We start from the raw sequence: 57,671 nt of genomic DNA, 5'->3' as shown, positions 1-57,671 counted from the left end.
CGGGGTGAAGCGGGAGAGCTCCTTCATCGGCATCCACTTCTTCAGCCCGGTCGACAAGATGCCGCTGGTGGAGATCGTCCGTGGTGAGCAGACCAGCGACGAGACGCTCGCCAGGGTCTTCGACTACGTGCGGCAGATCCGCAAGACGCCGATAGTCGTCAACGACTCACGGGGCTTCTTCACCTCCCGGGTGATCGGGAAGTTCATCGCCGAGGCGGTGGCCGCCGTCGGCGAGGGGGTGGAGCCCGCGACCGTCGAGCAGGCCGCCCTCCAGGCCGGCTACCCGGTGGGCGCCCTGCAGCTGCTCGACGAGCTGACCCTCACGCTGACGCAGAAGATCCGCATCGAGACGCAGGAGGCGGAGGAGGCCGCCGGCCGCCCCTGGGTCACCCACCCGTCCGAGCCGGTCGTCGACTGGATGATCGAGAACGGGCGGGTCGGCCGGCGCGCGGGCACCGGCTGGTACGACTACGACGAGAACGGCCGGCGGCTGGCGATCTGGCCCGACGTGCGCAAGCAGTTCGGATCCGGCCGGACGGTCGTGCCGCTCCAGGACCTGCAGGAGCGCATGCTCTTCGCCGAGGCGCTCGACACGATCGACTGCCTCGACAACGGCGTGCTCACCAGCGTCGCGGACGCCAACATCGGGTCGCTCTACGGCATCGGATTCCCGGCGTGGACCGGCGGTGTGCTGCAGTACGTCAACCAGTACTCCGGTGGGCTGAAGGGCTTCGCCGACCGGGCACGCGAGCTGGCCGCGGCCTACGGGGAGCGCTTCGCCCCGCCGAAGTCGCTGCTGGAGCGCGCCGAGCGCGGCGAGGTCTACGAGTGACCGCCGTGACCACCGCGGCGGGCGCCGTTCTGCGCACGCCCTTCACCGAGCTGCTCGGCATCGAGCATCCCGTGGTGCAGGGCGGGATGATGTGGGTCGGCCGGGCGGAGCTCGCCGCGGCCGTCTCCGAGGCCGGTGGCCTCGGTCTGGTCACGGCCCTCACCCAGCCGACACCCGCCGCCCTCGTCGTCGAGATCGAGCGGGTCCGCAAGCTCACCGACAAGCCGTTCGGCGTCAACCTGACGATCCTGCCGTCGATCAACCCGCCGCCGTACGACGAGTACCGGCGCGCGATCGTCGACGCCGGTGTCACGATCGTCGAGACCGCGGGGTCCAGTCCCGAGCCCTTCATGGACTTCTTCCGTGAGCACGGCGTCCGCGTGATCCACAAGTGCACCAGCGTGCGGCACGCGCTGAAGGCCGAGCGGGTCGGCGTGGCCGCGGTGTCGATCGACGGGTTCGAGTGCGCCGGCCACCCGGGCGAGGACGACATCCNCGGGCTGATCCTGGTGCCGGCGGCCGCCGACGCGCTGAGCATCCCGTTCATCGCCTCGGGCGGCTTCGCCGACGGGCGCGGGCTGGCGGCCGCGCTCGTGCTCGGTGCCGACGGCATCAACATGGGCACCCGGTTCATGTGCAGTGTGGAGTCGCCCATCGCCGCGGAGGTCAAGCGGCGCATCGTCGAGGCGACCGAGCTCGACACCAGGATGATCTTCCGGCAGCTGCGCAACACCGCCCGCGTCGCGCGGAACTCGGTGAGCGACGAGGTCGTGCAGATTCTCGACGGTGGGGGGAACTTCGACGACATCCGGGAGCTCGTCGCGGGTTCGCGCGGGCGCCGGGTGTTCGAGGAGGGGGACCTGGAGGCCGGCATCTGGACCGCCGGACTGGTGCAGGGCCTCATCCGGGACATACCGCCCGCGGGGGAAATCGTCACCCGGGTGGTCCGGGAGGCCCGCGCCGTGCTCGACGCGACTCGGGCGAAGTTCAGCGCCTGAGACGGTCACGATGGCGTCCGGTTCGCGACGGGGGTTCTGTACCAACCGCGTCCGGCTCTCCGCGCGCGGCCGGCACGCAGNCGCCAGCCCGGCCAGCACGGCCAGCACAGAAAGGATGTCGCCGATGCGCGCCGCGGTGCTCCGCGAAGCGGGCCGCCTCGTGGTCGAGGAGATCGACGTACCCGTACCCGGGCCTGGTGAGGTCCGGGTGCGGTTACGGGCCACCGGTGTCTGTCACACCGACCGCACCGTCGTCGAGGGCGGAATGCCCGTCCCGCTGCCCGTGGTGCTCGGCCACGAGGGCGCCGGGGTCGTCGACGCGGTCGGCGCGGGAGTCACCGACCTCGCCACCGGGGAGCACGTCGTCCTGACGATCACACCGGGCTGCGGGATGTGCCGGCAGTGTCAGCTCGGTGCCTTCGCACTGTGCGAGGTCGCCGCGCCGCACCTGCTCGACGGCCGGCTGCCGAGCGGTCAGCGGCGGCTCACCAGGGGTGCCGAGCAGCTCAACCACTTCGCCATGCAGTCGTCGTTCGCCGAGTACGCGGTCGTCGACCGGCGCGCCGCGGTGCGGGTTCCCGCGGACGTGCCGCTGGAGGTCGCGTGTCTCACCGCCTGCGGCGTGTCCACCGGCTTCGGCGCGGTGGTCATCCGGGCCGGTGTGGAGGTCGGNGAGACGGTCCTGGTCATCGGGGCCGGCGGAGTGGGCCTGGCGGCCGTGCTCGGGGCGGTCACGGTCGGCGCGGGCCAGGTGATCGTGGCAGACCGCAGCGTGGCGGCCTGCCGGCTCGCGGTCGACCTCGGCGCGACGGACGCGATCGTGGTGGACGATGACACGGACCTCACCGCCCGGGTGCGTGCGTTGACGGGCGGCGGCGTCGACGCCGCGATCGACGCCGTCGGCACGCCGAGCACCGTCGCGGCGGCGTTCACCGCGTTGCGCAAGGGCGGGCGCGCGGTGGTCGTCGGGGTCGCCGATCCGCGGGCGCAGGTCACGATCCCGCTTTATCACCTGATCGACCAGCGGGTCCTGACCGGCAGCACGAACGGCAGCATCCGCCCGCACATCGACATCCCGCGGATCCTCGGCCTTTACCGCGCCGGTCGCCTCCCGCTCGACCGGCTCATCACCCGGCGCTATCCGCTGGCGGACATCGGGCAGGCGATGGCCGAACTCGGCGTGCGGCCCGGGCGGGCGGTCATCACCTTCTGAGAAGGATCCCGCCCGGTCCGGACGCGACGCGGTCAGTCGCGGGTGAGGTGGAAGAAGAAATCGATGGGGCGGCCCTTGGAATCCATCACGCCGAGCACCACGTTCTCGGAGACCTTGCGGAAGATGTCGATCGTCGGCTGTTCGTCGTAGAGCATCGCGGCCGAGACCTTGCCCCGGAAGTGCAGTTCACGCAGGCGGGCCATGCCCATCCCGGAGAACGAGTACAGGGTGCCGTCGGTCCGGCGGCACAGCAGGGGCTCGGCGTTCTCCGAGTCGGTGAAGTGCTTTCCGTACCACTTCATCNGGGTGAGCAGTGCGCCCATCTCCCGGTCCTCGGTGAACAGGCCGCCGCGCCATCTGCCGTACATGAAGGTGGTGGGTACCGGGTCCAGTTCGTCGAAGANGGGCAGCAGTGTCTGTGCCGACTCGTCCGCTCCCGTCCTGATGATCTCTAAGACGGCCGCCGCGCTGTTTGTCAGCTTCATCTCGCACTCCCGGCACGATGCCTGTGATGGTCGGCGCTCTCGCGGCCAGTAGGGCCGCGAAAGCGGTACCCAATACCGCTTCCCGCGCCGACCCAATTCCCTGTATCATACCGGATACCAAATATATTTGATGCGCGACTATGGGGGTTCGATGACCACCACAGCCGATCAGCCAGACCTCCTGGTGACGCGCGATCCGGTCACCGGGGTGGATACCGAGGTCTACCCGGTGGCGGACGAGACCGCGGTGCGCGCGGCCGTCGAGGCCGCCCGTGCCGCCGGCGAGTGGTGGCGCTCCATCGGCTGGAAGCGGCGCCGCGGGCAGCTGTCGGCGCTGCGGCTGACCATGGCTCGGGAGATCGAGACGCTGGCCGGGATCATCCGCGCCGAGACGGGGAAGCCCTACGACGACGCGGTACTCGAGGTCATGCTCGCCGTCGAGCACCTGGCCTGGGCCGCCCGCAACGCCCACCGCGTCCTGCGCCCGCGCCGGGTGCGCCCGGGTGCGCTCGCCATCAACCAGAAGGCCGTCGTCGAACACGTCCTGCTCGGCGTGGTCGGAGTGATCGGCCCGTGGAACTACCCGCTGTACACGCCGATGGGCTCGATCTCCTACGCGCTGGCGGCGGGCAACGCGGTGGTCTTCAAGCCCAGCGAGCACACCCCGGGCGTCGGGCGCTGGCTCGCCGACACCTGGGCCAGGCTGCTGCCCGCCCAGCCCGCGTCCGCCGTGCTGCAGGTCGTCACCGGGCACGGCGCGACCGGCGCCGCGCTGTGCGAGGCCGGTGCCGACAAGATCGCCTTCACTGGTTCGACCGCCACGGGCAGGCGCGTCATGGCCACCTGCGCCCGCACCCTGACCCCGGTGGTGATCGAGGCCGGTGGCAAGGACGCGCTGATCGTCGCCGCGGACGCCGACCTCGAGGCCGCGGCGACGGCAGCGGTCTTCGGCGGGATGGGCAACGCGGGCCAGACCTGCGCCGGTGTCGAGCGGGTCCTCGTCGTCGACGCCGTGTACGACGACTTCGTCTCCCGGGTCACCACCCTCGCCTCCCGGGTGCGCCCCGGCGGCGGTGAGGGCGCCCACTACGGGCCGATCACCATGCCCGGCCAGGTGGAGGTCATCCGCTCGCACATCGAGGACGCGCTGGGGCGCGGGGCGCGGGCGCTCGTCGGCGGGCCGGATTCGGTGCGCCCGCCCTTCGTGGCCCCGGTGGTGCTGGTCGACGTGCCGGCCGACAGCCTGGCCGTGCGGGAGGAGACGTTCGGGCCGACACTGGTCATCGACCGGGTCGCGGACCTCGACGAGGCGGTCCGCCGGGCGAACGACTCCACCTTCGGCCTCGCCGCCTCGGTGTTCACCCGCGACCGGGCCCGCGGGCTGGACGTGGCCCGCCGACTGCNCACCGGGGCCGCCTCCGTCAACAGTGTGCTGGGGTTCGCCTCGATCCCCGCGCTGCCCTTCGGTGGCGTCGGGGACTCCGGGTTCGGCCGCATCCACGGCGCCGACGGCCTGCGGGAGTTCAGCCGGCCGAAGTCGATCACGAGCACCCGCTTCGCCAGCCCGGTGGATCTCATGACGCTGGAGCGCTCGCCCAAGGCCGTTTCGAGTGCCCTGCGGCTGTTCCGGCTACGGCACGGGCTGCGGTGAACGGGCGTCGCGGCCGGTCACCACATCCCGAGCCCGGCGAGGTGGGCGATGAGCCGGTCGGCGCCGTCGGTGAAGTGGCGGACCGTCGCGGCGCGGGCCTCGGCGGCGTCGCCGTTCTCCAGAGCGGTGAGCAGCGCGTCGTGGCGAGCGAGCATCTCCGAGCGCCAGGCCTGGTCGGCGGAGTAGAAGCGCGCCGGTGTGTAGCGGTTGGCGGTGTGCAGGAACCAGGACAGCTTGCGGGCCTGGGCGAGCCGGTTGATGAGCCGGTGGAACTCGAACTCGAGCTGCTCGATTCTGTCGGGCGACTCGGTCCGCACCGCGTCGCGCAGGGCTGCCTGGATCTCCCGCAGCTCGGTGAGGTGCGCAGGCTCGATCACGGCGGCCGCGCGCGCGGNGAGCTCGCCGGCGATGTCACCCTGCAGGGAGAACAGATCGCGGATGTCCTGCTGGGAGAGCGGGGCGACGACGTAGCCGCGGCGGGGCTCAAGCTCGACCATGTCCTCGCTGCGCAGGCGGACCAGGGCCTCCCGCACCGGCGTGACGCTCACGCCGAGCTCGCGGGCGACCTCGTCGAGCCGGATGTACTCGCCCGGCCAGATGTGGCCCGACATGATGAGGTCGCGCAGATGTGCGGCGACCTCGTCGGCGAGCTGGGGCGCTCGTGGCAGAGGTGCGCCGCGGGCCCGTCGCGCTCCGGCTGGCCTGGTCATGCGCTGCCCTTCCTGGTCGCCCGCTGGTGCAAGTATGAACGTCCGGTCGAGTCAGCCGATGATCAGGGTGGCGGCCGTGATCAGTTTCACCTATTAAATATATCTATCAAATATGCGGGTTTGGAGTGGGCTCTCCGCGCATCGCCGCGTACGACTTCAGGTGAGTCGCGCCGGATTTCATGCCTGACTTCATGCCTGATTATCGGTGTGACTCCAGGCCCCGCTCCGCGTCTCGACCCGCGTCCGCGCTCGCGGCTCGCCCCGGGCCACCCCCGAACCGAGAACCGATCCGACGAGCCGGTGGAATCGCCGCGCGACGGTGGGCTGAACGACGGTGGGCTGAGCGACGGTGGGCTGAACGGCGGTGTGAGGTGGGCTCAATGTTGACCGACCGCGACAGATGGACGCGCCGGATCCTCGAGCTGGACCCGGTGGCGGATCACCACGAGATCTATCGGATCTCCGCGGGCTACGAGTTTCCGTGGGACTATCGCCGGGCGCTCGAGTTCGCGTTGTTCCGGACCTACTGCGTCCCGACGATCTCGGCGCTGCTGGCGGCGACCGGGGAGTTCCGGGACCGGCCGCAGAAGCGTTATGACGACACCGCTCTGCTGATGGGTGAGCTCACCGCCGTCGGCTATGATTCCGCCCGCGGTCGGGACGCGCTGCGGGTGATCAACCAGATGCACGGCCGCTACGCCATCGACAACGACGACATGCGCTACGTGCTCTGCACCTTCATCTACGACCCGATCGACTGGATCAACGCCCACGGCTGGCGCCGGCTGACCGATCACGAGGCCATCGCCGCGTTCCACTTCTACCGCGAGGTCGGAATCCGGATGGGAATCCGTGACATTCCCACCGACTTCGACGAGCTCCGGGCCTTCAAGCGCGAGTACGAAAAAACGAACTTCAGGTTCGCCGAGAGCAACCGCCGGATCGGTACCTACACCATGGAGATGCTCGCGGGCTGGTTTCCCGCTCCACTGCGTCCACTGGTGCGGGCCGGCGTGCGGTCGATGCTCGACGAGACCATGCTGAACGCCTTCGGGTTCAGGCCGGCGCCGGCCTGGATGAGCCGTGCCGCCACCGGTTCGCTGCGGGCCCGCTCGGCGGTGGTCCGCCGCCTTCCGGCCCGGCGGCGCATCAAATTCGCCTGGGATCCCCGCACCCGCACATACCCCGGCTATCCCGAGGGATACCAGCCGCGGGATCTCGGCGCCCCACCGCCGCCGGACACCCTCGACGAGAAATGGAAGAAGCGCACACATGCAGCGCATCACGATCCAGGCAGAACGCCGTCGGATCCGGATCGCTGAGCCCTGAATCCTCCGGTCGATCTTAGGTTGGGATCGTGCCTGGTCCGAATGCTGTTTCCATCGAGTTGACCGCCGCCGAGCGCGATGTGCTGCGGGGATGGGCGCGGGAAGGAGCGCGGGAAGGGGCGTCCTCGCAGTCGTTGGCAATGCGGTCGAGGATCGTGCTGGCGTGCGCCGAGGGGGCCACCAACGCGCAGGTCGCCGCTGACCTGGGTGTCAGTCGGGGCATGGTCGCGAAATGGCGCAACCGCTTCGCGGCGGATCGGCTCGACGGGCTGTCGGACGAGCCGCGGCCGGGCCGGCCGCGGCTCGTCACCGACGCGCAGGTCGAGGAGCTGATCGCGAGGACGCTGGAAGGCGATCCGCCGGACGGAGCCACCCACTGGACCACCCGGTCGATGGCGAAGGCCAGCGGGCTGTCGCAGTCGACGGTGTCGCGGATGTGGCGCGCCTTCGGGCTGAAGCCCCACCTGGCCGAGACGGGGCAGCCGTGGGCCGACCCGCTGTCCGTGGGCAGGGTCCGGGACGTGGTCGGGGTCCATCTCGACCCGCCGGAGATGGCGATCGTGCTCTGCGTCGACGAAAACCCGCAGGTGGCAGCATTGGAGGGGCGCGCACCCACGCTGCCGGACATCCCGGAGCGGACGCCCCTCGACCAGGTCCGCCAAGACCCGGTCGGCCTGTTCGCTGCCCTCGGCCCGCCGTCCGGACCGGTGATCGGGCGGACCGCGAGGCTGCGCCGCGACCAGGAGTTCGTACGTTTCCTGAGGCTGGTCGACTCCTCGGTTCCGACCGGGTCCGACCTGCACCTGGTCCTGGACAACCAGGCCGTCGGCCGGGTCCGGGCGGTGCGCGACTGGTTGCTGCGCCACCCCCGCTTCCGCCCGCACTTCACACCGACCCCCGTTCTGTGGATGAACCTGGTCGAACACTGGCTCGCCGAGCTGACGGCCCGCAGACCGCCCCGCTGGGCGGATCGGTCCGTCGTCGACCTCGAATCCGACATCCGGGCCTGGGTGATTGCCTGGAACAAGGACCCGAAAGCGTTCGTCTGGACGAGGAGTACCGCCGGGATACATGAAAGTCCTGCCGATTACCGCCAGCAAATCAACGACTCAGAACAGTAGGTAATCGACCGTACTCGGCAGACCCCCGGCGGCTATCGACGAAGGTGAACGCGCGCCATGCATAAGGCTTGCGGAACACCGGGAAGGTCGCTACCTTCAGGGTTGTCTCCACGTCGTCGGTCGAGTGTCCCCTCCTCCTCTTTCGGCGTGCTGCGTCGGCGCTCCGTGGCAGGACGCCTTCAGAGCCGTTGCGCTCGGGAAGCAGGTAAGAAAATGAGCAGTCTCAGCAGGAGAGGCGTCCTGTCCTTAGGCGCCGCGCTCGGTGTGGTCGGAGCGACGGAAGTGGTTCCGGGCTGGAGCTGGTCAGCGGCCGGGTCCGTTGCCGCCGCCGGCACGGGCGTCAATCCCCAGTGGGTGTGGGACGACGTCATCGACAAGGCGATGGTCAACGTCTTCAACAACAACCAGGTGGCCGCGGTCAACACGGCCATCCGCCCCTGGGTCAACAACAACCACCCGCTGCCGACCGGCCTTCCGGCCGATCTCACGGCGTTCCTCCAGCAGTCCACCAAGCTACCGGCGTGGGCTGACCGCACCAAGCTGCGCCTCGCGGCCGACTTCAACCGGCGCAAGGACACCTATCTGTTCATGATTTATGGACTCGGTGCCGGCATCATGAGCACGGTCATCCCGCGCGAGGCCAAGTCGGTGTACTGGTCCAAGGGCGGCGCCGACATGAAAGACCGCGCGGCCAAGACCTTCACCTTCGGGTATGACCTGCACGATCTGAACGCCTTCGAGCCGAGCGGGCAGTTCATCGTCACCGCGAACAAGACGCGCATGGTGCNTGCCGCCGTCCGTCATCTCCTGCCGCAGTCGCCGCAGTGGAAGGCGGTTGCGGACGAGACGATTCCGATCAGCAACGGCGACATTCTCGTCACCTTCCACAGCTTGGGCACGTTCGCGCACACCAAGCTGAAGGAGTGGAAGATCAAGATGACGCCCGCCGAGGAGGAGGCATTCCTCCACCACTGGCAGGTCGCCATCTCGCTGCTGGGCGTGAAGGACGAGTACATCCCCAAGACGTGGGCCGACGCGCACGCCCAGTCGGCACAGGTGCTCACGCCGATCCTCGCGTCCACCTACGAGGGCAAGCAGCTCGCCGAGGTCCTGCTCGGGCTCACCGCCGAGCTCGACCTGGGTGTCACCCGCGGCTTCCTCAACGAGTTCGTCCGCTACGTCCTCGGCGACGCGGTCGCCAACCTGGCGGGGCTGCCGCGTGACTACGTCTCGGCCGCGGTGGTAGCGGTCGGCTGGCCGGCGTATATCGCGTTCCGGGAGGGTCTGCTCCCGTTCATGCCGGTCAATTTCTACGTCTTCGACCAGCTTGTGCGCGCCCTCGCCATGATGTTCCTCAACGAGGGCAACTCGCCGACGACCACCCCGATCGCGATCCCCGACATCAACCGTCCCTCCTGAGGTCGGTAGCCCAGCACACGGCAGCTGCCCGGCGGCACCGGGCGGGGGATCGCCGCACGACACCGTCGACGACTCGGCCACAGCGCCGCACCCGGCACGGGAGCGCGCACCGGGTCGTCGCGGTCGTCGCGAGGCTCTCCTGGAACCTGCCCGCCCCTGAGACGACACATACCGCCGGTGCCGTTCCGCTCGGCGGGCTCCTGCCGATCACGGGTGGATCCTCCCCTGATCCACCCGTGATCCACAACCGCCGGGCAGCCTTCGCCGTGTGCGTGGCACCCGAGCTCATCGACCCGCGTGGTGACACCCCCGGCGACACCGCCGAGGACTCCCGATTCTCGGCGGACCTACGGAAGAGAACGCCTGGCCGGCGGGCGACCCGGTATCGGGCCGAGCATATGCGGCGCCTTGTTGTGATACAAGGAAACGTGGTATGTATCATGGAATCTTCAAAGCACGCCGACGCGGTTAGGGGAGGTTCCGAGAAATGGCGGAGCTGAGTAGGCGCAGGATACTGATCTCGGGTGGGGCCGCGAGTGCCCTCGGGGTTTTCGGCCTGTCCACGCCGGCGCGCGCCGCGGCCGACTGGACGTGGGCGGCCGCTGGCTCGGTGGCGGGCGCGGGTGCCGGTGCCGGTGCCGGTGCGGGCGTCGGTGCCGACCCGCGGTGGGTGTGGGACGAGGAGGCCGATCCGCTGGTCGCCTCCCTGTACGAGCGGGGTCTGGTGCCCGAGGTCAACCGGCTGTTATGGGACTGGAACCGCAACGACCAGCCGCTGCCGGCCGGACTGCCGGCGGACCTGCGGGACTTCATCGAGCACGCCCGCCAGCTGCCCTCCTGGGCGGACCGGGCAAAGCTGGAGGCCGCCGCCCAGTTCAACAAGTCGCGCGGGCTGTATCTCAATCTGCTCAACGGGGTGGGCGGCGGCATGCTGAGCACCGCCATTCCCAAGGAGGCGCGCTCGGTCTACTACTCGGCGGGCGGGGCCGACATGGAGGACCGCGTCGCCAAGACCAGCATCCTGGGTTTCGCCGTCGGTGCGCTGGACGCCTACCGGCCGGGCGGTACCTGCCAGGTCAACTCGGTGAAGACCCGGCTGGTGCACGCGGCGGTGCGGCACCTGCTGCCGCAGTCGCCCCACTGGGGCGGCGAGATCCCGATCAGTCAGGAGGACCTGCTGGTCACCTGGCACACCCTCCCGACCTACGCGATGCGCAAGATGCTGGAGTGGAAGGTCCCGATCAGCGCGGCCGACTCCGCTGCCTACCTGCACGTCTGGCAGGTGACGGCGCACATGCTCGGCGTCCGGGACGAGTACATCCCCGCCACCTGGGCGGCGGCCAACGCCCAGTCGGACGAGGTCCTGCCGCGGAACATGGGGCCGACCCCCGAAGGTGTGGAGCTGACCGACATCCTGCTCGGCCAGCTCGCCGAGCAGACGAGCCCGGGCAGCATCAGCCGGCCGCTGGTCAACGCGCTGGCCCGGTTCCTGGTCGACGAACANGTGGCCGACTGGGACCAGATCCCCCGTGAGCCGTTCTGGGAGAACACGATCAGGACCGTGTGGCCGGTGCTGGTGAAGGTCCGGGAGGGGCTCATCCCGCTGCCGCTGGTTCCCTCGATCGCGTGGACCGTCGACGAGGCGCTGCGGAAGTACATCCTGTTCTTCCTCACGAAGGGGAAGGAAACGAAAATCAACCTCCCCACCGGCAACCGTCCGAACTGAGCCTCCGGAATGCACGAGCGCATCGGCCGGCGGCGGTTCCTCGGATACGTTCTCGCGGGGCCGACCCTGGTGACCGCGGCGGAGATCGGCCTGGCATCGGCGGCCGCGTCGGCGCCTGAGGCCGGTGTCCAGCTGCCGTCGCAGGACATCACGGACGTGGTCGACCTCAACGACATGATGACCCTGGCGGCGCTGCCGACCTCGGCCCTGATCTCGGTCGAGGTCGGCCCGGACGGCCTGGTGTCGTTCGCGTTGCCCAGAGCCGAGGTGGGCCAGGGCATCACCACCTCGACGGCCATGCTGATCGCCGAAGAACTCTCGGTGCCGCTGAGCCGGGTGCGGGTCACGCTGGCCGACGCCCGTCCGGAACTGCTGTTCAACCAGCTCACCGGCGGGTCGAACACCACCTTCGCGACCTACACCCCGATCAGGGTCGCGGCCGCGATCGCCCGGCGCCGGCTGCTGGACGCCGCGGCGACCGAGCTCGGCTCCGCCGTCACCGACCTGTCGTTGCGCGACGGAGCCGTCGTCAGCCGCTCCGGCCGGAGCATCGACATCGGCGCCCTCGCGGAGAAGGCCGCCAGCCTGCGTAACCAGCAGGTGTCCGTCGAGCTCACCGCCCGCGAGAACTTCACCGTGATCGGCAGGCCGCACAGCCGGGTCGACGCGCTGGACGCGGTGACCGGGCGCAAGAAGTTCGCGATGGACCTCGACGTGCCGAACGCGAAGCCGACCATGGTGTGCCGCCCGCCGACCATCAACGGAAAGGTCGGCTCGGTGGCCAATCTGGCCGAGGTGCGCGCGATGCCGGGGGTCACCGACGTCGTGGAGATCTCCACCGGGGTGGCGGTGCGCGCGGAGACCTTCGGCCAGTGCATCGATGCCGTCCGGGCTCTGCGGGTCACCTGGAAGGCCGGCACCGCGGCGGGCAAGTCCGACGAGACCGTGCGGCGCGAACTCGAACGCGCGGAACTGCCACTCGGGCTCCCGCCGCTGACCCCGGCCGTGGAAGGGAAGTTCACCTTCTACTTCCGCAGCAACAGCGCGTTGGAACCCAACTGCGCGGTCGCCGACGTCCGGGCCGACCGGGCCGAGATCTGGGCGGCGCTGAAGTCACCGATCGTCGCCCAGAAGACCATTGCCGCGAAGCTCGGGCTCTCGCCGGCGAAAGTCGCGGTGCATGTGGTCGAGGGCGGTGGTTCCTTCGGGCGAAAGCTCTTCTTCGACGCCGCGCTGGAAGCCGCGGAGGTGTCGAAGAAGGTCGGCAAGCCGGTGAAGCTCATGTGGCACCGTGCCGACGACTCCCGGCAGGGCCGCACCCACCCGATGGCCACCTCCCGGGTGCGCGCCTCGTACCTCGGCGGCACCGTGCTCGGCTACCACCAGCGGCACACCAGCGTGGCCACCGATCTGGGCCACGGGCTCGGCGAGATCATCACCGCCACGGCCGCCCAGCTGCCGGTGGGCGACATCGGCTTCTCCGAGATCTTCTTCCAGCTCAGCCAGACGATGCCCTACGACTTCGGCGTCCACAGCCGGCTGCTCGCCGAAACCGACAAGGGCTTCAACACCGGCAGCATGCGCAACGTCTACTCGCCCGACATGACCTGTGCCCGGGAGCTGATCGTCGACCAGCTCGCCGCGCGGATGCGCAAGGACCCGTATCGGTTCCGGCGCGACTTCCTGCGCGACGACCGCTCCAGGGCGGTCCTGGACAAGGTCGCGGAGGTGGGCGGCTGGGGTCGGGCGATGCCGGCCGGCACCGCCCANGGCATCGCCTTCCACTCCGAGTACAAGTCCGTCAGCGCCGTGCTGGTGGAGATCGACTGCCGGCCGGAGACCGTGAACCGGCCGATCCGCGACGGGGTGGCCGGGCCGCGGGTGACCAAGGCCGTCTTCGCCGTGGATGTCGGCCTTGCAGTCAACCCGCGCGGTCTGGAAGCGCAGATGATGGGCGGTGTCTCCGACGGCATCGCACTGGCGCTGACGTCCAGCCTGCATCTTCGCGACGGGTACTTCCTGGAGGCGAGCTGGGACAACTACTTCTACACGCGGCAGTGGAACACCCCGCCGGATCTGAAGATCATCATCATGCCCAGTACCTCCGAGAAGCCGGGCGGGGCGGGGGAGCTGGGCGTCGCGGGAGCCATGGCCGCGGTGGCCTGCGCGTACGGCCGCGCGACCGGAACCATGCCCACCAGCTTCCCGATCAACCACGGCACGCTCTCCTTCGAGCCCAAGCCGACCGTCCCGCCCGTACCCCCCTCGCCGACCGACGGCCTGAACTACGCCAGCTGACAAAGGGAGATCTTCGTGCCCGAGCACACGTTCCGCGTCAACGGCGAGCAGGTCACCGTCGACGTTCCCGACGACGTGCGGCTGCTGTGGGTGCTGCGCGACGTCCTGGGCATCACCGGCCCCAAGTACGGCTGCGGCATCAACGTCTGCAAGGCATGCACCAGCCACCTCAACGGAAAGGCGGTCAACCCCTGCGCGATCCCGGTCGGGGATCTCCAGCCGGCTGACGAGGTGACCACCATCGAGGGGCTGCCGGCCACGGTCGGCAGGGAGCTGCACCCCATGCAGCAGGCGTGGCTCGACCACGATGTCGCCCAGTGCGGCTACTGCCAGCCGGGCCAGATCATGGCGGCGGTCGCCCTGGTCCGCCGGGTCGCCGCCGAAGGGCGCGCGATCACCGACGCCGACCTGGACAGCCTGCGCAACATCTGCCGCTGCGGCACCTACTTCCGCATCCGGGAGGCGGTCAGGACCGGCGCGGCGCACATGTGAGGCGGGCCCGGCCCTCAGCCCTCGGTACCCGCTGGTTCCGGCACGGGAACGAACGGTTCCAGCATGGGCACGAGGAACCGCCGGGCCACGGCGGTCAGCTGCTCGTCGTCGTCGACGTCGACGATGTGGCTGGGGATCATCAGGAAGGAGGCGGACACCCGGACCATCAGTTCGGCCGCGAGGTCGGTGTCGAGGCCACTCGACACCGCACCCGCGCGTTGCTCCCGGCGCAGCTGACCGGCGACGAACTGCCGCACGGTGGCCAGTGTCCGCCCGCCGTCGGTGATCATCGAGGCCACCAGCAGGTCGGGTTCCGTGGCGATCAGAGCGCCGATCAGCGGGTTGCGCCGGATGGCGCGCAACGAGCTCACGAACCCGAGTGCCAGGCGGTCGGCGACGGTCTCGGCCTGGCGGATCTCGATGAGAAACTGATCGAAGTAACGGCGGAACTCGCGCCGCACCACGTGTTCGACGAGCACGTCCTTCGTCGTGAACCGACGGTAGACGGTGATCCGGGAAACCCCGGCCCGCCGGGCGACGTCCTCCACCGTGGAGCGCTGGATACCCATCCGGCTGAACTGCTCGTACGCGGCGTCGAGAATTCGCGCCCGCGTCTCGTCGGTGTCGTCGACCCGTTCGATGGCGTCGGTGTACGCGCGTTCCAGCACCGACTCCGACCCCGGAGTCATGAGGGCGGACAGCGCGGGCTCCATAGCCACCTCCTGCGGCTGATCCTGTCGCACCGCCGGGCGCCGCGACAGGTCGTGCTGAATCTGCACCTAGGATCGCATGATACATAGACACAAGTTCCATATCATTGGGTCATGCGGCCCCGGTAGGTGTCCAGCGGCGCGCGCTCACCGCGAGCCGACGTCGCGGCCGACCCGCCTGAGCAGGGCGGCGAGCGGCGGCAGGCAGACACCGGCGAGGCTGGCGGCCAACAGCCACCCGGCGAGGACATCGGTGGGCCAGTGCACCCCGAGATAGATCCGGCTCATCCCCACGGCCAACGCCCACATGCCGGGGACGGCGACGGCCGCGACCCGGCTGGAGCGCCGCCGCGCCCGGCGGTACAGCGCAGCGGCCAGGCCCGCGGCCACCAGCGCCGAGGTGGTTGTGTGCCCGGACGGGAACGCGAAGCCGGAAGGGTGGGTTATCCAGGCCGCCGTCGGTGGTCGGGCCCTCCCGACCACGGTGGCCAGGGAGGTCCGGAGCAGCTGGCCCGCCAGCAGCGCGGCCATGCCGACGGCGGCACCCAGCCACCACCGCCTCCGCCCCGCCGCGCCCGCGCCGGCGAGTGCGGCAAGCCCGTACGCACAGGCCCCCACCCCGGTATGGGTGACCGCCACGGCGACGTCGGACAGCCCGGTGCTCCGGTGGTCCAGCACCCACCGGTGCCACCCGCTGTCAGGCGCGAACGGCCTTCCGTTCCCGACGACGACCGCGGCCACCAGCGCCGCCAGCAGAACGGCTGCCGCGCCGACGACCAGCCGGCGGAAGTGCCCGCCGCGGGTTCGCGCGCTCAACAGTGCCGTTCCCCAGATCTGTTCTCGCCGTCACCAGCACCTGCCCGTCCACGATAAACCGCACCCGAGGCGAGGCTGCCGCAAGGCCGCGGCCGGTTTCTCAGACCGCCGCCGGTGCCCGCGAGGCGGTTTTCTTCATCCGCTTGCGCATGTCCGCCAGGTAGTAGTTCCTGGGCAGCTGTCGCAACGCGCCCGGCAGCCGCGGGTAGACGATTGCCGCCGCTCGCCGCAGCCGGTTCAACCGCCGCTGCCGCCGCTCGTCCCAGCTGAAACCGAACTGTTCCCGGATGGGCTCCGGAAGCAGCCCGATCGTGACGAAACGGTGCAGGCGCATGAGGGGCCGCACCGCGAGCGGCATCAGTTCNGGCTCGAGCAACTGCCGGGCGAGGAAACGGGCCTCGTCGTTGACCCGCAGACTCTTGATCATGAGGTCCCAGTAGGCGTCGAACTCGGTGCGGTTCGCCGGCCACGCGCCCTCGGGTGTGCCGATCGTGGTGGCGAGCACGCGGTACTGCTGGTAAACCTCGTCGGCCTGGGCCTCCGGTAAGGGGCCGAACAGCGCCCGGTGCAGGCGCATTCCCGTGTGGTAGAGGGTCGCGTTGACCCATACCTGCAGCTCCGGGTCGTTGGCCGAGTAGGTGGGCCCGGTCACCTTCCGGTGCATCGCCGAGACGATCCGGCCGACCCGTTCGGCCTCCTCCCTCGTCCCGAAGACCACCGCGTAGATGTAGGTCATCGTCGTGCGCAGCCGGTCGACAGGGCGGTAGGCGAAGTCGCTGTGCTCGTGCACGCCCAGGCCCACCCCCGGATTGGACACCTGCAGCAGGACGGCGCACCCGCCGCCGGCCAGCAGGGATCCCTCCCGCACCACTCGGCGGATCACGGCCCCGTCGTCGAACAGCCCGTCGCTCATGGTCGAAACTGTAGAACCATCGTTAACTTGTATGCAAGGCCGTCGAGCCGGAAATGCTGGCCTCAGCCGAAAGGCTGACCTCCTTCCGTGGGTCGGTCAAGGGTCACGAGATATGCGAACGCCGGTTAACTTACCGCTGCGGGGGCGAGGAGATCGCCCGCTGGATGGGCGGCGGTGCGGCGGGATGGCGGGGCGGGGTCAGGGGACAAGCATGCGCAGCGCGAGCACGCGCACCTGGCGATCCGAACCGTTCGACCGGTCGAACCCGGTGAGCCGGCCCAAATCCATCACCAGGTTCAACGCCGCGTGCACCAGCAGGCGAGCCTCCGTGGCGGCGAGTTCCGGCCTGATCGAACGAAGAAGGCGGACCCACTCCTCGACGTGCAGCCGCTGGACCCGGCGCAGCTCGTGCCGGTCGGCGGCGGGCAGGTTGTTGTTCTCGGCGAGATAGACGGAGATCAGGTCGCTCTCGTCGAACGCCAGGTCCACATGGGCGTCGACGAGCCGCCGCAACCCGTCCGGCAGGCTGCTGGCGGTGGTCAGCGAACCGGTGACGCTCGCGGTCAGGCGCTCGGCGGCGCGGTAGTACACGGCCGCGAGCAGATCAGCCTTGCCGGGGAAGTACCGGTACACCCCGGAGGCGTTGATGCCCGCCGCCCGGCCGATGTCGTCGATGCCGACGGCGTGGTAACCGAGGCGGTCGAACAGTCGGATCGCCTCGGTCAGCAGGATCTCCCGCCGCGAGCCCGGCCGGACCACCGCCGGCGCGCCCGCCTCCCCGCTGTGGCCCGCCTCCCCGCTGTGGCCTGTGCCCCCGCTGTGGCCTGTGCCCCCGTCGTCGCCTGTGCCCCCGTCGTGGTCCGTGGCCCCGGCGGGCAGGTCGGCCGTCAGCAGCGTCCACGCCGCGGTGCGCAGGATCTGCTCGGCCCGGCCGTCGGTGATCGTCGCGCGGTGCGTCGAGATGCTGCCGATCGCGCTCAGCGCCGCCCGGCTGAGGAGCACGGCGGCGGACTTCGGAAGGTCGTCGCGCAACGCCAGGAGCAGGTCGCTGATCCGCCGCACCAGCGCGGTCAGCTCCTGCCGGAACTCCACCCGGTGCTCCGGTTGCAGGTAGCGGGCCTCCCACTGGTACAGCGCGCCGACCCGGCGGCGCTCGACGCTGATCCGCGCCATCGCCCCCAACAGCCGGTCCAGGCGTTCCGCCGGCTCGCCCCCCGTCGCGAGCGCCTCGTCGGCCGCGGTGCTCAGCGCGTCGCTCAGCTCACGGGTGGCGTGGACGAGGATCGCGTACTTGGTGGGGAAGTGCCGGTACACCGCCGGGCCGCTGATGCCGACCGCGGCGGCGATCTCGTCGATGCCGACCCCGTGGTAGCCGCGTTCGCAGAACAGCTCGGCCGCGGCCAGCGCGATCTGTGCCCTGCGGTTCCTCGGCCGTCGCCGCGGCTCGGCCGTCCGAGCTGTCGAGGTCGCCTGCACCCACGTCTCCTCGCCATCGCACGGCCGCGTCCGTCGCCCGCACGCCCCGTCCCATGGTGACATCACGGGACGGGCTCCGGTGCGCGCGGGCGATCTGCCGGCGCCCGCGCGAGGTCAGCCGGCCTGACCCGAACGGTCCTGGGTGGCCTCGTGCTCGTAGCTCCGCCAGCGGCCGAGAATGTCACGCTNGGCGAGGGCGCCGAGCCGGTCGGCCTCCTCGGGGTTGGCCATGCCGAGCCGGGTGAAGCGGGACTCGGTGGCGGCGAACTCGCTGAACGGGATCGACGGGGCCCGGGAGTCGAGGGAGAACGGCTGCTCCTCCGTCCGCGGGTCATAGCGGTAGAGGGGCCAGTAGCCGGAGCGCACCGCCGCCTTCTGGTGGGCCATGCCGTCGGTCATGTCGATGCCGTGGGCGATGCAGTGGCTGTAGGCGATGATCAGCGACGGTCCGTGCCAGCTCGCGGCCTCGTTGAACGCCTTCACCGTGTGCGCGTCGTTCGCGCCCAGCGCCACCTGCGCGACGTACACGTCGCCGTAGGCGGCGGCGACCAGGCCGAGGTCCTTCTTGCGGGTCCGCTTGCCGCCGACGGCGAACTTCGCGACCGCCGCCCGCGGCGTCGACTTCGACGCCTGCCCACCGGTGTTCGAGTACCCCTCGGTGTCGAGGACGAGCACGTTGACATCGCGCCCGGAGGCGAGCACGTGGTCGAGGCCGCCGAAGCCGATGTCGTAGGCCCACCCGTCGCCGCCGATGATCCAAACGCTCTTCGCGACGAGGTTGTCGAGCAGCGCGTCCAGCCCGGCGGCGTGCTCGAGGCCGGCCAGCCGGCGCCGCAGCTCGGCCACCCGGGCGCGCTGTTCGACGATGCCGGCCTCGGTCGACTGGTCGGCGTCCAGGATGGCCCCGACGAGCTGGTCGCCGACCAGGCCCGCCTCGGCCCGCAGCAGCCGGCGGGCCTCCCGGGCACGGGCGTCGAGCGCCAGCCGCATCCCCAGCCCGAACTCGGCGTTGTCCTCGAACAGCGAGTTCGCCCAGGCCGGGCCGCGGCCGTCGGCGTTCGCCGTCCACGGCGTGGTCGGCAGGTTCCCGCCGTAGATCGACGAGCAGCCGGTGGCGTTGGCGACCACGATCCGGTCGCCGTACAGCTGGGTGAGCAGCTTCAGGTAGGGCGACTCGCCGCAGCCGGCGCAGGCCCCGGAGAACTCGAACAGCGGCTCCCGCAGCTGCGAGCCGCGGACGGTGGCCGCCGAGGCGAGCTCCGGCCCGACCGCCGGCAGGGTCTGGTGAAAGGCCCAGCTGGCCCGCTCGTCGGCGAACCGGGAGGTGGCGTCGACCATGTCGAGGGCCCGATGGTCAGGCATCTCGCGGCTCTTCGCCGGGCAGGCCTCGACGCAGACCCCGCAGCCGGTGCAGTCGTCCGGCGCGACCTGGATGGTGAGCCGGTACTCCCCGAGCCGGGGGTCCTTGGGGCGGGTGTGCAGGAACGAAGGCGGCGCGTCGGCGAGGCGCGCCGGGTCGAACAGCGTCATCCGGATGGCGGCGTGCGGGCAGACGATCGCGCACTTGCCGCAGCTCACGCACAGCTGGGGATCCCAGACCGGCAGCTCCCGGGCGATGCCGCGCTTCTCGTACCGGGCCGTCCCCACCGGGAACGTGCCGTCGGCCGGCAGCGCGCTGACGGGAAGCAGTTCCCCCTCACCGGCCATGATCCGCGCGGTGACCTGACGGACGAACTCCGGCACATCGCCGGTGAGCCGCCGCCGCGCCTGCCCGGTGACTACCCGGCCGCGCAGGTCGACCTCGCGCAGCGCGCCCAGCGCCGCGTCGATGGCCGCGGTGTTGCGGCGCAGCATCTCCTCGCCGCGCTTGCGCTGGCTGGCTAGAACGCCCTCCTTCACCGCGGCGACCGCCTCGGCGGGCTCGAAAAGGCCGGACAGCCGCAGGTAGCACGTCTGCAGCACGGGGCTGACGATGCCGGGGATACCGGCGGACGCCGCCACCTGATCGGCGTCGACGACGAACAGCCGCGCGTCGCGGTCGAGCAGGTGGCGCTGCGCCTCGGACGGCAGGTGGTCCCACACCTCGTCCGGCGGGTAGGAGGTGTTGAGCAGGACGGTGGCGCCCTGCCCGGCCACGGCGAGCACGTCGACCCGGTCCAGCAGCGACGACTGGTGGCAGCCCACGAACTGGGCGTCCCGGATCAGCCAGGGCGAGTCCACCGGCCGCGGCGCCAGCCGCAGGTGCGACACCGTCATCGAGCCGGACTTCTTCGAGTCGAACACGAAGTAGGCCTGGGTGTGCAGCGGCGTGTGGTCGGCCACGATCCCGGCGGTGGTCCGGGTGGCTCCCACCGTGCCGTCGCTGCCGAGCCCGTAGAACACGGCGCGCAGGACGTCGGCCGGCTCCGGGAAGGCGTCCTCGTCCGCCGGCAGCGACAGGTGCGTGACGTCGTCCTGGATACCGACGGTCACCTCGCGCCGCGGGCGCTCGCGCGCCAGCTCGTCGAACACCGCGGCCGCCATCGCGGGCGTGAACTCCTTCGACGCGAGCCCGTAGCGGGCACCGATCACCCGCGGCATGCGCTCGGGCCGCTCCGCGAGCGCCGCGAGGACGTCGAGCCGCAGCGGCTCGCCCGTAGCGCCGGGCTCCTTCGTCCGGTCGAGGACGGCGATCGAACGCACACTCGGCGGCAGGCAGGCGAGGAACGCCCCGCAGTCGAAGGGCCGGTACAGCCGGACCTGGACGAACCCGACCCGCTCACCGCGCTCGACCAGCTGGTCGACCGCGTCACGTACCGCCGACCGGCCAGAACCCATGATCACCACGACGCGCTCGGCCGCCGGGTGGCCGTGGTACTCGAAGAGCCGGTACGTCCGCCCCGTCGCCGCGGCCAGCTGCTCCATCGCCCGCCGCACGGCCCCCGGGACCGCGGCGTAGTAGGTGTTCGCCGCCTCGCGGGACTGGAAGAACGTGTCGGGGTCCTGGGTGGTGCCGCGGATCACCGGGTGGTCCGGGGAGAGCGCGCGGCGGCGATGGGCGTCCACCAGCCCGTCGGGCAGCAGGGCGGCGAGCGTCGGGTCGTCGAGCAGCTCGACCTCGTTCAGCTCGTGCGAGGTGCGGAAGCCGTCGAAGAAGTGCAGGAACGGAACACGGGTCTCGAGGGTGGCCGCGTGCGCGACCGCGGCGAGGTCGTGCGCCTCCTGCGGAGACGCCGAGGACAGCATGGCGAAGCCGGTCGAGCGCGCCGCCATCACGTCGCTGTGGTCACCGAAGATCGACAGCGCCTGGGTGGCCACCGTCCGGGCGGCCACGTGCAGCACCATCGGCGTGAGCTCGCCGGCGATCTTGAACATGTTGGGCAGCATCAGCAGGAGCCCCTGCGACGCGGTGAAGGTGGTCGAGAGCGCACCCGCCTGCAGCGCGCCGTGGACGGCACCGGCCGCACCACCCTCGCTCTGCAACTGGACCACCTCGGGTACCCCGCCCCACAGGTTCGGCCGTCCTCCCGCCGCCCACACGTCGGCGAGCTCGCCCATACCCGATGCTGGGGTGATCGGGTAGATGGCGATGACCTCGCTCGCCCGGTAGGCCACCGAAGCAGCCGCCTCGTTGCCGTCGATCGTCCTGGGCCGCATACACCCAGAGTGCCTGCGCCGGGACGGGGCCGGTGCGGGACATCATTCCGTACACCNAGGACAGACCGCACGCTGATCCCAGCGCGGACAGCACGGCGATCCGAGGACGGACAGCACGGCCCGGAGCCTGCCGGTCGGCCCGGGAACGCTCCCGATCCGCTGGCCCGCCGGCCGCGCGTTCACCCTGGATTACCCGTATCTGCCTGGCTTGCCCCCGCCAACTGAGATAAGCACTGGGATCGTGCAGCCTCTCTCGGTCGTCCTCGTTCACCGCGACCAGCCGCAGCGACTCGTCGACACGATCGACGCGTTCCGCGCGCAGGACATCCCCGTCACGATCACGATCGTCGACAACGGATCGGCCGTGGTACCACCGGTCGAAGCCGACGACGTCGCGGTCGTGCTCGCCGGCGGCAACATCGGCTTCGGGCCGGCGGCCAACATCGGCTACCGCAGGTTCCTCGCGGACGCGGACGCGGGGGAGTGGGTGGTGCTCGCGCCGCACGACGCGCTGCCCGAGCCCACCTGCCTGAGCCACATGCTGAGCGTGCTGGCGGAGCATCCGCGGGCCGGGCTCGCCTGCGCCGACGTCGGGGACGGGGCGACACCCGTCATCGACCCCTACTTCGGCGGGATCCTCGTGGCCGGGAAGGTCGACGCGGGCTGGGAGACGGTCGGTCATCCGCACGGCACGCTGATGTTCGCCCGGCGGGCGTGCCTCGACGAGGTCGGGATCTTCGACGAGCGCTACTTCGCCTACTGCGAGGAGGCGGACCTCGCGCTGCGGGCGAAGGCCGCCGGCTGGGAATCCGGGCTGGTGCGGGGTGCGATGGTGAAGAACCCGTACGTCGGGTCGGCCTCCGCCGCGATCGACTACCTGCAACTGCGCAACACGATGCTGCTGGTGCGGGAGCACTCCGGGCGCTACCACGCGTTCATCCGCTTCTGCATCGCGCTGTGGCAGCTCGCGTCGGGCGCGGTCGTGCCGGCCCGGCGCGGCCCCTACTGGAACGTCGAAGGGCGGGTACGAGGTCTCATCGACTTCCTCCGCGGACGTTTCGGCCCGCCTCCGGGCCACCTGTTCCTCAAGCGCTGAGGCGGGCCGGTGGTGGCAGCGGGCGCACCGGCGGGGACGCGAGGGGCGCCACCCGGGTTCGGGCGTGACCCGCGTTCGGGTGTCACCCGCGTTCGGGCGGTGTCCGTTCCGCGGCGGGGGGCGTGGTGGCCACGGCTGCCAGCACCGTTCCCGCGGCCAGGAGGCACCCGACGGCGTAGGGCAGGCTGCCGGTGGGGGTGCCGTCGGTGGTGACACCGCCGCTGGCCCCGAAGTAGTCGGGGAGCGCCGTGGCCCACAGCACCACGAAGGCCGCCAGGAAGAGTCCGCCGTAGCCGATGGCGAACCACCGGCGTCCGATGACGGCCGGTGCCGGCTGGGCCGCCGAGTCCGGTTGGGCCTGGGCCGCCGGGTCCGGCTGGGCTGGTCGGGCTGGTTGGGGCGACGTGGCGCGGGCCGACCGCCACTGCTGGTAGAGGACCGGCACGGCGACGACCGCGAAGGCTGCGACGCACAGCCAGAACACGACCGCCTGCGCGGTGTTGTTCTCGTCGCCGACGACCGACGACGGCAGGCTGCCGATCGAGATCAGCGGCGGTACGAGCACTCCGACGGCGACGACGCGGCCGGCGAGCCCCCAGCCGCCGGGGCCTTCGCCGCGGTCGGCCCGACGTCCCACCAACAGGCGCACGAGCAGGGTGAGCGCGGCGGGGCCGAGGGCGGCGAAGATGAAGACGCTGGTCATCGGCACCGACGCCAGCCGCGGATTGTTGACGGCCAGATCGTAGTTCCAGATCCACCAGCGCAGCTGCGGCCCGAGCAGATCGAAGATCTCGTAGAAAAGATGGTGGACGAATCCCACGCAGACGGCGCCGAGGAACACGTTGCGCCGGAAGACGCCGAGTGAGCGGACGATTTCGTAGGCGAGAGAGGCGAGGGCCGCGTACAGCGCCACAATGTAGAGCGGAATGCGGTCGTGAACGAGCTGTACCGTGAACACGTTGTGGGCGAACAGCTCGTGCATGTTGTCGGGCAGGCCCAGGCCCCGGGAGAAGAACAGCAACGGTTCGATGATGGCCAGGTAGACGATGGCGCCGAACCAGATCGCCAGGTTCGACGGATCGCCGTGCCGGCGCCAGCGCCGCACCGCATGGACCAGCGCGAACAGCGCCCCGGCGAGCAGCAGGACCTCCAGCGCGGGAAGCGTCCAGTTGCTCAGGTCGGCCGGGTTGCGCAGGTGGACGACGGGTTCGACCGAGTCGCAGGAGAATCCCCCGATCCTGCCGGCGAGCTCCTCGAAGGCGGCGCTGCAGCTGTCGGACACGGCGCGCTCACCCAGCCGGCGTGGCGGGAGCGGCCGGAAGCGCTGCGGCCGACGAGTACCAGGCGGCGACGGGCGCGCCGGCGTCATAGCGGCCTATCCAGGTGTCGACGAACCCCGGAAGCGGCTGGTGCTCGGGATCGTGCCCGGGAAGCTGGGCGCGCAGCACCCGCCCGGCAGCCGCGCGGAGCTCTCGCTTCGGCACGAAGGCGAGCCNACCGGAGTACCGCTCGCTCTGCCCCCCGCTCTCGCTCTGCCCCCCGCGCACCCCGCGCCGGGACGGCAGCTTCCGCCGGATCCCGTCCCGTACGCCCTCGGCGGGGATCAGGCTGCGGGCGTCGACCTTCCGGTCCGCAAACGGCACGTGCTCGTCGAAACCCTCCGCGACCACCCTGATCAGGCGGTTGATGTGACGCGCCACCGCGGGCAGCACCCGGAGGCGGTATGCCTCGCCGCCGAACTCCCGGTAGATGCGCAGGCCGGAGCTGCGGTGTTCGACCTCTTCGGTGAAATGCCACAGGAACAGCGAAGCGACCCGTTCGTCACCCGGCCGGAACAGCCTTTCCTCGTGGTCGAGGAAGAGCTTGAAGGTCGGGGTGAAGGCCGACTCCAGGTCGGCGATGTAGGCGAGGTGGAATTTCAGCGGCCTGGATTCCAGCAGCTCGTCGTACAGCGCGAGGGCGGCGTCGAGGGTCCCCCGCAGCCCGGGGTAGCGCCTGATCAGTGCCCTCATGTGCTGGCGGTGGGCGCTGGCGTGCTGTGCTTCCTGGCGTAGGAACGCGTCCGCCTCGGCGGCGACGCCGGGGTCGGTGAGCTGCGGGATCGCCTCCCTGACCGCAGCCACGATGTACTTCTCGAACGCGATGGCGATGACCCCAGTCGCATTCATCTGTAACGAGAAGTCGGGGTTGTCGGGATTCCACAGAAAGGGGACGTCGCCCTCGAAGTCGAAGGGGACGCGCCGCACCTGCAAGGCCGTCACGAGATCTCCTGCGGTGATCAGCTGAGCTGAGCGGGGGGAATCAAACAAGATCGTAAAATCTGTATGATCAGACGGGACGTACGATGCTCCCCGGGCCTGGCCCGGTCAAGAGATCGACCCGGCTCGGGGTGCGCCGGTCAGATGAGGGGCGGGGATGAGCAGGCGCGGTTGGGGCGGCACGCCACCCGCCGACGACCACGAGGCCCGCCAGATGATCGTCGACGCCGCGATCCGGTGCCTGGACCGCGACGGGCCCGCCCGCACGCACCTCTCCGATGTCGCCACCGAACTCGGCGTCACCCGCCAGACCGTCTACCGGTACTTCCCCGGCATGGATCCGCTGATCGCCGAGGTGACCGAGCGGGCCTACCAGAGCTTCACCGCCGAGCTGGACGTCCTGTTCGAGGGCATCAGGGACCCGACCGAGTTCGTCGTCGAAGCCATGGCCTACGTCATCGAACAGCTACCGAAGACGCCGCATCTCACCCTGATGCTGGTCGGCGGCCGCGCCGACCGCTTCGAACGGGCCGGGGCGGCCTCGGCGGTCATCGCGCGCAACGTGCGGGTGCTGCGCGACCGCACCGACGTCGACTGGTCCGCCGCCGGCTATGACGACCGTGAGCTCCATGAGCTGGTCGAGATCATGCAGCGGCTGATCCAGTCGATGGTCGTGGCCCCGCCCGAGCATCCCCGCACCGGCACCGAGCTGCGCGGCTTCCTGCGCCGCTGGGTCGGCCCCGCGGTGGTGCCCGTCGCGCGCCCGGACTGACCTGCCTCCCCGACGTCCGACGTCCGACGTCCGACATCCGACGTGTGGGGTTCGGTGGCCTCAGCCGCGCCGGTTGAACGACAGGTGGGTGACGCCGCTGGGAGCGGAGACCGCCTCGACGTCGTAGCGGGCCTCGATCCCCTCCAGTCCGTCCCACAGCCGCACGCCTCGGCCGAGCACGATCGGGACCTGCGCGAGGTGCAGCGAGTCGATCAGACCGGCGGCGAGGAAGTCACGCACGACGGTCGGGCCGCCGCCGATGCGCACATCGAGCCCGCCCGCGGCCTCGCGTGCGGCGGCCAGTGCGTCCTGCGGGGAGGCGTCGATGAAGTGGAACACCGTGCCGCCCGCCATCTCGATGGCCGGCCTCGGGTGATGCGTGAGCACGAACACCGGGGTGTGGAACGGCGGGTTCGGACCCCACCAGCCGCGCCACTCCCGCTCGGTACCGAGATCGTCCCACGGCCCGGTCTGCGGGCCGAACTTGCCGCGCCCCATGATCTCGGCGCCGATACCGGGGCCGAACCGCTCGGCGAAGGCGTTGTCGACGCCCCCGCTGCCCCCCGGCCGGCCCTGCATCGACCCGCCGAAGCGGGTGGCGAACATCCACTCGTGCAGGCGGGTGCCGGCGTGCCCGAACGGCGCGTCGAAGGTGCGGCCATCGCCGGTGGCGAAACCGTCCAGCGAGATCGAGAAGTTGTGGACCCGCACCTTCGACATCGACCTCTCCCGACTCCGGCGATTCCTGGCGACCCTGACCACGCTGGCGACACCGACCACGCCGGCGAGGCGGGCAAGTGATTGTGATCTGCAAGCGGTGACGCCACAACGTACCGATCCGGCGCGACGGCGGCCCGGAACTCGTCGCCGCGCTGATGGACGAACTGCGCGAGCTGCACCTCGGGACCCCGCGGCCGGACTGCGACGCGCCGCGCCCGAGCGAGCGCCTGCGGGCGGCGGTCGATCCTGCCACGGTGGTCAGGTGAACCCTGCCGTCGTGGGAATCCGCATGTGGTGCGAGCTCGATGCGGCCGGCAGCCCAACGGCCGGCAGCCCACCCGAACCGGTGCCCGCCCCGACCCAGACGTGGGATCCGGCGGCGACCCCCGGGCTGGCGCCGGGGCCGGCGCAGTATCCGGCGGGGCGCGGCGGCGCCGCGAGCGGTCTCTCGTTCAGCGTGCACGAGTTCGCCGAGCTGTCGGACGGCCGAGAGATCCTCCTACTGGACGACCGGGGCTGGGGCATGTCGGGCGGCGGCAGGACGCCCGAGGAGCACCTCTCCCAGCTGACGATCGAGGAGATCGAACGCGGGGTCTACAACGTCCTGTTGCCGGACTGGGCCGATGCCGATCATCCGCTGCCGCCGGACCTCGCCGCGGTCGAGGGCAGTGGCGGGGCCCAGGACTGGGACATGCTCGTCGAACGGCTGCGCGCGTTCGGCGTGACCACCACCCCGGCCGAACTTCGGTCGGTACCTCGCCGAGTCGATCTCGGCGACCGGCTGCGCGAACGGCTGGCGGCCGCTGCCGACTGAGGCATCCTGACCTGCGGCGACCAGGTAACGTCAGACCGACTGTCACCACCCGGCCCGGCAGCGCGGCGGGCGGGCGCCGCTGAGCGTGCGGTTCCGGGACGTGATTCGCGACTGCGAAGGGCGCGGCTGGCGCGCGACGGCGAGCCCGCGGGCTCAGAGGGGGGTGCGCATGACACCCGAGGCGGATTCGCCGGAAGCAGCACAGCGCCGCTCATTCATCGCGGACGCGGCCCTCACCGAACTACTCGTCTCCGACCGGCGCTGCCTGATGTCCGCGCCGCTCACCGACGCCGTGCGCGCACCGAGCGGTTCCGTCTCCCCGGGCATGATCCTCACCATCTTCGACGTCGGGGCCTCGCACCCCACGATGATCGCCGCCCGGCCCGACTGGACCGCCACCCAGGACATCTCGCTGCACGGCGCGGGCCCGATCACCGAAGGCCCGATCGTGGTGGACAGCCAGCTCGTCCGAGCCGGGAAGAAGATCGTCATCTCGTCCGCCACCGTCTACGACGGGCATGGGTCGGACGACATCGAGAAGCTCCAGTGGCTGATCGACCAGGCAGGGCCGCCGGAGGTTCCCGCCGGTCTGACGCGGGCCGGCGCCGGCCTGATCACTTTTGCCCGCATCCCCCGGGCGGCGGCCGCCGGAATGGACGACTACGACCCGGGAAGGTGGATCGGGGAGATCCGGCGCACCACGGCGGGCCCACTGGTCGGCGGCACCCTCTACGACCGGCTGGGGCTGCGGCCACTCGACCCCGGCGCCGGCCGGTTCGACCTGGACCGCACGCCCTATGTCACCAACAGCATCGGCACGATCCTCGGCGGAGCCCTGGCCGTCATGATCGAAGCTGCGGCCGAGGCCCTGCGCCCCGGCATGGCGGCCGCGGACCTGCAGATCCATTTCCTCTCCCAGGTGCGAAGCGGCCCGGCCCGCACGTCCGGTGCGGTCCTGCGCGACGCGGGTGACCACGCGGTCGTGAAGGTTCAGGTCGTCGACGCCGGCCACGACAACCAGGTCCTCGCCCTCGCCACCGTCACCCTGCGGAGGAAATAGCACCCGGCGCGCCCGCCGCGGCTTCTCGGGTCGGCAGGAAGACGGCCATCTCCAGGCCGCCTTCGGGCCGGGCGACGGCCCGGACAGAGCCTCCGTGGGCGCGGGCGATCGAGGCGACGATCGACAGGCCGAGCCCGGCACCGGACGCGGCTTCCCGCGTCTCCCGCCCGGCCCGGCTGAACGGCGCGAAGAGGTCGGCGGCCGAGGTCCGCGTCACCGGCGGCCCGGTGTTGGCCACCGACAGGACCGGACTCCCGCCGGCCCGCACCCACACCGTCCCACCAGGCCGGTTGTACTTGATCGCGTTGTCGACCAGGTTGGAGACCAGCCGCTCCAGCAGCACCCGGTCGCCCCACACGGCACCGGGCGCCCGCGCGGCCCGGTCGTCGGCGGCACGTTCCCACCGCAGGTCCACCCCGGCCCGATCGGCGACCGCCTGGTGCGTGCTGACGACCGCCTCGACCACCTCGTCGACGCGTATGGCCTCGCGGGCGGCGAGCCCACGGTCGCTGCGCGCCAACACCAGCAGCCCGTCGATGAGGGCCTCGATCCGCACGTTCATCGTCAGCAGCCGGGCTCCGAGCTCGCGCAGGGCCGGATCGGCCCCCGGCCGCTCCATCGCGACCTCGACGAGGGTCCGCTGAGCGGCCAGCGGGGTGCGCAGCTCGTGCGACGCGTGGGCGACGAACCGCCGCTGGCTGTCGAAGGCCGCGGCCAGCCGGTCGAGCATCTCGTCGAACGTGTCGGCCAGCTCGGTCAGCTCGTCGCGCGGCCCGCGCAGCCGGATCCGCGCGTCGAGGTTGTCCGCCCCGAGCCGTCGGGCCGTCGTGACCACGGCCTGTACCGGGCGCAGTGTCCGGTCGGCAGCCACCCATCCCAGCAGCAGTGCCAGGACCAGCGTGGCCCCGACAGCCACCCCGGACTGCACCAGCAGGGTCTCCAGCACACCCCCGCGATAGGTGCGGACGGCACTCACCACCATCAGCCCGCCGGCTGCCGGGGCCACATCGAACTCGTCACGCCCGCCGGTACCGTCACGCCCGCCGGTACCGTCACGCCCGCCGGCACCGCCACTCCCGCCGGTACCGCCACTCCCGCCGGTACCGCCAGCACCGCCGGCACCGCTGGTGGGAGGGTCGGGAGGGCCGGGATCGGTCAGGCCCGGATCCCTCAGGTCGGGCGTCGTGATCGTGTCGGTGAAGCCGACTGCCGCGGAACCGGGGGCCGGCGGCAGCGCGGACCGCACCAGGACATAGTTGACGGCCAGCAGCACCACCCCGCTGAGCAGGAACAGACCGCCGCACATCAACGCGAGCCGGAGCTTGACCGACATCGCGGCCGGTCGGAGCCGCCTCAGTCCTTCAGGCGGTACCCGACCCCCGCCACCGTCTCGATCAGCGGGGGCGACCCCAGCTTGCGGCGCAACGTCATCACCGCCATCCGCACGGCGTTCGTGAAGGGGTCGACGTTGGAATCCCACGCCTTCTCCAAGAGCTCCTCGGCGCTGACCACCGACCCGTCCGCCCGCATGAGGACTTCCAGAACAGCGAACTCCTTGCGGGACAGCGAAACGAAGCGGCCATCCCGCGACACCTGGTGCCTCGGCACGTCCAACTCGACACCGGCGCGGCGCAGCACCGGCGGCACCGCGGCCCGGGCCCGCCGGCCCAGCGCCTGCACCCGGGCGACCAGCTCGGCGAACGCGAACGGCTTGGTCAGATAGTCGTCGGCCCCCACCCCGAACCCCTGTACCCGGTCGGCGAGGTCCCCGGCGGCGGTCAGCATGATCACCCTGGATTCTCCGCCGGCGGCCAAGACCGCCCGGCAGACGTCGTCGCCGTGCACCGTGGGCAGATCCCGGTCGAGCACGATCACGTCGTACGGATGAACCGCGGTGAGTTCCAGGGCGCTCGCGCCGTCTCCGCAGACGTCGACAGCCATGGCCCGCCGGCGGAGGCCCTCGGCGATGGCCTCGGCCAGCATCGCTTCGTCCTCGACCACCAGAACGCGCACCCGACCACCTCTCCGCCGGTGCCCATCATGGACGGCAGGCCATAAAGAAAATGTAAGCGGCGACGCTTACGGAACCCTGATCGCCCGGTCACTAAATCTGGTCCCGGTCGGTGAACTCGCGCCGGCCACGACCTGGAGGTGGCACATGAGACGGCGATGGTCCGCGCACATCCTGATCGGGACGGCGATCGTGCTGGGGGGCAGCGGCGGCGGAACCGCCCTGGCGCTGGCCGCCCAGCCCGGCGGCACGGCCGGATCCGGCGCGGCATCCAGCGGACCGGGTGTGGAATCCGGCGGGCTGGGCGCGGAGTCCGGCGGGCTGGGTGCGGAGTCCGGCGGGCTGGGTGCGGAGTCCGGCGGCTCCGGCACCCCGTCGGACGCCGACGCCTACACCCGGTGCCTCGTGGAGAACGGCGCCGAGACGCACACCGAGTCGTCGGCGGACGGCCCCCGATCGACGCGGGTGACGCTCGATCCGGAGCACGGGGCACAGGCGGTGGCCGCCTGCGAGCAGTACGCGCCCGACCTCGGCCTCATCGGCAGCCCGGCCCCGATCGAACCGTTGACCGACGCCCAGAACGCGACCGTGACGAAGTGCCTGCAGGATGCGGGGGTGACCTTCCCGGCCCCGGGCACCACGCAGGTGCTGGGGCTGCCGCCGGTGGACGAACCGCTCGGGCTCGGATCCACCGCACCCGGCTCCGGCTCCGGCTCCGGCTCCGGCTTCGGCTCCGGATCCGGCGGCGACGGCGGTGACGGCCCCGTCCACGTGCCCGGCCCAGGCCGCAGCGGCGGCCCGGCTGTCGGCGCCGAGTCGGGCTTCTCCGGCAGTCTGGTGATCGGCAGCCTGTCGATCAGCAGCGAAGCGGGCCCTGGCGGCGGCTCGGCGCCCGACGGTTTCGACGCGCCCGACCCGAAGGTGATCACCGCCCTCGGCGAGTGTGCCCAGGCCGCCGGCCTGCCGGGTCTCGCCCTGCAAACGACGACCGGCCACCAGAGCTCGGTGCTGGTGGCGGCGGCGGGCGCACCCCGGCCGTAAGCCGACCCGCTCCCGGTCGCGCCAGGCGGGTGACGGCCCGCCGCGCCCGCCTGGCGCGACCCCGCGACGCGCTGCCGAGCTCGTGGCCGGACTACGCGGGCACCGCGCGTACGTACACATTGTCGGAGTAGGAGCCGGCCCGGACATCGAACGAGCCACCGCAGGTGATCAGGAATAGTTGACGCGGCCCGCGAGGTCCGGCGAACGCCGTCGGGTCGACACCGCGCGTCTTCGGCCGCGCGAAGATCCGCAGAACGCGCCACGCGGTCTGTCTCCCGTGCGGGTCGCTGGTGAAGACGAGATCTCCGCGGTGCAGGCGGGCCAGGTTCCCGAACGCGAAGGGCGGCATTCCCCGCCAGTTCACATGCCCGACGATCGTCACCTCGCCGGAACCCGCGTCCAGCGCCGCCGAGCCGGACCACAGCCCGACCTCGGTCGGCGTCGACGGCGGAATGAGGATGCCGTCCTCCTCCGTCGCCATGCCGATGCTGGCGGTGACCCCGAGCGCCGGTATCCGAATACTGGACGCCGGCAGGTCCGGCTGGTGCGGCGGGAACCGGCGGGCGCCCGCCCCGCCGACGCTCGGCTGCGGGCCGGGGACATCCGGCCCGTCGGCCTCGGGCAACGGAGCGGCAGTGGGAACGGAACCAGGCGGCCATCCGAGGATGACCAGCACGACGCCCACCAGGGCAAGGGTGCCGAGCACGGCCGCCGCCGCGGCCGTGCGCCGTGTCGTCAGTGGCGACTCGCCGGGGTCGGCGGACTGGCCGTGTTCCATCGGTGGTCTGATCAGTGTTGGAGTCTGGTCAACGCTGGCGTCTGATCCACCGGCTGGCGAGGAGCCCGAGCGCGGTGAGCGCACCGACGGCAGTGATCGCGCCCAACAGGACCAGGGCGAGACCGCCGCGCCCGGGCTCGTCAGGCTGCCCCCCCGCCACGGCCACCGGCGGACGCACGCCCTGCTGCTGCTCCTCCGTCGAAGCCGGACTGCCGCCCTGGCCGTCCGACGGGCCGGCTCCGGTGGCGTCCGGGCCGCTGCCGGGGCTGGTGCCAGGCCCGCCTCCCGGCCCGGAGCCGCCTCCCGACCCAGAGCCGCCGGCAGCCCCGGAGCCGCCGGCCGCCCCGGAACCGACCCCGAACCCGCCTGCCGCGGCGCCGCCCACCACGGGTTCATCGGAACCGGGTCGGCTGGGAGGACCGCCGGGCACCCCGGGAACTCCCGGCGGTGGCGGGAGAACTACGCCGGGCCTCCCGGTCGGGATCGGCACGCTGGCGGACCCGGGCGGCGAGTCGACCCGCCCACCCGGTGCGGTCGCGGACGCGGTCGCGACGTTGGTGACCACGCCCGCCGCGACATCCGCAGCCGTGATCACATGGTCAGACACGGTGCAGGTCACAACCTGCTTCGGGGCCAGAGACGTGGTGGGGCAGCTGACGGGGCCAGCCTTCGGATCGCTCACGGTCAGCCCGCTCAGCATCGTGTCGCCGGTGTTCGTCACGGTGATTGTCCAGTGCGCCCGGTCACCGGCTCCGGTCCGGCCGTCATGGTCGACGTCCACCGCGGTGCCGCGTTTTGTGACGGCCAGCGCGGGCGCCCCGGTCACAACAATGCCGACAGTGGTCTGGGCCGAGATGACAGCCGCCCCGGCGGGTAGTACCGCAATGGTGGTTACCGCGGCCGCCATAGTGGTCGCCATCAGCGGCGCCAGCCACGGCCGGGTCCGGAGGTACTTACTTGCCGCCTGTCCGGAGGGGTAACGGCCGGTTTTCAGCGGACGGTGGTGGCTCATGACGTCGTGGATGCGGCCGCGTATCCGGCGTGCCAGCCCCGCGGGAGTGCGGGAAGGCACAAACCGGCGACGCCGGGCGCGCGGGAAGGCCGATAGCCCACCGAATTCAACAACGGCCCCGCTGCCATAGGACCCCCCACCTGGCATCACGATCGGTCACTCACAGCAACGTAACGCGGCTCTGGTTAGCGGCCAACTCGACGATGACAAGAGGGGCGTTCGAGGCCACCTCCGCGTTCCGACCAACGACACTGCCAGGCCCTGCTCGGTGTCTCGCACCTTCCCTGGTCGAACCGCGCGAACCCCGGGAGAATTCGAGCGAGCCCGCACCGTCGCGGCGGCCGCGGGTACGTTCAGTCAGGCCTTCGGTGTGGGGCATCGTCCGAAAAGCACTGAAGGCGGTTTGCCCTGGACCCCGCCGCCGCACACCACCGGCGGGAGTTCCCAGAGCTTCTCGGTCAGTGAGTTCGTCACGCGCTGGCCGACGGCCGGCGGGTGACTCTGCACGAAGATCGTGGCTTCACTGTCAGCCGGGTACTCGGTGGTCCAGGCCCCGGTGTGGGCCAGTTCGGCGAGACTCGCGACAGCGTCACCCGGAACGTGTTGAACGTCGTGCTTCCTGACGGCGAACAGCCTGGTGAGGAGCATCCCTGGTCGTGGCTGGCTGACCGGGCGCGGGCGCGCGGCCTGCAGGCGACCGCGGGCGAGCTGCGGGGTATGCCGTACGAAGTGGTCCTCACCGACGCGGTGACCCGCTGGCTGCGCACCTGAAATCACCGGTGCCCGGGCTGGGGCGGCCCCTCGTCGACACCCTGCAAGGGTCGGCGATCAAGAACTTCAAAGAGCCGCGGCCGAGATCGGGCCGTGACGTAGCGATACTTGTGCTCTTCGTCTTCGACCCGTTCCATCTGGAAGCGAGCCGCTGGTTTAGCAGAAGCTATACTCCTGGGGTGGAAGGGCGGCAGTGGGAGGTCTGCCTCGCCAACGAGGTCCGCGACTGGATCGACGACCTGGACCCGGCCGCCCACGCCCGGGTCGTGCAAGCAATCGATCTTCTTGCGGAGGTCGGGCCGGGGCTGGGCAGGCCGCTCGTCGACACGATCAGCGGTTCTTCGCTGCCGAACCTGAAGGAGCTGAGGCCGGGAACGGTGCGGATCCTGTTCTGCTTCGATCCGTGGCGTTCGAGCATCCTGCTTGTCGCCGGAGACAAGGCTGGGCAGTGGAACGCCTGGTACGCCGAGGCGATCCCGCTCGCGGAGCAGCGCTACAAGACCTATCTGGTGGAACGCGGTCAGGAAGAAGGCGGTCGGCGATGAGTGGTTACACACGGTGGTCTGACATCCGCGCCGAGCAGGTCGCCCGGGCCGGTGGAGAGGCAGCGGTCGCTGCCGGCAGACAGGAGCTCCTCGCGGTCGCGGTCGGCCATCGGCTCGCTGAGGTACGCCGGGCGCGGGGTCTGACCCAGCAGCAGGTGGCGGAGCGGATGGGCGTGACCAAGGGGCGGATCTCGCAGATCGAGCAGGGCTCGCTGTCCGGTCAGGACGTGGTCGCTCGCTACGCCGCTGCTCTTGGTGGCCGACTGCACCAGGCGATCTACTTCGACGACGGGGACATCGCCGCGATCGCGTAAGCCGCACTTCCACCACGACCGCTTGATCGTGTCCAACTGCAGTACAAACTGCGTACTTGAGCCCCGGAAAGCCCAGAGCCCCGCGCCGTGTGATCGGCTGCGGGGCTCTGACCTGTCTCAACCTGACGTGCGCTCGGAGGGACTCGAACCCCCAACCTTTTGATCCGTAGTTAGATCTGGATCCTCCACCGACGTCCGTGGACGTCCGGGCCGTCTGCTGACCTGGTGTGTTCCGTCCGCTGGTGTCCGTCAGCGTCCGTGGTCGTCTACCGGCTTGGCTGTCAACTTGGCTGTCAGTTAGGCCGTTCAGGCTGGACTGCGACGTGGGCGAGCCGCAGATTAAGCCGGCCGCCGCCAAACCAGCGGCTGCGCTGGCGGTCGACACCACCCATCCGACCTGGCAGTTCTCTCGGATGTCAAACAAGCAGGCATCTTCAGGCTTTCTCGTGAGATGTAATAAGAATCACGGGCGCTCGGCATTTTGTGTGTGTACCGACCTTCCACTACCGTCCACTACGGTCCGTGTACTGCAATGGCCACTGTGCAGTGTGCTTCCAGGCGGGTCAGTACGACCTGGGCGGTTCGGACGCGCGGACTTGCTCAAATGGAGGTAGTTGACTTGATCAAGGTTCACATGTTCCGGCGCTTCCGGCGTGCCTCGGTGGTTGTCTGCTGTGCAGCGCTGGTATCCCTCGGCGCCTTGCCCGCGAACGCTGAAGCCTCGTCACCTCCGCCACTTTCCACCGAGTCTCCCGGCTTCTACTTTGCTCCCGCCCCTGGTGGTGGCGTCACCCCGATGGCATCATCGGGCCCCATCACCGCCGGCTCCTGCACCTACACGCAAGAGGTCGACAATCCGCACATCACGGGCGAAGCCTCAGTCCACGGCTATTGGAAGGTGGTCTCCGGCACGTGTCCGAGCANGGCGAATGTGGAAGTGTGGTTGCAAGCGTATGGATGTGATCCATTTGTGTGTGGATGGGTCACAGTCGCGCACGGTGAGGGCGACTACTATGCGGGGGGTGGCTCCGGCAAGCGCGCAAACGCGAGAAGGACCTGCGCAACCACCGCGACAACGGGTTGGCGTGGTTATGTTGATGTCGATCTCATCGGAGCCTCCGATCCCTCTGGTTACACTTATGGTCCTGGCGTAAATCTCGCGTGCAGGCCCTGACGTCCGCGCCGCTCACCTGAACCTGCACTGCAGCGAAGTTCGCTGTGGTAGCGCATGTCTCAGCCGCGTGGCCGGTCACAAACGTGCCGGCCACGCCGTGGCCGATGGTTAAGGTGGAACTGAAGAGCACTGCAAACGGTTTGCCTGGGACCCCGAGGTGGGGGATGTGAGCGGTATGGAGTGGAGTTGGCAGCCCTACCCGGATGCGGCCGATCGCAGGGATCTTCCTCCTGTCGAGCCCGGTCGCATCGTCGGCCTGGGCGCCTTGTGTGATCTGTGGGCGCCGCGCACCGACGACGGGGGTTCCCAGAGCTTCTCGGTCAGTGAGTTCGTCACGCTGGACGATGGCCGGCGGGTGATCTTGCACGAAGATCGCGGCTTCACCGTCAGTCNGGTACTCGGTGATCCAGGTCTTGGTGCGGGCCAGTTCGGCGAGACCCGCGACAGCATCACCCAAGACGTGTTGAACGTCGTACTCCCTGATGGCGAACAGCCCAGTGAGGACCACCCCTGGTCGTGGCTGGCCGACCTGGGGCGGGCGCGCGGCCTGGACGTGACCGCGGACGAGCTGCGAGGTCTTCCATACGAGGTCGTCCTCACCGACGCGGTGACCCGTTGGCTCAGCACCCGAAATGTCAAAAACGGAGATCCAAAGTGGTCGGACCAAGGAGAGGCTGAGTGACCGGTGCCGTCTGCCGGTAGGACACTGCCGGGTGAATCGCTGTGGCCAGGACAAGCAGCGCGATCGCGGGCACCGTGGTCCCCTATCTGTCAGCGTGAGGTAATACAGCTCCCTGCGTCAGCTGGTTCCCTCACGCTGCCAATGAGGGCGTTCGTCGAACAGCTCGGACCTGCAAGCGCGGTGTGGAGGCGACGCGCCCGGCGAGCACGGCCGTTCACGGCCGCGCGCAGCCGTCGCGCGGCGCGGCCCGCACCGCGGCTTGATCCTAAAACGAGCAATTCGGCAACCAACGCTCCTCGTCTGTGGCTGCTGTACTCATGCGGCATGTCCTGGTGCTCGGCCTGCGAGATGGAACAGGGCTGCTGTGCNGGCGTCCCGGGTGGGGAGGGTGTCGAGGTGGGCCTGTGTGGTGTCGATGGCCTGCTGTACCTCGGCGACGTCCTGGTGGNGGAACGGCTCGGGTAGGTGGCTGAGAGGTGCTGCGACGATGCCGTCTGCTCCGGCGGTGAGGCTGTCGGCGATGTGCCGTGCGCTGCCGTCCCAGATGGNGAACTCGGGTCCGGTGACGGCTCGTAGTTCCCGGATCTGGTCCACGGGCATCTTCGACACCTTCGCTCCGACGGGGAGAACGCCTGCACGGGCGGCGGCCTCGGCCAGTGCCGGTGTCCAGGTGGCGGGGCTGTATTCGGGGTGGCTGAACAGGTAGGCGGGACGGGGAAGAGCCGACAGGAAGTCCAGCGCTTCGGCCTGGTCCGCGAGATTGAGCAGGGCGACCATGGGGACGACGTTTCTCCGCTGGGCGTGGTCGATGTCGTCGCGGGTCCAGCAGCAGGCGGTCAGGCGGTCGGTGCCGATGATGTCGGCCCACAGGTCGACGACGGCGGCGCGTTCGGCAGACGTGGCGTGGTGTCCGCCGGTGGTGGTGCCGGACAGGATGAACAGGTGCGCCCACGTGGCGGCGGCGCGTTCGGCGTAGCGGGCGGTCGCGGTGGTGTCGAGGCGGCCGTCCGGCCGGCGGAAGGTGAGCGTGGGTAGGACGAGCTGCATGCGGTTCAGTCCAGCCCATCGCGAATGGGCGCGGCGTCCTGAGTGGTGCAGGCGACCTGACGGCGAATCTGTTCGGCAATGGCCCCGGGGGTCCGCTGGTCGGTGCGGAGCACCATGCCGAACTCGGCCGAGCTGATGCCGGTGAGGTCGGCGCGGGTTTCGTCCNATGCCCGGAGCCTGTCGGGGATGTCGGTGCTGCCGCGATGGTGGAGCCGGTCGGCTGTGATGTCGCGTGGGCACCAGAGCAGGACAGTCAGCCACCGCGCCGCGTACTCGGCGCGTAGGGCGGCGATGCCGGCGACCTGGCCGATGTGGATTACGGGAATCCGCCCGGCGCTGGTGATCTCGTCCAGGCGGGGCCGGTCGATCGCGTAGATGTTGCCGTATCGCTCGTTGACGTACAGGATCTGCCCGCTGTCCTGAAGCCGGGTGAGGTCCTCCGCGGTCGCGTATCGGTACCGGCTGGGCACTCCGGCTCCGACCTTGAGCCGGTCGAAGTGGACGAAGCGATCGTCCAGGCCGGTCAGGGCGGCGGTGACGGTGTCCTTCCCCGCGGCCGGCGGGCCGTAGAGGATGACGGCGTCAGGAAGCATCGCGCACCTGGCTCGCGATCCGGCGGGCCTGCTCGGCAAGGTTCGTCTGTGCGTGCCGGCTGTTGTCGACGACATAGTGGGTGCACACCGGCCGCGCGTCCGGATTGATCGTCTTGAGGTAGTCGTCCCAGTAGGACAGCTTCCACGAGTCGCGGGCGGCGTCGCGTGACTCCATGTAGTCGCGCATGGAATCGATGTCGCACCGGAGCCACACCACGGCGACCGCGGCGCCGCAGTTGCCGGCGCGCTTGGCCATGCGTTCCACCCACCGAGCATCACCCAGTTCGCGGACGAACGGCGCTGTGACGATGGTCGTGATGCCAAGCCGGAGGTTGTCGAACGCCGTATCGAACATGGTGCGGTATTCGAGCGGGCGGATCCGGCCCATGTAGGTGTCGCTGTGGCGGTCGTTCGGGTCGTCGCCGGTCGCCAGGAGCAGCGATTCCGTGAGGGGGCGGCTGAGCGTGTCCTTGTCGAGCAGTGGCCATCCGGTGATCTCGGCGATGAACCGCGCGAACTCGGTTTTCCCGGAGCCGGGGAATCCGGCGACCATGACGAGTGCGGGGGTGCCCTCGCGGGGCCGTCCCGAACTCCAGGCGGCGAGGATGTGCCCTTCGAGGTCATACGGGGGCAGGGTGACCTGCCGCCTCCGGCGGGGCCTGGGGCCGGTGGCTGGACGCTGGCCAGCAGGGTGCGGATCGACTCGGTGACCTCGTCGCGGCGAGGCACGACCGGCGGGGCGCCGGTGCTGTTGCCGATGAGGTCCCGCAGATGGTTCGGCACCCGCAGGGATTCCCGGCGGGGCCGGGGGACTTCCGTGCCGGACTCCCACGGACGAGGCGCCAGACCGATCATGATGCCGGGAATGTGGAGCCCGTCGGCGATCCGCTCGATCACCTCGACGTCCTCCACCCTGGCCTTGCCGCTGGCGATCCGGCTTACCCGGGACTGGCTGAAGCCTTCGATGGACGAGGCTATGCGGTCCTGGCTGACGTGGTCCCACTTGCGCATGAGCAGGAAGGCGGCGCCGAAGTCGCGCGCCCGTAGTGCCTCGGCCATGTCGGCGCGGGCCAGCAGCTCGGGGGAGACGGTGTAACGCTGCCAGGTCGGCTGTGGGTCAGCGGTCATCCATCGCTCTTCGATCGGTGGCNGGCCGGGACATCCGCGTGAGCGGGCAGGCACGCTGAGCATAGCTGTGAGCATGTCGTCGCGGTATGGCAAGTTCGAATCGAGCGGCTGACCAGCGCTGAAACGGCGCTGTTCTCGTATCAGTGGCGGCGCGGGTCCGGCGCTTGATGCCGTCGATCAATGTCGACTCAACATTCCGTGACCGGGTGACTTCGGTGAGCCTTGTTCCTGGTCGGTGCCGTCCGTGCCGGTTCTGACTCCGCGGGCGGCGCCGGCGCTCGACCGGACGCGAACAATCGAGGGGATCGGGTGTGGAGCATGCCGACAGCGACGACGACCCGCGAGCTTGCGCAACGAGGGGGTGCGCGATGACCTGGGCCAGCGGGCCGTGCGAGACCGGGGAGGCAACGGGCGTCGGTCTGCTGCCGTGGGGCTCTGATGCCTGGGCGCTGGTGGTGCCGGCCGGCTCGTCGGCGCAGACGTTGTACGCGGTCATGGCGGAGATGCCGGCGGGCCTGCGGTTCGCCGAAGCACACGGCGACGTGGACGTGGTCCTCGTTTACGAGGCGGAAGGGGTGCGGCTGTCCCGGCGGGAGGTGCCGGGAACGCTGCTGCGCGGCATGCTCCAGCTCGACCCTTCGGCGCCCGGAATCGACAGCACGCGCCGCTGGGCCACGGAGGGGGAGCGGGTCGCGTATGAGGCCGGTAAGGCGGACGCGGCGGATGCGTTCCGGCGGCAGGTCATCCGCCGTCGTCGTCCGCGGTCGTGGAATCCCTCGGCGCTGGGCTGACATCCCGTCCTGATGCCAGAAGGCCGGACCCTCGGGGGTCCGGCCTTCTGCTGTTCGCTCCCGGACCGACTGCGGGGCAGGACGGTGCTTCCCCCGTGGCGGCCAGGGTGATCTATCGGCCGGCTGTCCCGGCTGTCCCGGCTGCGCTGTCCAGCTCGTCAAGGCGGCGGACGATCCGCCGGATGTCGTCCCGTATCTCCCGCACCCCGGCGAGGATCTCCAGGCCGATGGCCATCGGTGCGGCCTGGGCGCCGGTGGGGCCGGGCTCGCCGTTGCCGGTGAGCACGCGGACGAGGTGATCGTCCGGCCAGTCGAGCGCACGCGCGATCGCGGTCAGGGTCCGGTTCCGCACCCGCCGGTTCGCGCCGTGCTGCACAAGCCGCAGTGTCGACACGGATATCCCCGCCCGGTCGGCCAACTCCTGTTGCCCGATGCGCTGGGCGGACATCCGGGCCTTGAGCGCTGCCGCGACGGCCGGCCAATCCTCGTCGTCCTGGGCGGCGTCGATCCCGGAACCGCTCCGCCCGTCGAGGCGATCAGTCATAGACGGAATGCTAGCGAATTCGTCGCGCACACAGATGTGCTGGTCAGCCGTGCATATCGACTCCGCATGAGCTGCATGACGCCATGCCGTGACTGCATCGCCCGATCCCGACTGAATATGCATTGACGATCTACCGCTTGAAAAGCGCTCTTCCGGCGGAGCATGGTAGATCCATGCCCGCTTCCGGAGCTGGTCCGGATCGGTGGGTCGTCTCTCGGGAGGTAGATGCAGTGGCGGTACCGAGACGGATTCCCGTCGCGTTCTCGACGGTTTTCCCGGCGGGTGCCTTCGTCGTCGGCGTGGAGCCGGTCAACGACTTCGACAAGATCAGGAGTGGTGCGCCGGACCCGCAGCAGCGGGACGAGGAGACCGGCCAGCTCCTGTGGGCGGTGCGGGTGGTCGACGGTGACCCGGAGGCCAGGACGACGGAGGTGAAGGTTCGGATGGTCGCCGTGGTGCAGCCGGTCCCACCGGATCTGATGCCGGGCACGCCGTTCCGCCCCGTGGAGTTCGACCAGCTCACGGTGCTTCCCTACGTGGACCGGCGGGTGGCGGACAAGCCGCGGGTGGCGTTCTCGCTGCGGGCCGGTGGGATGCGCGCTCCGGGCTCGGTCCGGCGCGGGAATGGCGGGGTGGCGGCATGAGCGAACTTGAACGGCGTAGCTCCTCGGCGCATCTCGGCGTGCACGTCGGCTCCGCCTGGTCGTTGCGCTGCCACACGTACCCGGACCGGCCGCCGATCCTGTCGGTGCGGGCCGGTGAAACGCACCTGTCCCTCTCCGCGGCGAACAACGTTGTCACCTCGGACCATGTGGAGTTCGCGTACGCGCTGCTCGCCGCGGTGAACGATTACCTCATCGAGTGTGAGCGTATCCGGTTCGCGGTACTCGGCGATCCGCCGGAGCATCTCGCCGCGTAATCCACGCTGAAGTAACGGACCGTCCGGGGCTGCCGCACTTCCCCGCAGTAGCCCCGGGCCGTCGCTCCCCTTTCCCCTCTCTCTGGTTTCGTGCGCTCGAAAACAGGTGGTATTTGCCATGTCCAGAATCAACGGTGACCGGGCTTTCCCCCGGGTTCCCTCCCGGGCTGACAAAGTGCGCGTCCCGGTGTGGATGCTCGTCCTGGCGGTGGCCGTGAAGGCCCTGGCGCTGGCCGTGCGCTGGTGCTGGCGCCACCGGGTCGCCGTGCCGGTCGCGGTCGGGCTGGCGCTGTTCTGGCACCGGTTCGGCCCGCTCGGCCTGCTGCTCCTGCTCGTCGGCCTGGTGCTCGTCGCCGTGGCGTGGCGTCGGCTGCACGCCCGTTCGTACCGGTGGCTGGCCCGGTGGGTCTGGGGCCGGGTTCGGCTGGCGTTCGTGTACCGGTGGCGGTGGCGGCCGGCGATGGTGCACACCGACCTGGCGATCCGCATGCCGGCGTCCACCGGGGATGAGGTGACCTTTGACGAGTACTTCCCCCGGATCCGCGCGATCCGCTCGACACGGGCTGTGGACGTCCTGCGGGTGGAGCTGCTGCCCGGTCAGACGCCGGAGCAGTGGGCGGAACAGGCCGAAGCGCTCCGGCACGTGTTCCGGGCTCGGCGCTGCCAGGTCCGGGCGGAGGAGCACCGGTTCGTCCGGCTGCACTTCCACCGCCGGGACACCCTGACCGCCCCGGTTGCCCCTNCTGACCTCGCCGCGCCGCGACCGGATGGCCCGGAGGCGGACCGATCGGAGGATGCCGGAACCGCACCTGACCTGCTCGTCGCGGGTCTGGGTGCGGTCCCAGTCGGCCGGCAGGAAGACGGGGAACCGTGGACGCTGCCTGTCCGCAGCACACATCTCCTCGTCGCGGGTGCGACCGGTGCCGGTAAGGGCTCGGTGCTGTGGTCGATCATCCGCGGTCTCGGCCCGGCGGTGCGGGCGGGCCTGGTGGAGCTGTGGGTGTGCGACCCGAAGGGCGGGATGGAACTCGCCTTCGGGGAGCCGCTGTTCGCCCGGTTCGCCACCACCACGGAAACGATCGCTGACCTGCTCGACGACGCGGTGGGCGTGATGCAGGAACGCACGGAGCGGCTGCGGGGCCGAACCCGGCTGCACACCCCGACGGTTGATGATCCGCTGATCGTCGTCGTGGTTGACGAAATCGCGTCGCTGACGGCGTACGTCACGGATCGGGACGTGAAGAAGCGGATCGGGGCGGCGCTGCCGCTGCTGCTGTCGCAGGGCCGGGCGCCCGGGGTCGTGGTCCTGGCGGCGGTGCAGGACCCGCGGAAGGAGGTGTTGCCGTTCCGGGATCTGTTCCCGGTCCGGGTCGCGCTGCGGATGACCGAACCGGAACAGGCCGATCTCGTGCTCGGCTCCGGTGCCCGGGACCGTGGGGCGCGGGCGGACGAGATCCCGGTCTCGCTGCCNGGCGTCGGCTACGTGCTGCACGAGGGACAGCCCGAACCGGTCCGGGTCCGGGCGGCCTACGTCGACGATGTCGAGATCAACCGGACGGTGATCTCCCACCGGTACTCCACGGGGGGGTGGCTGGGTTCCTGATCTCAGCCCGTACCAGGACGGTGCGAGTGAGGGCGGCTGGGTTCCTGACCTCGACCCCTACCGGGATGGGGTGGGGGAAGACGACGGGGACGGCTGGGTTCCTGACCTCAGCCCGTACCAGGACGGTGCGGGTCCGGCCGTTCCCGATGATCTGTCTGGCCTCGGGGAGGTTGCGTGACGTCAACCTCCTTCACCACCGTCACCACCCCGGACCGGGCCGATCATGATGATCGGCCCGGTTCCCGGGCGGCGCGGATGCGGATGCCGCTGGCCCATCAGGTCGTGGAAGCCGTCGCCCTGGAGAACGGGGTGTGCGTGCGGCCGATGGCGATGCGGCGCACGAACCTCGACACCGGCGAGACGGAGATCGTCCCGGTGCCGTGTGGCGCCACGTTGGCGAGCAAGTGCCCGTCGTGTGCGGAGCNGGCGCGGCGGCTGCGGATGGCGCAGTGCAAAGCCGGCTGGCACCTGGAAGACGAACCGGTACCGGACCCGGATCCGCCGTCCGATGACGCGAAGGTTCTTGCCGGCTTCCGCGCGGACCTTGAGGCGGTTCGCCTCGATGCCGACCGTGCCGGAGACGTGGCCGGCGTGGCGGAGATCGACGAACTTATCGGCCAGGTGGACGAGGAACTCAACGTGCTGGGCGTGCGGGGGCGGGCGGCTCCGGAGGATCGGGAGCGTCCTCGTCGGGTCCGCTCGACGCGGCGGCGCCAGGACGCGCCCGACCTGCCCCGGCTGCCCGTCGACCGGCGCACGATCGGGCGGACGTACGAGGCGGCGGACGGGACGGTGTGGCGGCCGTCGATGTTCCTGACGTTGACCTGTGACAGCTACGGGCGGGTGCGCAGTGACGGCACGCCGGTGGATCCGGGCTCGTATGACTACCGGCGGGCGGCCCGCGACGCGATCCACTTCCCGAAGCTGATCGACCGGTTCTGGCAGAACCTGCGCCGTGCCGTGGGCTGGGATGTGCAGTACTTCGCCGCGCTGGAACCGCAACGGCGGCTCGCTCCGCATCTGCACGCGGCGATCCGGGGAACGATCCCGCGGGTACTGCTGCGCCAGGTGGCGGCCGCGACGTACCACCAGGTGTGGTGGCCACCGTGCGACCGGCCGGTCTACGGCGACGATCGGCTACCAATGTGGGACGAGGCGACCGGCGGCTACCTCGACCCGGATTCCGGCGCGGTGCTGCCGACGTGGGACGAGGCGCTCGACGCCATCGGCGAGGACGACGAACCGGCCCACGTGGTCCGCTTCGGCCCGCAACTGCGCGCGGACGGCGTCACGGCGAACTCCGCGCACACCGCCCGGATGATCGGCTACCTCACGAAGTACCTGGTGAAGAGCCTCGACGCCTGCCACGACGTCGCCACCGACGCGCACCGGCGGCACGTCGAACGGCTCGCGGATGCGCTGCGGCATGAACCGTGCTCGCCTGGCTGCTCGAACTGGCTGCGGTACGGCGTCCAGCCGCGGAACCCCAAACCCGGACTCGTCCCGGGCCGCTGCCGGGGGAAGGCGCACCGGCGGGAGACGCTCGGATTCGGTGGACGGCGGGTGCTGGTCTCTCGGCGCTGGTCCGGCAAGACCCTATTGGAACGTTAGCCTTAGCTCATGCAGAACCGAGACAAACAGGGTGGTATCTACGCCAGACGGTCCGTGCTGGACGACCGGCGCGGCCGGTCGGTCTCTGAACAGCAGGAAGCCGGCCGCGCGGATTTCGAGACCCACGGGTGGCATGTCGCCGAGGTCTACGAGGACGACGGCCGGTCCGCCTCACGGTTCGCGACCAAGGAACGCGACGACTGGCCGCGTGTCCTGGCCGACATCGAGGCCGGGCGCCTGGACGTGCTGTGGTTGTGGGAGCCCAGCCGCGGAGACCGCAAACTCGCCGAGTGGGCCGCCTTCCTGGACCTGTGCCGGGAACGCGGAGTGCTGCTGCACATCGGGTCCCACGGACGGACCTACGACCCCGCGAACGCCCGAGACCGGCGCACTCTCGCCGAAGACGGCATCGATTCCGAATACGAGTCGGAGAAGACCTCAAAGCGGGTACGGCGCGCGCTCACAGCCAACGCAGTCAACGGCGTGCCGCACGGCATCGTTCCCTACGGTTACCGGCGTTCCTACCATCCGAAGACCGGCATGCTCCTTGCGCAGGAAGCCGACCCCGAACAGGCCCCGATCGTCGCCGAGATCGCCGCACGGGTCGCCGCCTCCGAACCGATCATCACCATCACCAAGGATCTCAACGCCCGCAAGGTGCCCTCACCGACCGGCCGGCTGTGGACCCGGGCCATCGTCCGCAGGATCGCCAGCCACGAGCGGTACGTCTCCCGCCGCACCTACCAGGGCCAGGTGTTCACCGGGCAGTGGCCGGCACTCATCGACGAGGCGACCTACGCGGCTGCCCGCCGTGTCCTCAGTGACCCGTCCCGCAAGACCACCCGCCCAGGCCGGCAGAAGTGGTTGCTGTCCTACTTCGCGATCTGCGGACAGACCGTCAACGCCGACGGGAAGGCAGACCCCGAGGGAACAGCATGCGGTGCGCCCCTGTGTACCTTTCCGGTCGCGTCGCATCACAACACCCCGACCTACCGGTGTTCCAGCTCCGGCGGACACGTGCAGGTCAACCAGCCAGGGATGGACGACCTGATAGAAGATCTTGTGTGCCGCCGTTTGGCCAGACCCGACCTGTACGAACTTCTGGCCGCTCCCGATGATTCAGCCNTCGTGACCGCCCGCGAAGAAGCCGCCGGGTTGAAGGAGCAGCTAGACGGCTACTACGACGCCGCAGCGCGAAACGCGCTTTCCCCNGCAGGGCTTATCGCGATGGAGCAACGGCTACTGCCACAGATCGCCCAGGCGGAACAGCGCGCGGTCACCGTCGCCGTTCCACGTGCCCTCCAAACCCTGGTCACCCCAGGTGCGACCGCCACCGAGATACGCGGCCGGTGGAAGAAACTCACCGTTCCGGCCCGCCGCGACGTCATCCGCGCGCTGTTCACCGACATCATCCTGTTGCCTCACCCGAAACCAGGGCAGAAGGGCCTACAGGTCCCGCCGCAGCGAGTCCGCCCGCTCTGGCGTACCTACCGCACCGGCAACCAGCCCTAGCCAGGCGAGCGAGACCGCAGCACACGGGCAATCTGCGTCGCCACCCCCGCCGGCAGCTCCGGAGCACACGCCAGCATCTGCGCCATCCACCGTTCCCGCTCACCAGCCATGCTCGCCGCGCGTCCCCCAGACGTGCCCGGCTGGTCAGTGGCGGCCCGCCCGCCCACCCCCACCGGGGTCGGTTGCCGTGTCTCGGTAACGGCCGGGACGATGGGCACGTCAGCCGAAGAACGATCGTCGGAACCTTCGGTGCTTTCCTGCTGGCCAGCCACCAGCCCCACCACGACCACGGGAGCCGAACGGGCATCGTCGAGGTCATCGAACAGCGACGGCTGAACAGAACCTCCGGTACCCATCATTCAGCCCGCCAGGTGCCATCAGGGCTACCAGCCGCCCGTGCCGAGGGCAGATCGGACGGAGGATCAGCGCCGCCNCCGGACCCGAGATGCAGCCCCCGCCCCGCATAGGCCCAGGTCCCGAGAACGATCGTGTTCTCGTCTCCGTCGACCCGGCCGAAGGCATCCACCGGCACCCGGCCCGCCATCGCCGCGCCAATGGTGCGGGACCACACCCGCCGGACCGTCCGCAACGCACCGAACGTGGTGGAGTACCGCCGCGACTTTGACAGCCAGTGACCACCAAACCCCGCCTGATGCGACCAGCGGACCAGACGCGGGATATCCCCCGACTCCCGGCCCAACGCCGCATCCAACGCGGCAGCGAACATCACGTGATGACCGAGCCGCCAGCACGTCTCCACCAGACGGCGCAGGTGGGGCGCCAAGGTGAGCCGGGCCAGCGCTGCCAGCGACCGCACCGGATGATCCAACGCGCCACCCGCCGCCGCGGACTTCGTGATGTACTTCGCCAGATAGTTACTGACCCGGCCCACATCCGCCGGCCCCTCCAGGACGATCCGGCGGATATCGACCTGTACGCCCCAGCGCACCGCCCAGCCGTCATCCGCAACGGTGGTGGTATCGAGAGTGAGCGCGTCCGGATCGGGAGCTGGTACTGCCACCGCGCTCAGGACCCCACGCAGCGCGTCCGCGACCAGCTCACCGGCCGCCCAGGCCGGAGGAGCCGAGTCCGGCCCGTCGGGACCGTCCACCCGGATCACCACGTGCAGGTGAACGACGCCCCGCGCCTGCATCTCCGCGACCTTCACGAACGACAGCCGCGCCGCACGACGAAGCCCCGCCACGGTCAACCCGGCAGCCGCCGCCACCGCCGATTCGGTGGCGTCCCGGGTGACCTTCCACAGCTTCGGGACCAGGGCGTTCCACACCACCGACCGGCCGTAGCCGTAACAGTCCGCGCACAACGGCGACCCCAGCCGGGAATCCGCCTCATGGTGCCGCTCATGACACCCCGCCGGACGCCCGTGTGGGCACAGACCCCGGCGGGGGTGACACGCCCGCACCGGGCCGCCCTTGCTCCGCTGGCGGCGGGAATGCACCGGCCCGAACGACGGCGCGGTGAGCGTGACGAACCAGGCAGGATGATCCGACACGGTGTCCGGCACACCCTTGCCGCCGGCGAGCCCCGCCAGGACGAGACGCCGCGCGTCCCGCTTGTAGATGGCGGAACAGGCCGGACACGCGCTCTCGCGTCGGTTACCGCACCGCACATGCAGCACCCCGCCCGGCTCACCCGCCGAGGTGAACGCGCGCCGGACCTCACCGGTACCGACATCCACATGATCGATATAGCCGGACAGGCGGATCGGCCGACAACAGCCACCCGCCACCAGCCGGTTTTCGGGCAAGCTCACGCCCACGTCCACGGAAACGCACCGCGCCCTTTCGCCCGCCCACCTCACGCGGTCAGGCCCGGACACAGCACAGGCCAGCCAGCGCAACACGCGCGGGAAGAAAGCAGGAATGGGAACAGGAGAACCGGAACGGAAACCGAACCCGGCGGCCCTTCCGCCGTACACCCATCCCACACCGAAACGCCGGCACAATGCTGCACACCAGCCCGGCTCATAACCGGCCGGACAGCGGCATTATCGGTGGCACACACACCGGCACCAGACCGGCAGCACAGGGGAACAGGCGAACGCGCGGGAGAACCCCGCCGGGATCAGCCGGCCCCGTCTACCCGCTCACTCCGCAGGCAGCAGCAACCTTGGACAGCAACAGAACACGGCACATGCGCACCCCAGACGGAACATCAACACGACTGGACGCAGACCACCGACAGGTGGCCTACGATGCAGCAGCCCGAGCCCGGTCCGTGCCGCTCCCAGGCGGCTCAATGTGGACAGCCCGACAATGTGGCGTACTGCCTTACGTGGCGCAGGGCCCGCGGACCCTCGAATGCCAACACCCATAATACCCGGACCGTCCGGACCAAATCCAGCAAACACGACAACACGCGACCACAGGCACGACAACGGCGGCCCCGAACCCGCCGGCCAAGATGGGAAGAGGCCGGACACGTTCAGGACCGCCAGCTCGACACGGTCACCGCCTACAACAGCGCGGCGTCCTCTCCCGCCGCCAGAATCAGCGCGGGAAAGTGCACCTCCCACACCTCGATCGGCGAGACCACCTCATGGTCACGGACACGCACCCGGTGCATCGTGAACGTCACCCCCTCCGGGGTCACGTCCGGGTTGGGCTTGGACCCCGCCATCACGACCCGAGGCGATTCACCGGCCGCCAGCCTCGCCCGCCGCAGCCGGGTCCCCACCGCCCACGCGACCCGCGACGCCATCAGCGACGTGAACCGGCGATGCAGCACCACCAGCCCCACCGGACCAAGCTGGGCAATCCCGATGCTCGCCCCCACCATGATGTCCTCGTCCACCGCCAGCTGATCGGACAGCAGCATCTGCTGAGCCTCGCTGTCCGCCTCCACCGGTTCCGGCAAGGAGCCAACGATCAGAGCGTCACACCGCCGAAGCAGGAACTCCGGAAGCTGCCCGGTGTGAAACTCCCAACCCGCGGCCTCCACCGCCGCCGACCCGCTCACGAGTCCTCCGGCCCGGGACGCAGACCCATCCCGGTCACAGGGTCGCGATCATCCCCAGACCCAGAAACGGCAACACCCGGTATCCCGCAGCCGGAATTCTCCGCTCCCGCGCGTATTCCGCCAGCATCCGAGTGTCGACGAACGGCGCCGCCACCTGGACTCCCGGCACCACCAGTGCCAACGCCCCCGACGGAGTGACCACGTCCCGCACGTTCACCATCCGCAGCAGACCCATACTCGTACCCGTCGTCATCATCCCACCACCACTCCTCACCCGCTCCTTCGTCGTCGTCGAATGGGTCATCTTGGAAATAGCCGGCAGTCACCGGACCCCCTGACGTAATTTCCGGCACCACGTTTCAGTCCGTATTGGCGCGAAACAACTCTTCGAAGGCGTTTGGCCCGTGGCGGCCCTCTAGCCAGGCATAGACCTCCGAGCGATCGCCACTCAGGGTTCCTCTGATGATCGCATCGTGTAGCTCTTCCTGGTCACTGCCGCCGATTTCGGCTAGGAAGGCTTGGTAGCGAGCGTTCACCACTCGTTCGTAGGAAGCCATAGCAGCCAGGTATCTGTGCTGGTTTGCGGCACCGGCAGGTTCTGTCAGTGACGCTAGGCCGGTTCGGTCGGTGTCCGATAGCTGGCCTGTCGCGTCGCGGAATACCAGGCCGTCAAACCCGGTGTGCTCAGCTCGCAGCTTGTACGTCGCCGCGACTTGACGGGCGATGGCGCGGGCTTCACGATCCACGGCGCCTTCCGTCACGATGCCCAGGTTGCGTGTCGTCCGCGAGCCGGGCCGGTCACGGGCCGAGTANGGTGATCCGTTCAGGTCCCGTCGGTTCAAGCCGTAGCGAACGCGAGTCAGCGTGTCGTTGTGCAGGGTATACACGCGGTAACTGGCGTAGTGCAGGCAGTCGTGCGCGTACGTTCGCAACAAATCGAGCGCCGTTAGTGCCGCCTGCTCCCGGCCAGATGCAGCCAGCTGGCCGTAGCTGGTCACGACTGCGCCTAGCTGAATGTGCCGGTAACCCTGTTGGGGATAGTGGAAACCGCCGAAGGAAGAAGGATCGCTGGAACGAATTCCGACCCATACTCGGTCGACCGGAAGGGTGCCGAGTAGGCCGAAGTTCATGAAACGCCGAGAAAGAATCGCTAAACCGGCGTAGAAGATCTCCCGTAACAGGCTGTCATGCCAGCCATCCACAACCCAATGCAGGAGCGAGAAGCGAAGGTTTGGATGGTGACCGGTGAAGGTCGCGGATGCCCTGACGAATGCAAGCCGCTGCATCGCTTCGGCGCGGTCTTCCGTTCCTCCCGAAACATGTTCGTTCGGACCTAGGAATGTCGGCGTCAACGATCTCTGGATCGGCCAGCTCAGTGTGTCTTCTGTATCAGGGTTCGGTGTGACTCCAGTAGACCTTCCGGAAGGCGGTCCGTTGCGAACCACTGTGCCTCCAGGACTTCGAACGAGTCGATTTTGATATCTCCTCCGACTAGGTCCGCCGTATAGGCAATCTCTACTCGCAGGCGATACCCGCTTTTCAGATTGACCAGGTCGCCGACGCGGACTGTGAGCCCCGTTTCCTCCAGGACTTCCCGGGCAACCGTGTCCTCGAAAGTCTCCGACCGCTTCGCGTACCCGGTCGGGAGCCCCCACTGTCGATGCTCTGGCCACAGGCGATGCCGAAGGAGCAAAACGCGACCCTCGCCATCTTTCACGATTCCGCTCACACCGACCATGAAGGTTGCATGCCACAGCCAGAGCACACGCCACTGCACCGAACCACGTAGCGCCCGCCAGGTCATCGCTGCAATCCTCTTCATAGTGCTGTTCCCTTCCATCGGTGTGCCACCGGCACATGAGTGACCCGGCGATGATGCACCACTGCCCGAGGAGGGCCGCGGAGGGACAGTGATGCCCGCGACATCCTCCGGCCCAGCGGTTCCCCGATGGCGCCAGACATCCGACCTCCTGTGGTCACGAACGCGGAGCGACAGNCCCGGGCAGAACAGCGGACAGGGTGTGTGGCCCGACACGATCTAGTTCCGCCCGGAGCCGTCCGGCAGGCGTGACGCCNGCCATCGGATCCGAGGTATGCCGCGCCCACCGAGGTGCGACGCCAGCCGGGGACTTGGCGTCAGCCCGGCTGGAGCCGCCACCACATCGTGTCGCCACTCTGCGTGTCTGATCCAGGACAGTTAGAGGGGAGCGTTGAGGGGCTGATAGGGGGGCAGATAGCCGGCATAGTCGCCCCGGCAGGTACGACCAGCGCGCCGAGAATGAGGAGACCAACCGCGACATGAGACGATCAGCCCATGCGCACCGCGGGAAAGCAGGGGCCGTGACCGAGCCGAACCACCAGCTGCGAGGCGCCNGGGAACGCATCGAGTCACCGCACGCGCCCGGCCAGCCGCTGTCACGCGTCGAGCTGGCGGACCTCGTCAACGAAGCGGTGTTCCGTGCCACTCGCCGCACAACCGCGGTAGACGATCATTACATCGGAAAGCTGGAACGAGGGGCCATCCGCTGGCCGCAGGCGGACTATCGGACCGCACTCCGCACCATTCTCCGGACGGATACAGACACCGCGTTGGGCTTTCGCCGCCCACGTCGCACACACAGCCGGCCGACGGATGTGATCATCCCCCNAGTGGCCCTCAGCCCGCCCGGTGTCGACCCCTCGGCGACTCGGCAGGTTGGGGATCATGCGAATCGGGAGCTACGTTCGACGACCACACCAGCAGGGAACCTCTCTGCTGATCTCGATCTCCTGGACGAGTGGTCGGCCATGCTACGTAGAGAGCTACTCACCCACGGGGCGGCAGCACTCACCGCCCTCACACACCTTGAGTCATATCTTTCCGCACTCGACGCTGATCCAATTTCGAAGATATCGGTATTGCGCGCGGTAGTGACTGCGCAACGCCGCCGCGAAGGTACAATGCCTGCCCGCGGCCTCGCCGGAATCGTAGTCGAACACCTACGTCTTCTTAGTGCGGTAGGAAAGAGCAGCCGCGACCCAGCAGCAAAGCGGCTTGCTGCCGAGGCCCTAAGCGAGGGGTTTGGATTCCTAGCGTGGCTCGCGTGGGACATGTGGGAGATCGGCTCAGCTCAACGCTATTACCATGCCGCGGTCCGGATGGCNCGCCAGTCCCAGCACCCGACTCTGCCGGCCTACATGCTCGGCAGTACCGCTGTCTTCACTGCCAAATCCGGGAATCCGCAGCGCGCGTTGGATCTTGTGGACCAGGCCGCAGAATCTCTACGTCCTCACGCCAGTGACACCATTAAAGCCTGGTTGTACTCGACAGCTGCCACGACCCATGCAGTCGCACAGCAGAAGACGCAAACCTGGCGGTACCTCGATATGGCCCAAGAAGCCACAGCTCGGATCGGCGCGGATGACAGTCCGCCCTGGCCCTGGATCATGCGGTTCAGTGATGAGAAACTAGCAGGCTACCGACTCGCGGCCGCAGTCGATCTGCGTGACTCTGTGGCAGCGTTGAACTCCGCACCCATGGCCACGAGAGCACAGGCTCACAGCGCGCAGCATGCCCTTAATCTACTGGCGCATGCCGATGCACACGCGATGAGGCGAGAGTACGACCAGAGCGCCACGATAGCCCTTGCCGCCCTCGAAGCTGCTTCGACAAAGACGTCCCAGCGAGTCATACGTGCGGCTTGGAAAACCCGTCAGGCGTTGCCGGCACCNCCACAGATTTCGTCAGTTCGACAGCTCGANGTCCGACTCCGTGAACTGGATCCGCTCGACATCTGAGAGGTAAACGATGACTCGCGTCGGAATTACGGGCCACCGTGGCTTAACTCCGGAGATAGAAGCACATGTGGACCGAGAGATTCGCGGCTTCCTCGCCCAGTTGAGAAATTCCGACCTCGTTGGAATCAGCTGCCTTGCGGACGGAGCGGATACCCTATTCGCCGAGGCCGTCCTAGATCTTGGAGGGCAACTAGTCGTAGTAGTCCCCGCGCAGACCTACCGCGACGGTCTACCNGAGGAACATCATCCGGTCTACGATGACCTGTACAGTCGGGCGGAAAAGATTCACCAGCTGCCCTATCAGGAGTCCGATTCCCAAGCGCACATGCACGCGAGTCGCCTACTTGTAGATCAATCGGATCAGGTCGTCGCCGTCTGGGACGGGCAGCCNGGCAGGGGACCCGGCGGAACGGCCGATGTCGTCGAGTATGCCCGCTCCCACGGCCATCTGGTCCGCATCATCTGGCCAGATGGAGTCATCCGACCCTGACGCAAGCGCATCACCGATGTGCATCACCAACCGGGCATGACCGGGGCATGATCGCCATCGCTAATGTTCTGTACGGGTTTCAAGGCGCCCCTTCGGGGCGCGCGTGCGCCCTGCCGCACACGCCGTGCGCGCCGCACTCGCCACGCCCGGCCGGCTCGCCGCACCCGGCCCGGGGCCCCGCCTCCCTCCGGTCGGCACCCCGTCCGGAGCGTCGGCCTGCCGGGTGTGTCGGTGCGTCGGCCCGTCGGAGCGGCAGGCCACCCGCTGTACGTCCTAAGGTCTGCGCCTGCGGTTCGCGATAGAGAAGGACGCCCTACGGGCGGCCCATATCCGAGGGCTACGCCCAGAGACCGCGAGATCCGAGAAACACCGGATTGCCGGGCGCAACCGGGTAGGTGCGCGTCGCACGGCGGCTCACGGAAGATGCCCATTCCCCGTTGTGCCGAATGGTCTAACGGCCTGGCGACGCCATCAAGGGCNGGCTACGCCCGTCGGCAAGCCGATCACCCTACGGGCGACCCTTGACACCGCCACCAGCCCGCTACGAGCGGCACCCATGGGGGATGGGACGAAAAAACGGGAGGGCCGAAGACAGATCCCCCCGGGGGTTGGCACGGGCGGTGCCGGACTCGCAGGCAGCCGCCACCCACGCCCCTACCGCCGACGTCACGCGGCGCAGGTGACCCCACGTCGCGCGGCGCGTGTCCGTACACGCGGAAACGGCCGGTAACCGCGATCCGGGTTACCGGCCGTTCGAGACTTACGCAGCGTTACGCCGCCAGGAGCGAGGCCACCAGCTCACGGCAGTCCGGGTTGTCCGTGTCCATGTCTTCCTGGACCATGAGCAGCCGGACCCCGGCGCAGCGCAGCATCTCCAGAGCCGCCAGCCGGCCCGCTTCCGTTTCGGCAAGCCGGTCGATGCTGTCGACCACGACCACGTCATAGCGGCCCGCGCGGACCAGCCCCAGCGCCGCCCACCAGGCCCGCAGCCCCGACCCGAACTCACGTACCGCACCCCCAGCAGTCCAGCCCCGGGCCGCGCACGCCGAGGTGAACACCTCACGCTGTCCGGCGCCGTCCCCGGGACCGGTGTGTCGGGTGAAGCTCAGCGCCCGCACCGTGCCCGCCATCACTGGCCCCCGTCCCGACGGTGCCGACCAGGGCCACCCGGGAACCCCGAGACCTGAGCCCGGTACCACAGGCTCGCCATCGTGCCCGCCACCGTCAGGGTGTCCCACCACTTACCCGCCACGTCCAACGGCGCGTTCGGGTCCACCATCACCTGCACCCCGCCCGGCAGCACCAGCACCGGCCGCAACGCGGCGTACCGGGTGTGCTTGGGCAACTGAATCTCCGCATCCTCCGACGGATGCGCCTGCAACACCAGGTTCAACCGGGACCGGCCATCACCGATCGTCCCGTATGGCATCATGGCCATGGGTTCCACTCCTGTTCACCCAGGATGGGAATCAAGGCCCGGGGCTGGTGTTGGTAGCACCATCCCGGGCCGCTTTATTCAATTCCCTTTCATGATACCCGCCGGGTGCCGGAAAATCCGGCGATTCGAGGAAGCCGGAAGAATGTCACCGGCAGATTCTCCGAGGGGTCATTCAGCGGAAGACGCGGAGACGAACTGCCGCGTCACGTCGATCATCACGTGATGAACGTGCCCTCAGTCAGTGCTGCTGCCCAAGGGTTAACGGTTGACAACCACGTTGACCGATCACCGGGCCGATCGGCTCGCCTGGGTTCGAGAGCAGCTCGAAGCGCTCGGGCAGACCGGCTCCGGTCCGGCCGGCGGGCAGGACCCAACCCGGACGGCGTGGACGCTGCTCCACCCCGGCGACCCGGCCGCACCACGCCGTGAACACCTGCTGCTCCAGGCGGTCGCGCAACGCCACGCCTGGCGGGCACAGCTCGATCGGGATCGGCGTCCAGCCTCCGGCGGGCTTCCGGCAACCGGTCCACCCATGACCGCGAACGCCGCCTGATCCGTTGCCGTGACGGTCCAAAGGGGACAGATGACCAAGCTGTTGTTCACTCCGGCTGAAGCCGCGGAGATCCTCGCGATCGGCCGGACCACCGTGTACGAACTGCTCGCCACGGGCGCCCTGGANTCGGTGCGGATCGGCCGGTCCCGGCGGATCCCGCGGGCTGCGCTCAACGCCTACGTCCGGCGGCTGCGGGGCCTCGATGAGGACCAGGCTGCCTGACCGATGCCCGTGCCCGGTCAGGGAGCGGCCGCGTCTCCGTGGCCGGCTGCTGTCAGGTGTTCAGTGGGTCGTAGTCGCCAGCCAGCCATCGCAGAAAGCGTCGGGGGCGGTCTACGTAGGTCTGGATCGTGCTCGGTGTTCGTCCGCTGGACACGAGTATTCGTTCATAGCGATCAAGTGCCTGGTGCAGGTCATCCAACGTCCACTGATCCGGTCGCCCCTGGCTCTTGGCTGGTCGTGGCGCCTGGCGTGCGGCGTGCCACTTCTCGATGTCCTCGGCGTTCCAGACCTTTCCCATGCTCAGGACGGCTACCGGCTCAGGGAAGGCCACATCGTCACGGAGGATTTGATGAACCCGCGACGGGCTCACGTTCAGCATCTGGGCGATCTCCGCCGCGCCCATGAGCTTGATCGTTGACATGAGCCACATCATAGCTTGACGAGCCATTAGCCTCATGCCTACTGTAGGCGGTAGCGGTCCCGGTGGGTGCGCCAACACCCACCGGGACCTTGATCCCAATCCTGACTGCACAGGAGTTGAGACCCATGCCCATTTTCTCGTCTGGCGGCTTCGGCGCGTGGCGGACCCCCGGTGGCGGCGAGTCCCCGTTGATCGCGGCACGTGAGCGGGGTACCGGAGAGCTGGTGCTGACGATCCGTCCCGGGGCCGATGTCGGCGACCTGGTGGCGGTGCTCGGCGCGCTGCCCGCGGATGCGTTCTTCACGGAGCACTTCGGCGATGTGAACGCGGTGCTCGTCTTCCGGCAGGTGCCCGGGGATTCGGCCGGACTCCCGGTGGCTGTGGATCCCTCGGCGGGACCGGCGGCGGCGAGCGTTCCGCTCCCGTAGCGGCTCCTCTGCCTGCTCTACCCCTCCATTTTTCTTCCGTCCTCTGGTGGCGCTTGAAGCTGTCGGGGTGTCGGACGGGTCCAGGGTCGGCCGTAGGCCGATCGCGTAGCGACGCGAAGCGCCCTGGACGCGGCCGGCGCCCCGGCAGACCATTCCCGCGCCAGAGAACGGAAACCCCACCGCACAGGGCGACGCCACCCGCGGCCCGCGTGCCCCTTCCCGTTCTTCTTTCGGCAAGGAGCTGTCTTCGTCATGCCCACGAACGACAACGAACCCCGCACGATGAGCCTGCAACAGGCGCTCCGCGAGCACCTCGAACGCGCCGAACGTGGCGAAGGTCGTCACTACCCACAGCCGGAAGGGGAGGACAAGTTCGCCTGCGACATGGGCGACAGCCTGTACGGCTGCGCCTGGTGCGACAACATCACCTGGCCGGACGGCAACCCGTTGGATGTGGCCTGATGACCGGGCAGGAACCTCGCGGGGACGAGGACAACCCGGACGGGTCGGCCGGCAGGAAGAGGAAGCAGAACCGCCGGGCGCAGGGTGAGGGCTCGGTGTACTGGCGTGAGGACCGTCAGCGCTGGGTCATCGAGATCGACTACGGCGTGGTGAACGGCCGGCGCAAGCGGGTGCNGCGCTACTTCAAGACCCAGGAAGAAGCGGTCGAAGAGCAGCGGAAGGAGCGGCAGAGCAAGGCGGACGGGTTGGCGACCCTCGACCGGCGCTCACGCTTCGCGGAC

44 protein-coding genes and 23 pseudogenes (1 of these 67 running past the window's edge) are annotated in these 57,671 nt (G+C 69.7%); 39 read left to right on the top strand and 28 right to left on the bottom strand.

Annotated elements, in window-relative coordinates; all coding sequences use genetic code 11:
• The 5 genes and pseudogenes from UG55_RS19260 to UG55_RS39350 all read left to right on the top strand — a co-directional run.
• Positions 1–832 carry the final stretch of a 3-hydroxyacyl-CoA dehydrogenase NAD-binding domain-containing protein gene (locus UG55_RS19260; protein WP_066071077.1) on the top strand. The gene continues 1,331 nt to the left of window position 1, outside the view, so only the last 832 of its 2,163 coding nucleotides appear in the window; its start codon lies beyond the left edge, outside the window; its stop codon occupies positions 830–832.
• A gap of 29 nt (positions 833–861) precedes the next feature.
• Positions 862–1,327: pseudogene (locus UG55_RS39365) on the top strand (NAD(P)H-dependent flavin oxidoreductase); the annotation flags it as partial.
• Position 1,328: 1 nt separating this feature from the next.
• Positions 1,329–1,830, top strand: a 502-nt coding sequence (locus UG55_RS39360) for a nitronate monooxygenase family protein (RefSeq protein ID WP_242424775.1), incomplete at its 5' end; no start/stop codon positions are given.
• A 115-nt stretch (positions 1,831–1,945) separates the two neighbouring features.
• A pseudogene (locus tag UG55_RS39355) lies at positions 1,946–2,502 on the top strand (alcohol dehydrogenase catalytic domain-containing protein); the annotation flags it as partial.
• A 1-nt stretch (position 2,503) separates the two neighbouring features.
• Positions 2,504–3,043, top strand: a 540-nt coding sequence (locus UG55_RS39350; RefSeq protein WP_242424774.1) for a zinc-binding dehydrogenase, incomplete at its 5' end; no start/stop codon positions are given.
• 32 nt (positions 3,044–3,075) lie between these two features.
• Here the strand turns inward: UG55_RS39350 and UG55_RS39345 are convergent.
• Together UG55_RS39345 and UG55_RS39340 are read right to left on the bottom strand one after the other, a co-directional pair.
• Positions 3,076–3,346 (bottom strand): annotated as a pseudogene (locus UG55_RS39345) (DUF4334 domain-containing protein); the annotation flags it as partial.
• Between the two features lies 1 nt (position 3,347).
• Positions 3,348–3,435: pseudogene (locus tag UG55_RS39340) on the bottom strand (hypothetical protein); the annotation flags it as partial.
• Positions 3,436–3,679: 244 nt separating this feature from the next.
• On the opposite strand from UG55_RS39340, the pseudogene UG55_RS19240 reads away from it, so the two are divergent.
• Together UG55_RS19240 and UG55_RS39335 are read left to right on the top strand one after the other, a co-directional pair.
• Positions 3,680–4,931: pseudogene (locus UG55_RS19240) on the top strand (aldehyde dehydrogenase family protein); the annotation flags it as partial.
• Position 4,932: 1 nt separating this feature from the next.
• Positions 4,933–5,179, top strand: a pseudogene (locus UG55_RS39335) (aldehyde dehydrogenase); the annotation flags it as partial.
• A 17-nt stretch (positions 5,180–5,196) separates the two neighbouring features.
• Here the strand turns inward: UG55_RS39335 and UG55_RS39330 are convergent.
• Together UG55_RS39330 and UG55_RS39325 are read right to left on the bottom strand one after the other, a co-directional pair.
• A pseudogene (locus UG55_RS39330) lies at positions 5,197–5,573 on the bottom strand (FCD domain-containing protein); the annotation flags it as partial.
• A gap of 1 nt (position 5,574) precedes the next feature.
• Positions 5,575–5,889, bottom strand: a 315-nt coding sequence (locus UG55_RS39325) for a GntR family transcriptional regulator (RefSeq protein ID WP_242424773.1), incomplete at its 3' end; no start/stop codon positions are given.
• 380 nt (positions 5,890–6,269) lie between these two features.
• Here UG55_RS39325 and UG55_RS19230 point away from each other — a divergent pair.
• The 9 genes and pseudogenes from UG55_RS19230 (at position 6,270) to UG55_RS19205 (ending at position 14,273) form a co-directional block, all read left to right on the top strand.
• Complete coding sequence (locus UG55_RS19230; protein ID WP_066071065.1) at positions 6,270–7,211, top strand: oxygenase MpaB family protein; 942 nt, start codon at positions 6,270–6,272, stop codon at positions 7,209–7,211.
• A 35-nt stretch (positions 7,212–7,246) separates the two neighbouring features.
• The gene (locus UG55_RS19225; RefSeq protein WP_066071060.1) at positions 7,247–8,338 is read left to right on the top strand and encodes an IS630 family transposase; all 1,092 of its coding nucleotides are present in this window, start codon (positions 7,247–7,249) and stop codon (positions 8,336–8,338) included.
• 213 nt (positions 8,339–8,551) lie between these two features.
• Positions 8,552–9,125, top strand: a pseudogene (locus tag UG55_RS46345) (DUF2236 domain-containing protein); the annotation flags it as partial.
• A 1-nt stretch (position 9,126) separates the two neighbouring features.
• The coding region (locus UG55_RS39315; RefSeq protein ID WP_242424772.1) for an oxygenase MpaB family protein at positions 9,127–9,757 on the top strand (631 nt) is incomplete at its 5' end.
• A 487-nt stretch (positions 9,758–10,244) separates the two neighbouring features.
• Positions 10,245–11,260, top strand: a pseudogene (locus tag UG55_RS45545) (oxygenase MpaB family protein); the annotation flags it as partial.
• 1 nt (position 11,261) lies between these two features.
• Positions 11,262–11,483 (top strand): annotated as a pseudogene (locus UG55_RS39305) (DUF2236 domain-containing protein); the annotation flags it as partial.
• A gap of 9 nt (positions 11,484–11,492) precedes the next feature.
• Positions 11,493–13,252, top strand: a pseudogene (locus UG55_RS46015) (molybdopterin cofactor-binding domain-containing protein); the annotation flags it as partial.
• Position 13,253: 1 nt separating this feature from the next.
• The coding region (locus UG55_RS39300) for a molybdopterin cofactor-binding domain-containing protein (protein ID WP_242424771.1) at positions 13,254–13,781 on the top strand (528 nt) is incomplete at its 5' end.
• Positions 13,782–13,796: 15 nt separating this feature from the next.
• The gene (locus tag UG55_RS19205; protein WP_066071050.1) at positions 13,797–14,273 is read left to right on the top strand and encodes a (2Fe-2S)-binding protein; all 477 of its coding nucleotides are present in this window, start codon (positions 13,797–13,799) and stop codon (positions 14,271–14,273) included.
• Between the two features lie 14 nt (positions 14,274–14,287).
• On the opposite strand, the gene UG55_RS19200 is transcribed toward UG55_RS19205, so the two are convergent.
• The 7 genes and pseudogenes from UG55_RS19200 to nifJ form a co-directional block, all read right to left on the bottom strand.
• Positions 14,288–14,986 (bottom strand): TetR/AcrR family transcriptional regulator, encoded by a 699-nt coding sequence (locus UG55_RS19200; RefSeq protein WP_066071047.1) that lies wholly within the window; start codon positions 14,984–14,986, stop codon positions 14,288–14,290.
• A 144-nt stretch (positions 14,987–15,130) separates the two neighbouring features.
• Positions 15,131–15,799, bottom strand: a complete 669-nt coding sequence (locus tag UG55_RS19195; RefSeq protein WP_066071045.1) for a phosphatase PAP2 family protein — start codon at positions 15,797–15,799, stop codon at positions 15,131–15,133.
• 100 nt (positions 15,800–15,899) lie between these two features.
• Positions 15,900–16,163, bottom strand: a pseudogene (locus UG55_RS47650) (oxygenase MpaB family protein); the annotation flags it as partial.
• 1 nt (position 16,164) lies between these two features.
• On the bottom strand, positions 16,165–16,712 hold a 548-nt coding region (locus UG55_RS47645; RefSeq protein ID WP_396230955.1), incomplete at its 3' end, for an oxygenase MpaB family protein.
• A 198-nt stretch (positions 16,713–16,910) separates the two neighbouring features.
• Complete coding sequence (locus UG55_RS19185; RefSeq protein WP_066071038.1) at positions 16,911–18,188, bottom strand: TetR/AcrR family transcriptional regulator; 1,278 nt, start codon at positions 18,186–18,188, stop codon at positions 16,911–16,913.
• Between the two features lie 114 nt (positions 18,189–18,302).
• Positions 18,303–18,376, bottom strand: a pseudogene (locus UG55_RS45540) (hypothetical protein); the annotation flags it as partial.
• A gap of 1 nt (position 18,377) precedes the next feature.
• The coding region (nifJ, locus tag UG55_RS19180; protein WP_242424770.1) for a pyruvate:ferredoxin (flavodoxin) oxidoreductase at positions 18,378–21,824 on the bottom strand (3,447 nt) is incomplete at its 3' end.
• A gap of 241 nt (positions 21,825–22,065) precedes the next feature.
• On the opposite strand from nifJ, the gene UG55_RS19175 reads away from it, so the two are divergent.
• Positions 22,066–22,920: a glycosyltransferase gene (locus UG55_RS19175; protein ID WP_066071032.1), complete on the top strand. Its 855-nt coding sequence runs from the start codon at positions 22,066–22,068 to the stop codon at positions 22,918–22,920.
• Between the two features lie 82 nt (positions 22,921–23,002).
• Here the strand turns inward: UG55_RS19175 and UG55_RS19170 are convergent, their stop codons facing one another.
• Positions 23,003–24,202, bottom strand: coding sequence for a hypothetical protein (locus tag UG55_RS19170; protein ID WP_066071134.1), 1,200 nt, complete (start codon positions 24,200–24,202; stop codon positions 23,003–23,005).
• Between the two features lie 214 nt (positions 24,203–24,416).
• Positions 24,417–25,181, bottom strand: a 765-nt coding sequence (locus UG55_RS19165; protein WP_242424769.1) for a metal-dependent hydrolase, incomplete at its 3' end; no start/stop codon positions are given.
• A gap of 154 nt (positions 25,182–25,335) precedes the next feature.
• Here UG55_RS19165 and UG55_RS19160 point away from each other — a divergent pair.
• The gene (locus UG55_RS19160) at positions 25,336–25,950 is read left to right on the top strand and encodes a TetR/AcrR family transcriptional regulator (RefSeq protein WP_066071026.1); all 615 of its coding nucleotides are present in this window, start codon (positions 25,336–25,338) and stop codon (positions 25,948–25,950) included.
• A 60-nt stretch (positions 25,951–26,010) separates the two neighbouring features.
• Here UG55_RS19160 and UG55_RS19155 read toward each other — a convergent pair whose 3' ends face one another.
• Positions 26,011–26,670, bottom strand: a complete 660-nt coding sequence (locus tag UG55_RS19155; RefSeq protein WP_066071023.1) for a dihydrofolate reductase family protein — start codon at positions 26,668–26,670, stop codon at positions 26,011–26,013.
• Between the two features lie 262 nt (positions 26,671–26,932).
• On the opposite strand from UG55_RS19155, the gene UG55_RS19150 reads away from it, so the two are divergent.
• Positions 26,933–27,484 (top strand): hypothetical protein, encoded by a 552-nt coding sequence (locus tag UG55_RS19150; protein ID WP_242424768.1) that lies wholly within the window; start codon positions 26,933–26,935, stop codon positions 27,482–27,484.
• A gap of 169 nt (positions 27,485–27,653) precedes the next feature.
• On the top strand, positions 27,654–28,544 hold the full coding sequence (locus UG55_RS19145; RefSeq protein WP_066071021.1) for an acyl-CoA thioesterase domain-containing protein: 891 nt from the start codon (positions 27,654–27,656) through the stop codon (positions 28,542–28,544).
• On the opposite strand, the gene UG55_RS19140 is transcribed toward UG55_RS19145, so the two are convergent.
• A complete protein-coding gene (locus tag UG55_RS19140; protein ID WP_066071018.1) occupies positions 28,525–29,877 on the bottom strand; it encodes a HAMP domain-containing sensor histidine kinase in 1,353 nt (450 codons plus the stop codon). The two genes, UG55_RS19145 and UG55_RS19140, sit on opposite strands and share 20 nt — an antisense overlap.
• 20 nt (positions 29,878–29,897) lie before the next feature.
• Positions 29,898–30,557, bottom strand: a complete 660-nt coding sequence (locus UG55_RS19135) for a response regulator transcription factor (RefSeq protein WP_066071015.1) — start codon at positions 30,555–30,557, stop codon at positions 29,898–29,900.
• 145 nt (positions 30,558–30,702) lie between these two features.
• Here UG55_RS19135 and UG55_RS19130 point away from each other — a divergent pair, with 145 nt between their 5' ends.
• Complete coding sequence (locus UG55_RS19130) at positions 30,703–31,596, top strand: hypothetical protein (protein ID WP_066071013.1); 894 nt, start codon at positions 30,703–30,705, stop codon at positions 31,594–31,596.
• 91 nt (positions 31,597–31,687) lie between these two features.
• On the opposite strand, the gene UG55_RS29210 is transcribed toward UG55_RS19130, so the two are convergent.
• Together UG55_RS29210 and UG55_RS29205 are read right to left on the bottom strand one after the other, a co-directional pair.
• Positions 31,688–32,374, bottom strand: a complete 687-nt coding sequence (locus UG55_RS29210; protein ID WP_066071011.1) for a class F sortase — start codon at positions 32,372–32,374, stop codon at positions 31,688–31,690.
• A gap of 28 nt (positions 32,375–32,402) precedes the next feature.
• Positions 32,403–33,293: a hypothetical protein gene (locus UG55_RS29205; protein WP_199865194.1), complete on the bottom strand. Its 891-nt coding sequence runs from the start codon at positions 33,291–33,293 to the stop codon at positions 32,403–32,405.
• Positions 33,294–33,881: 588 nt separating this feature from the next.
• On the opposite strand from UG55_RS29205, the gene UG55_RS19115 reads away from it, so the two are divergent.
• From UG55_RS19115 to UG55_RS19105, 3 genes are all read left to right on the top strand, one after another.
• Positions 33,882–34,157 (top strand): hypothetical protein, encoded by a 276-nt coding sequence (locus UG55_RS19115; protein WP_128423083.1) that lies wholly within the window; start codon positions 33,882–33,884, stop codon positions 34,155–34,157.
• Positions 34,158–34,336: 179 nt separating this feature from the next.
• Positions 34,337–34,702, top strand: a complete 366-nt coding sequence (locus tag UG55_RS19110) for a type II toxin-antitoxin system RelE/ParE family toxin (protein ID WP_066071002.1) — start codon at positions 34,337–34,339, stop codon at positions 34,700–34,702.
• A complete protein-coding gene (locus tag UG55_RS19105; protein WP_066070999.1) occupies positions 34,699–35,016 on the top strand; it encodes a helix-turn-helix domain-containing protein in 318 nt (105 codons plus the stop codon). Before UG55_RS19110 ends, UG55_RS19105 begins: the two co-directional genes overlap by 4 nt.
• A gap of 2,405 nt (positions 35,017–37,421) precedes the next feature.
• Here the strand turns inward: UG55_RS19105 and UG55_RS19095 are convergent.
• Both UG55_RS19095 and UG55_RS29200 read right to left on the bottom strand, forming a co-directional pair.
• A partial coding sequence (locus UG55_RS19095; protein WP_206779394.1) for a hypothetical protein occupies positions 37,422–37,919 on the bottom strand: 498 nt, incomplete at its 3' end.
• A 582-nt stretch (positions 37,920–38,501) separates the two neighbouring features.
• Positions 38,502–39,065, bottom strand: a complete 564-nt coding sequence (locus UG55_RS29200) for an AAA family ATPase (RefSeq protein WP_066070990.1) — start codon at positions 39,063–39,065, stop codon at positions 38,502–38,504.
• A gap of 943 nt (positions 39,066–40,008) precedes the next feature.
• Between UG55_RS29200 and UG55_RS19075 the strand changes: the two genes are divergently transcribed.
• Positions 40,009–40,431, top strand: a complete 423-nt coding sequence (locus UG55_RS19075) for a hypothetical protein (protein ID WP_066070985.1) — start codon at positions 40,009–40,011, stop codon at positions 40,429–40,431.
• 112 nt (positions 40,432–40,543) lie between these two features.
• On the opposite strand, the gene UG55_RS19070 is transcribed toward UG55_RS19075, so the two are convergent.
• The gene (locus UG55_RS19070; RefSeq protein WP_066070983.1) at positions 40,544–40,975 is read right to left on the bottom strand and encodes a helix-turn-helix transcriptional regulator; all 432 of its coding nucleotides are present in this window, start codon (positions 40,973–40,975) and stop codon (positions 40,544–40,546) included.
• Between the two features lie 230 nt (positions 40,976–41,205).
• Here UG55_RS19070 and UG55_RS19065 point away from each other — a divergent pair, with 230 nt between their 5' ends.
• From UG55_RS19065 to UG55_RS30155, 9 genes and pseudogenes are all read left to right on the top strand, one after another.
• Positions 41,206–41,619, top strand: a complete 414-nt coding sequence (locus tag UG55_RS19065) for a plasmid replication, integration and excision activator (protein ID WP_066070977.1) — start codon at positions 41,206–41,208, stop codon at positions 41,617–41,619.
• Complete coding sequence (locus UG55_RS19060) at positions 41,616–41,894, top strand: hypothetical protein (protein WP_066070975.1); 279 nt, start codon at positions 41,616–41,618, stop codon at positions 41,892–41,894. Before UG55_RS19065 ends, UG55_RS19060 begins: the two co-directional genes overlap by 4 nt.
• Before the next feature lie 118 nt (positions 41,895–42,012).
• Positions 42,013–42,636, top strand: a pseudogene (locus tag UG55_RS39295) (cell division protein FtsK); the annotation flags it as partial.
• Position 42,637: 1 nt separating this feature from the next.
• A pseudogene (locus UG55_RS39290) lies at positions 42,638–43,364 on the top strand (FtsK/SpoIIIE domain-containing protein); the annotation flags it as partial.
• Between the two features lies 1 nt (position 43,365).
• Positions 43,366–43,675 (top strand): annotated as a pseudogene (locus tag UG55_RS39285) (cell division protein FtsK); the annotation flags it as partial.
• A gap of 77 nt (positions 43,676–43,752) precedes the next feature.
• Positions 43,753–43,921, top strand: a pseudogene (locus tag UG55_RS39280) (replication initiator); the annotation flags it as partial.
• Position 43,922: 1 nt separating this feature from the next.
• Positions 43,923–45,102, top strand: a pseudogene (locus UG55_RS39275) (replication initiator); the annotation flags it as partial.
• Positions 45,103–45,117: 15 nt separating this feature from the next.
• Positions 45,118–46,233 (top strand): annotated as a pseudogene (locus UG55_RS47640) (recombinase family protein); the annotation flags it as partial.
• An 87-nt stretch (positions 46,234–46,320) separates the two neighbouring features.
• A pseudogene (locus UG55_RS30155) lies at positions 46,321–46,620 on the top strand (hypothetical protein); the annotation flags it as partial.
• 434 nt (positions 46,621–47,054) lie between these two features.
• On the opposite strand, the gene UG55_RS39270 reads toward UG55_RS30155, so the two are convergent.
• The 6 genes from UG55_RS39270 to UG55_RS19005 form a co-directional block, all read right to left on the bottom strand.
• Positions 47,055–48,370, bottom strand: a 1,316-nt coding sequence (locus tag UG55_RS39270; RefSeq protein WP_313954627.1) for a replication initiator, incomplete at its 3' end; no start/stop codon positions are given.
• A gap of 725 nt (positions 48,371–49,095) precedes the next feature.
• The gene (locus UG55_RS19030; RefSeq protein ID WP_242424766.1) at positions 49,096–49,497 is read right to left on the bottom strand and encodes a hypothetical protein; all 402 of its coding nucleotides are present in this window, start codon (positions 49,495–49,497) and stop codon (positions 49,096–49,098) included.
• 136 nt (positions 49,498–49,633) lie between these two features.
• A complete protein-coding gene (locus UG55_RS19025; protein WP_242424765.1) occupies positions 49,634–49,903 on the bottom strand; it encodes a hypothetical protein in 270 nt (89 codons plus the stop codon).
• Between the two features lie 1,068 nt (positions 49,904–50,971).
• Positions 50,972–51,421, bottom strand: a complete 450-nt coding sequence (locus UG55_RS19015; protein ID WP_066071122.1) for an NUDIX domain-containing protein — start codon at positions 51,419–51,421, stop codon at positions 50,972–50,974.
• A 3,215-nt stretch (positions 51,422–54,636) separates the two neighbouring features.
• Entirely contained in the window at positions 54,637–54,996 is a 360-nt protein-coding gene (locus tag UG55_RS19010; RefSeq protein ID WP_066065863.1) for a recombinase family protein, read from the bottom strand.
• The gene (locus UG55_RS19005) at positions 54,996–55,304 is read right to left on the bottom strand and encodes an energy transducer TonB (protein WP_066065866.1); all 309 of its coding nucleotides are present in this window, start codon (positions 55,302–55,304) and stop codon (positions 54,996–54,998) included. Before UG55_RS19005 ends, UG55_RS19010 begins: the two co-directional genes overlap by 1 nt.
• Positions 55,305–55,578: 274 nt before the next feature.
• Between UG55_RS19005 and UG55_RS39265 the strand changes: the two are divergent.
• From UG55_RS39265 to UG55_RS39255, 3 pseudogenes are all read left to right on the top strand, one after another.
• Positions 55,579–55,857 (top strand): annotated as a pseudogene (locus tag UG55_RS39265) (replication initiation protein); the annotation flags it as partial.
• 30 nt (positions 55,858–55,887) lie between these two features.
• Positions 55,888–55,982 (top strand): annotated as a pseudogene (locus UG55_RS39260) (helix-turn-helix domain-containing protein); the annotation flags it as partial.
• 1 nt (position 55,983) lies between these two features.
• Positions 55,984–56,079 (top strand): annotated as a pseudogene (locus UG55_RS39255) (transcriptional regulator); the annotation flags it as partial.
• Between the two features lie 52 nt (positions 56,080–56,131).
• Here the strand turns inward: UG55_RS39255 and UG55_RS18990 are convergent.
• Positions 56,132–56,500, bottom strand: a complete 369-nt coding sequence (locus UG55_RS18990; RefSeq protein ID WP_066065915.1) for an AlpA family transcriptional regulator — start codon at positions 56,498–56,500, stop codon at positions 56,132–56,134.
• A 125-nt stretch (positions 56,501–56,625) separates the two neighbouring features.
• On the opposite strand from UG55_RS18990, the gene UG55_RS18985 reads away from it, so the two are divergent.
• Positions 56,626–56,928, top strand: a complete 303-nt coding sequence (locus UG55_RS18985; RefSeq protein ID WP_066065874.1) for a hypothetical protein — start codon at positions 56,626–56,628, stop codon at positions 56,926–56,928.
• Positions 56,929–57,180: 252 nt separating this feature from the next.
• Positions 57,181–57,390, top strand: coding sequence for a hypothetical protein (locus tag UG55_RS18980; protein WP_066065877.1), 210 nt, complete (start codon positions 57,181–57,183; stop codon positions 57,388–57,390).
• Positions 57,391–57,671 lie beyond the last annotated feature (281 nt).

The organism is Frankia sp. EI5c (assembly GCF_001636565.1).
In the GTDB taxonomy this organism is placed as follows: Bacteria; Actinomycetota; Actinomycetes; order Frankiales; family Frankiaceae; genus Parafrankia.
The sequence above is the reverse complement of the archived record's forward strand: the minus strand, read 5'-3'. Positions and strand labels throughout refer to the sequence as shown.

Excerpts from the sequence above, each read along its gene's own strand:
- UG55_RS19025 (WP_242424765.1), bottom strand. The coding sequence starts at position 49,903 with ATGACCCATTCGACGACGACGAAGGAGCGGGTGAGGAGTGGTGGTGGG.
- UG55_RS19010 (WP_066065863.1), bottom strand. The coding sequence starts at position 54,996 with ATGGCGGGCACGGTGCGGGCGCTGAGCTTCACCCGACACACCGGTCCC.
- UG55_RS29205 (WP_199865194.1), bottom strand. The coding sequence starts at position 33,293 with ATGGCGACCACTATGGCGGCCGCGGTAACCACCATTGCGGTACTACCC.
- UG55_RS19015 (WP_066071122.1), bottom strand. The coding sequence starts at position 51,421 with ATGAAGAGGATTGCAGCGATGACCTGGCGGGCGCTACGTGGTTCGGTG.
- UG55_RS19145 (WP_066071021.1), top strand. The coding sequence starts at position 27,654 with ATGACACCCGAGGCGGATTCGCCGGAAGCAGCACAGCGCCGCTCATTC.
- UG55_RS19140 (WP_066071018.1), bottom strand. The coding sequence starts at position 29,877 with ATGTCGGTCAAGCTCCGGCTCGCGTTGATGTGCGGCGGTCTGTTCCTG.
- UG55_RS19075 (WP_066070985.1), top strand. The coding sequence starts at position 40,009 with ATGACCTGGGCCAGCGGGCCGTGCGAGACCGGGGAGGCAACGGGCGTC.
- UG55_RS29200 (WP_066070990.1), bottom strand. The coding sequence starts at position 39,065 with ATGGTCGCCGGATTCCCCGGCTCCGGGAAAACCGAGTTCGCGCGGTTC.
- UG55_RS19230 (WP_066071065.1), top strand. The coding sequence starts at position 6,270 with ATGTTGACCGACCGCGACAGATGGACGCGCCGGATCCTCGAGCTGGAC.
- UG55_RS29210 (WP_066071011.1), bottom strand. The coding sequence starts at position 32,374 with ATGGAACACGGCCAGTCCGCCGACCCCGGCGAGTCGCCACTGACGACA.
- UG55_RS19105 (WP_066070999.1), top strand. The coding sequence starts at position 34,699 with ATGAGTGGTTACACACGGTGGTCTGACATCCGCGCCGAGCAGGTCGCC.
- UG55_RS19130 (WP_066071013.1), top strand. The coding sequence starts at position 30,703 with ATGAGACGGCGATGGTCCGCGCACATCCTGATCGGGACGGCGATCGTG.
- UG55_RS19160 (WP_066071026.1), top strand. The coding sequence starts at position 25,336 with ATGAGCAGGCGCGGTTGGGGCGGCACGCCACCCGCCGACGACCACGAG.
- UG55_RS19005 (WP_066065866.1), bottom strand. The coding sequence starts at position 55,304 with ATGGCCATGATGCCATACGGGACGATCGGTGATGGCCGGTCCCGGTTG.
- UG55_RS18990 (WP_066065915.1), bottom strand. The coding sequence starts at position 56,500 with ATGTCAACGATCAAGCTCATGGGCGCGGCGGAGATCGCCCAGATGCTG.
- UG55_RS19060 (WP_066070975.1), top strand. The coding sequence starts at position 41,616 with ATGAGCGAACTTGAACGGCGTAGCTCCTCGGCGCATCTCGGCGTGCAC.
- UG55_RS18985 (WP_066065874.1), top strand. The coding sequence starts at position 56,626 with ATGCCCATTTTCTCGTCTGGCGGCTTCGGCGCGTGGCGGACCCCCGGT.
- UG55_RS19070 (WP_066070983.1), bottom strand. The coding sequence starts at position 40,975 with ATGACTGATCGCCTCGACGGGCGGAGCGGTTCCGGGATCGACGCCGCC.
- UG55_RS19155 (WP_066071023.1), bottom strand. The coding sequence starts at position 26,670 with ATGTCGAAGGTGCGGGTCCACAACTTCTCGATCTCGCTGGACGGTTTC.
- UG55_RS19200 (WP_066071047.1), bottom strand. The coding sequence starts at position 14,986 with ATGGAGCCCGCGCTGTCCGCCCTCATGACTCCGGGGTCGGAGTCGGTG.
- UG55_RS18980 (WP_066065877.1), top strand. The coding sequence starts at position 57,181 with ATGCCCACGAACGACAACGAACCCCGCACGATGAGCCTGCAACAGGCG.